Below are 54,705 nucleotides of genomic sequence, written 5' to 3' on the forward strand. Positions count from 1 at the left end.
AACCCTCAACTACCAAACCCCCGCCGAAACCCTCAACCAGCTACTCTCAACCCCCTACCCAACCACCGGTGTTGCAACCACCGGCTGAATCCGCCCCGTCCTGAGCGTCTCGAAACGGTTGACCGGTGCTCAAAGTCGCGGCGGTGCGAGGTGGGTCACACGATCCAACGTGCGAATTTGTTCTTCCGTGGAACATAAATGTGTGATTGGCTCTTCCGCATGGGAATCAGCATCGGTGTGGCCGGGGCCGGCCAGTTCGCTCCTTCGTTCCTGCGGCTGTGGTCCGCGCACCCGGACGTGTCCGAGGTGCGGCTGACCGACGTCATCCCGGAGCGGACGGCGGAGATGGCCGCCAAGCAGGGCATCACAGTCACGCATGCGTCGTTCGAGGAGATGCTCGAGTCGGACGTGGACGCGGTTGCGATCTTCACCCAGCGCTGGCTGCACGGCGAGATGGCGATCAGGGCGCTCGAGGCCGGCAAGCACGTGTACTCGACGGTCCCGATGGCGATCGAGGCCGACCAGATCGCGCGCATCATCGAGCTGGTCAAGGAGACCGGGCTCACCTACATGATGGGTGAAACCAGCTACTACTACCCGTCCTCGGTGTACTGCCGGCAGAAGCTCGCCGACGGCGCGTTCGGCCGGGTGTTCTACAGCGAGGGCGACTACGTCCACGACATGGACCTCGGGTTCTACGCGGCGTACCAGTACTCCGGCGGCGACGACTGGAAGAAGACCGCGTCGTTCCCGCCGCTGCTCTACCCGACGCATGCCGTCGGCAACGTTCTCTCGGTGACCGGCCAGCACGCCACGCACGTGTCGGCGATCGGCGTCAAGGACGACCGCGGCGACGGTGTGTTCGACAAGGACGTCAGTCAGTTCGACAACGACTTCTCGAACGCGACCGCGCTGTTCAAGCTCGCCGACGGCGGCATCATGCGGACCAACGAGATGCGCCGCGTCGGGTACCCGTCGCACATCCGCGAGTCGCGGCTGCGGGTGTTCGGCACCGAGGGCAGCTTCGAGCAGCTCGCCACCACGACGCTGTGGCAGAACAAGGAAGGCGTCGAGGACGTCTCGCAGCTGATGGAGACCAAGGCGACGGGCGACGACGCCGACCTCGAGAACGTCGACCCCGCGCTGCGCGACGCGTTCCGGTCCGGCCTGTCCCCGGTCCACGACCGCTCCCGCCTGCCGGAGGAGTTCGCCGGCCTGCACAACGGCCACGAGGGCTCCCACCACTTCCTCGCCGACGACTTCGTCCGCGCGGTCGCCGACAAGACCCTCCCGCCGATCAACGCCTGGGTCTCCGCCCGCTACACCCTCCCCGGCATCTACGCCCACCAGTCCGCCCTCCAGGGCGGCGTCCAACTGGAAATCCCGGACCACGGCGACGCCCCCGCCTGACCGAGGGCACGAGACTCCGGCGGCTACGATCCGGTATGGATCTGTTTGCCGGAGTTTCCGTGAAGGAATACGACGTGGCGGTCGCCTGGTACGAGAAATTGCTGGGCGGACCGCCGAGTTTTCTGCCGAACGATGTCGAGGCGGTGTGGGAGCTGGGGGAGCACCAGTTCCTGTACATCGAGGTGGTGCCGGAGCATGCGGGGCATGCGCAGCACACGCTGTTCGTCGAGGACTTCGACGGCACCCTGAAGGGGATCGCCGAGCGTGGTCTGGAGCCGGCGGTGCGGGAGACGTACGAGAACGGTGTGCGGCATGCGACGTTCTTCGACCCGGACGGGAACGAGGTCTCGTACGGCGGGGCGCCGGTCGGCTAGGGCTCGCGGTCGGCGCGGTAGTGGTAGAGGTCCGGGAGGAAGTTCTCCAGGTTGCCGATCTCCTCGACGTGGTGGCGGATCCAGGCGGAGAGCTTGGGGCCGGGGAACGCGCGCTTGTGGGCGGTCCGGTTGAGGAACAGGCGGGCGAGCGGTGTGGTGTCGCCGATCGTCAGGTGGGTCGTATAGCGGCACCCTGACCTGGTGCGGGTGAACTCGTTCTCGAGCCGGACCATCGAGCTGCCGAGCATCCGCTTGCTGATCACGGCGCACTGGCTGTCGACGGTCTCGACCATGACCTCCAGGTCGAGCAGCATCGCCGGGTCACGCCCCAGTGCTTCCTTGATGTGCAGCCGGGCGCCCGGTTCGATCCGCCCGGGTGTGGTCGCCTCGTACGAGATGTGGTCGAGCGGGTGCCAGACCAGATACCGCGGCCAGGTCGTGCCGGCGTACCGCATGTCGCCCTGCACGTGGGTGTACCACCACGCGAGCATCTCGGGCGTGACTTGCTCGAGTGGTGAGTGCGTGATGGTGACGAGGGTGCGGCTCTCGTCGGACGAGGTGGAGACGGCCGCGGATTCCAGTGGACGCAACGGCCACAGGACAGGGCGTGGCGCAGGCAGTTCCATTCTCCCCTTGGTGCCCGGCGGCGAGGGGGTCAAACGGCGACGGCGATGCGGTCCAGCTCGCTCCACAGCAGCACCCGTACGGCGACCGTCGTCCGGCCTTCGAGCTCGGCCCGCAACAGCCGATGGACGCCGTCGAGGATCGTGACGCGCTCGTCCGGCCGGCGTACGACGTCGAGCGGATGCCGGAGGTCGGCGGCCAAGGTCCGCGCGTACTGCTCCTGGTACCTGACCGGTCCGGCGGCGACCTGGTGCGGCGTGACCTGGAACGGCCGGCCGTCGTACGCCCAGAACGGGAGGTCCAGGTGATCGGCCAGGTCGACCACCTGGAGCGAGACCGTGGGCAGGTCGAGGGCGTGCAGCAGCTCGAGGTCCCAGTGGAAGTCCAGGATGTACGGCCGCAGTTCAGCGGGTACGGCGAGCGGGAACGGGCGGCGGGTCATTCGTAGATGCGGCGCAGGCGTAGCGTCATCGAGTTCTCGATGTGCCGGGTCATCGCGGATTCGGCGGCGACGGGATCGCCGGACGTGATCGCCTCGACCAGCATGCGGTGTTCGGTCAGGACCTCCGGGCCGATGTCGCGGTCGTAGTGCAGCCGGAAGATGTGCAGGTGGCAGTGGGTCCGCTCGAAGGCCAGCCGAACCTGCTCGCTGCCGGACAACGACGCGATCAGCGAGTGGAAGCGGTTGTCGTGAGCGGTCAGCGACTTGTAGCCGGCGTAGTCGATCGACGTCGGCTCGACCGCGTTGGAGAGCTCGGCGCGCAGCCGTTCCGCACCCTCGAGGGAGATCAGCTCGGCCGCCCGCCGGGCCGCCCAGGGCTCGAGCAGCAGCCGGAACCGATAGAGGTCGTCGAACTCCTCGAGCGAGAGCAGCGGCGTCGCGCGATACCCCTTCAGCGGCTCCTTGACCGCCAGCCCTTCCGACTCCAGCCGGGCCAGCGCCTCCCGCACCGGCGTCGACGACACCTGGAACTCCCGGGCCAATCCGTCGATCGAGATCCGCGCCCCGGGCCGGATGACGTGGTCCATCAGCATCGTCTTGATGGCCTCGTACACGTCGTCGGCGAGCATCTGCCGGCGCAGCAGCCGCCGGTCCACCGGTGCCACGGACTCGCTCATCTGGTGTCTCCGGAATCTGGTCGCGGGCTTGACCCCACCGGTCAGTTTTCGGCAGGGTAACACTGGTAATCATGCATCATGCACGATTCTGACCCCAGCAAGCCAGGGAAGGCGCGAATGGTGAGGTTCGAACAGATCGGCGTCCTGCCCGAGCCCGGTGACAACGTCGCGATCGCCTCCCGCCGGCTGGAGGCCGGGACCGAGGTCGAGCTCGACGGTGCGACGATCACGCTGCCGCACACCGTCCTCGAGGGCCACCGGTTCGTGGTCGCGCCGGTCGCCACCGGTGCCGCGCTGACCTCGTGGAACACCGCGTTCGCGCGGGCGTCCCGGGACCTCGTCCCGGGCGACTACGTCTGTACGCCGACCAGCCTCGCCGCGGTCACCGCCCGCGGCGTGGACGGGCTGCCGGGGGAGCCGAGCGCGACCAACGAGCCGCTCGACCCGTTCCAGCTGGACGAGTCGGCGCTGTACTTCGGCGCCCAGGTGACCAGCGTCGAGCAGCCCGGGACCTTCCTGGGCTACCCCCGTGCGCAGGGCCCGGCCGGGACGCGGAACCACGTCGTACTGCTGGCCACCAGCTCGCGGAGCAGCGGGTTCGTCACCGAGCTCGCCCGGCGCTTCGACGGCGCGGCCGCCGGCGACGGCGTCGTGCCGGTGGCACACACCGAGGGCGGCGAGGACGAGGTCCCGAACAACCTGCACTTCCTGCTCGCCACGCTGGCCGGCTTCACGCTGAACCCGAACGTCGGCGCCGTCCTGGTCGTCGACGCCGAGGGCGACGTGGTGTCCGGCGAGGCGATCAAGAATTTCATGGCCGAGCACGACTACCCGTCGATCAAGGTGCCGCACACGTACTTCACCCGGGCGGGCGGCTTCGAGCACGACCTGACCGCGGCCGGTGCGCTGATCGAGCCGTGGCTGCCGGTCGTCGACGCGCAGCAGCGCGAGGAGGTCCCGCTCGCGGATCTCAAGATCGCCTTGCAGTGCGGTGGCTCCGACGCCTTCTCCGGCATCTCGGCCAACCCGCTCGCGGGTCAGGTCAGCGCCGAGGTCATCCGGCACGGCGGGACGGCGGTCCTCGCGGAGACCGACGAGCTGATCGGCGCCGAGCCGTACGTGCTGAAGAACGTCCGCGACCTCGCGACCGCCAAACGCTTCCTGGCTACGATCAAGTCGTTCAAGGAACGTGTCGGCTGGCACGGCCACACCGCGGAGGGCAACCCGTCCGGCGGCAACGTGTACCGCGGGCTCTACAACATCGTGCTGAAGTCGATCGGCGCCGCCCGCAAGTTGCCGCGCGAGGTCCGGCTCGACCACGTCATCGACTACGGCGAACCGCTGCCCGGCGACGGGTACATCTTCATGGACAGCCCCGGCAACGACCTCGAGTCGGTGGCCGGCCAGATCGGCAGCGGCTGCAACCTGATCTTCTTCACCACCGGCAACGGGTCGATCACCAACTTCCCGTTCGTGCCGACGCTGAAGTTCGTCACCACGAGCGCCAGGTACGAGCGGCTGCACGCCGAGATGGACGTCGACGCCGGCAAGTACCTGACCGGTACGTCGATGGCGGACCTGACCGCGGAGACCTTCGACCTGGTCGTCCGCGTCGCCTCGGGTGAGAAGAGCGCAGGCGAGCGGGCCGGCCACAGCCAGGTGTCGATCTGGCGGAACTGGAAGCAGACCGGCCCGCGCGAAGGTATCTCGATCACCACGGACGGCCGGATGAGCCGCAAGCTCGCCGACCTGCCGAGCGAGGACCGCGACGCACCGCTCGACGGCCTGCCGCACCGCGGCCTGACCTCCGACGGCCGCACGCGGACCGAGCTCCTCGAGGTCGACGACCGGCTGGCCCCCGAGGCCGTCGGCCTGATCCTGCCGACCAGCCTCTGTTCCGGCCAGATCGCGCTGCGCATCGCGGCCCAGGCGGAGCTGGAGAAATGGGCCGGTGACGCCGTCACCCGGATGGTCGCGCTCCCGCACACCGAAGGGTGCGGCAGCAGCGGCGGCGCGTCCGAGGAGACGTTCGCGCGGATCATGCTCGGCTACCTCCTGCACCCGAACACCCGCATGGCCCTGCTCCTCGAGCACGGCTGCGAGAAGACCCACAACGACTACTTCCGGTCCCGGCTGGTCGAGGCCGGGGCGGATCCGTCTCGCTTCGGCTGGGCGAGCATCCAGGCCGACGGCGGTCTCGACGCGGTCGGCGGCAAGGTCAAGGACTGGTTCAGCGGCTTCCGCATCCCCGCACCGGTCGCGCGGGACGGCGACCTCGGCGCGCTCACGATCGGGCTGGAGGCGCGCGGCCCGCTCTCGGACACGACCGCCGAGGCGCTGGCGCTGGCCGGCCACGAGATCGTGGGCTCCGGCGGTTCCGTCGTACTGTCGTCGCGTGGCGCGTTGCTGGCCCACGAGGGCTTCCGTACGGCGGCGTTCGGGTCGACGGACCCGGTCGGCCCGACGATCGCGCACGGGCAGCGGCTCGCCGAGTCGGGGTGGCACGTGATGCGGATGCCCGGCACGGACTGGATGGAGACCGCGACCGGGTTCGGCGCGACGGGTGTCCAGCAGATCCTCGCGCACGTCGCCGGCGGCACGCTGTCGGCGCAACGGTTCGTGCCGGTCGTCGAGTTCAGCAACGACCCGGAGACGGTCGCGACGTACGGCGACGACCTGGACGCGGTGGCCACCGGCGACGCGGCAGAGCAGGCGCGGACCGCGCTCGACACGATCGCCGCCGTCGCCTCCCGCCGGCTCGTCCCGAAGGCAGTTGCCTCCGGCAACGTAGGTTTCCAGATCACCCGCGGTCTGCTCGGCACCTCGATGTGAAAGGCCCTTCCATGCACCTGGTCCGTTATCTGTCCCCGGTCGACGGCCGCCCGATCCCCGGTGTGCGCACCGGAGACACGGTGGCGTCGCTGCAGGGCGTCAACACATTCGCCGAACTGCTCCGGCTCCCGCTCGCCGAGCTGCAGGCGGAGGTGGACAAGGTCGGCGAGACGCTTCCCGCCGACGGACTGACGTTCCTGCCGCCGCTCGACGGCCGCGGTGAGGTGTGGTGCGCCGGCGTCACGTACGAGCGGTCGCGCGGGGCCCGGATGGAGGAGAGCAGCGAGCAGTCGGTGTACGACAAGGTCTACACCGCCGACCGGCCCGAGCTGTTCCAGAAGGCGCCGGCCTGGCGCGTGGTCGTGGACGGAGAGCCGGTCGGCATCCGCTCCGACTCCGGCCACGACGTCCCCGAGCCGGAGCTGGCCGTCGTCGCGAACAGCCACGGCGAGATCGTCGGCTTCACGGTCTGCAACGACATGAGCTCGCGGTCCATCGAAGGCGTGAACCCGCTGTACGTACCGCAGGCGAAGCTGTTCGCGGGCGGCTGTGCGCTGGCGTCCGGGATCCGCCCGGCGTGGGAGGTCGCGAACCCGAAGGCGCTCACCGTCGACCTGGTGATCCGTCGCGGCGGCGCCGAGGTGTTCCGCGGTACGACGTCCACCGAGAAGCTGGTGCGCGACCTGCAGGACCTGATCGACGCCCTGTTCCTGCCGAACGACTTCCCGGACGGCGTGATCCTCGCGACCGGCACCGGGATCGTGCCGGAGCTGGACTTCGCGCTGGCCGCGGGTGACGTCATCACGATCACCATCGACGAGGTCGGCACGCTGACCAACACCGTCGCCACCGGCAAGGAACCGTTCGGGTTCCTGGCCACCGACAACCTGGAAGGAACGCGATGACCCAGGACACCACGCCTGCCGAGCTCGAGCAGGCGCTCGCGGCGGCCACCGCCGCCGCACCCGCCTTCGGCACGGCCGCGCCGGCGGTCCGGGCCGGCTGGATCCGCGCCGTCGCGGACGCGCTGGACGCGGCGGCCGGCGAGCTGGTGCCGATCGCGATGCGGGAATCGTCGCTGCCCGAGGCGCGGCTGACCGGCGAGGTCGCCCGCAGCACCGGCCAGCTGCGAATGTTCGCCGACGTCCTCGAAGAGGGGTCGCTGCTCGAGGTCGTCATCGACACGTCGGACCCGCAGGCCAAGCCGGTGCCGCGGCCGGATCTGCGCCGCGTGCTGGTGCCGCTCGGTCCCGTGCTGGTCTTCGCCGCCAGCAACTTCCCGTTCGCGTTCAGCGTCTGCGGCGGCGACACCGCGTCGGCGCTCGCCGCGGGCTGCCCGGTGATCGTCAAGGCGCACCCGGGTCACCCCGAGCTGTCCGTCCGCACCGCCGAGGTGATGATCGAGGCGCTGACGGCGGCCGGTGCGCCGGAGGGAACGCTCGGCCTGATCTCCGGCTTCGACGTCGGCGTCACCGCGCTGAAGGACCCGCGAATCACCGCCGCCGGCTTCACCGGCTCGGTCCCGGCCGGCAAGGCCCTGCACGAGATCGCGGTGACCCGCCCGGAGCCGATCCCGTTCTACGGCGAGCTCGGCAGCCTGAACCCGGTGTTCGTCACCCAGGCCGCGATCGATGCCCGGGGCAAGGACATCGCCACCGGGTACGTCGGTTCGTTCACGCTCGGCGTCGGCCAGTTCTGCACCAAGCCGGGGCTGCTGTTCCTCCCGGCCGGCCACGGCCTGCAGGACCAGCTCGTCGAGGCCGTCGGCGGCGTCGCCCAGGCGCCGATGCTGAACGACCGCATCAAGGACGGCTTCACCTCCGGCCTCGACCGGCTGGAGAAGGTGGACGGCGTCCGCGTGCTGGCGTCCGGCGGTGCGACGCTCCTGCAGACCACCGTCGCCGAGCTCCTGGCCCGCCGCGACGAGATCCTCGAGGAGTGCTTCGGCCCGGTCTCGATCGTGGTGGAGTACGGCGACCGCGACGAACTCGTCCAGGCGCTCGAGGCGTTCGAAGGCAACCTGACCGCGACGCTGCACGCGGAGGACTCGGACGCCGACCTGGCCCGGGAACTCCTGCCGCTGCTGACCGCCCGCGCGGGACGCGTGCTGTGGAACGGCTGGCCGACCGGCGTCGCCGTGTCGTGGGCCCAGCACCACGGCGGCCCGTTCCCGTCGAGCGTCGGCTCGATCCACACCAGCGTCGGCGTGACGGCGGCCCGGCGGTTCCAGCGCCCGGTCGCGTACCAGGACGCCCCGGACGCGGTGCTGCCCGACGTACTGAAGGACTCGAACCCGGCCGGGATCAGCCGGCGGGTGAACGGAACCGTGACCACAGGTGAGGTGCCGCGATGACTGATGTGCCCCCGACGAACGACCCGGCCGAGGGCGGCGTCCTGGCCGGCGAATCGGCCCCGGCCGCGACCGGCCGGCGCAGTTTCGACCACTGGTTCGGTGAGCACGGCCGCAACGGCTTCATCCACCGGTCCTGGATGAAGTCGCAGGGCTTCTCCGAGGAAGCCTTCGACGGGCGCCCGGTGATCGGGATCTGCAACACCTGGTCGGAGCTGACGCCGTGCAACGCGCACCTGCGCCGGCTCGCGGACTCGGTGAAGCGCGGGGTCTGGCAGGCCGGCGGGTTCCCGCTGGAGTTCCCGGTGATGTCGCTCGGCGAGACGCTGCTGCGGCCGACCGCGATGCTGTTCCGCAACCTGCTGAGCATGGACGTCGAGGAGTCGCTGCGCGGGAACCCGCTCGACGGCGTGGTGCTGCTGACCGGCTGCGACAAGACGACGCCCGGCTCGATCATGGGCGCCGCGAGTGTCGACCTGCCGACGATCGTCGTCACTGGCGGCCCCATGTTGAACGGTAAATTCCGCGGCTGCGACATCGGCTCCGGTACGGCGGTCTGGCGGTTCACGCAGGACCTCAACGCCGGCCGGATGTCGGCCGAGGACTTCGCGGCGGCCGAGGCAGGCCAGTCCCGCAGCAACGGCCACTGCATGACGATGGGCACGGCGTCCACGATGGCCTGCATGGCCGAGGCGCTCGGCCTGCAGCTGACCGGATCCGCGGCGATCCCCGCCGTCGACTCGCGCCGCTACGTGATCGCGCAGAAGTCCGGGCAGCGGATCGTCGAGATGGTCAAGGAAGACCTGAAGATCAGCGACATCCTCACCCGGGACGCGTTCGCCAACGCGGTCCGCGCGAACGCGGCGATCGGCGGTTCGACGAACTTCGTCATCCACCTGCTCGCGATCGCCGGCCGGGTCGGCGTCGACGTGAGCCTCGACGACATCGACGAGTGGGCGCGCGGCGTCCCGTGGCTGGTCGACCTGCAGCCCTCGGGCAAGTACCTGATGGAGGACTTCTACTACGCCGGGGGCCTGCCCGCGGTGCTGAAGGAGATCCTGCCGCTGCTCAAGCCGGACGCGATCACGGTCACCGGCAAGACGATCGGCGAGAACGTCGCGAACGCCGAGCGGATCGAGGCGGTGTACCCGGGCGCGGCACCCGGCAGCGAGACGTACGCCGTCATCCGCCCGGTCGGCGACCCGCTCGGCAGCGGCGCGGGAACCGCCGTACTGAAGGGGAATCTGGCCCCCGACGGTGCGGTCATCAAGCAGTCGGCCGCGTCCGAGCGGCTGTCGCGGCACCGCGGCAAGGCGCTGGTGTTCAGCAGCATCGAGGAGTACGACAAGGCGGTCGAGGACCCGGATCTCGACGTCGACGAGGACACCGTGCTGGTGCTGCAGAACGCCGGGCCGCGCGGGTACCCGGGGATGCCCGAGGTCGGCAACATGACGATCCCGCGCAAGCTCGCCGAGATCGGCGTCGACGACATGGTGCGGATCTCGGACGCGCGGATGAGCGGTACGGCGTACGGCACCGTGGTCCTGCACGTCACGCCCGAGGCCGCGGTGGGCGGGCCGTTGGCGCTCGTGCGGACCGGGGACTGGATCGAGCTCGACGTACCGGCGCGGCGGCTGCACCTCGACGTACCGGACGAGGAGCTGGAGAAGCGCCGGGCGGACTGGCAGCCGCCGGCCCCGCCATCGGACCGCGGCTGGGCCCGCCTCTACGTCGACCACGTGACCCAGGCCAACCAGGGCTGCGACCTCGACTTCCTCATCGGCCGCACCGGCTCCGCCGTAGCCCGCCAGAGCCACTGATGTCCTGGGGACCTTTTGAAGCGGTACGAGGGCTGCGGCCCGCGGGGACCCTCCCGCAGGTGACGCCGATCCGGCGGATCCTCACGGATCTGCCGGTGTCGGCCGACCCGTACGCCGGCGCACGCGCGGCGCTCGAACCGCTCCGGGAGCGGGTCCTGCCCGGCGCCCGGATCGCGGTGACGGCGGGCAGCCGGGGGATCCACGACCTGGTGCCGGTGGTGAAGGCGGCCGTGGACTGGCTGCGGGACGCCGGCGCCGCGCCGTTCGTCATCCCGGCGATGGGTTCGCACGGCGGCGCGACCGCCGACGGGCAGCGCGAGATGCTCGCCGGTCTCGGGATCACTCCGGAGACCGTCGGTTGCCCGATCGAGGCGACGATGGAGACCGTCGTCGTCGGCACGCTGGCCGACGGCACCGAGGTGCACCACGACGCGATCGCCGCCAAGGCCGACGGCGTCCTGCTGGTGAACCGGATCAAGCCGCACACGGACTTCCGCGGACCGATCGAGAGCGGGATCGCGAAGATCCTCGCGATCGGGCTCGGCAACCACCTCGGCGCGGCCTCCCTGCACGCCGGCGGCATCCCGTCGCTCGGCGTCAACATCGAGGCCGCGGCCCGGATGGTGATTGCGCAGGGCAAGATCCTCGGCGGGCTGGCGATCCTGGAGAACGCCCACGAGCAGACCGCCGCGGTCGAGCTGCTGGCCGCCGACGGGATTGCCGAAGCGGCCGAAAATGCCCTGCTGCAAAGGGCCTCGAGCCTGCTCGGCCGGCTCCCGTTCGACGAGCTCGACGTCCTCGTGGTCGACGAGCTCGGCAAGGACAAGTCCGGCGCGGGGATGGACACGAACGTGATCGGCCGCTGCTGGGTGCACGGCATCCCTGAGTTCGAGTCGCCGTCGATCGCCGCGATCAGCGTGCACTCGCTGTCGCCGGCGTCGCACGGCAACGCGTCCGGCCTCGGCCTGGCCGACGTGATCCCGGCACGGCTGCTGGAGCAGATCGACCTGCGGGCCAGCTACGTGAACGCGCTGACCTCGGGCGCCGGCGGGGCGCGGCGCTCGCGGCTGCCGATGGTGATGGAGGACGACGAGGCCGCCGTACTCGCGGCCGTGACGATGTGCGGACGGCGGCACTGGTCCGAGCTCCGGCTGGCCCGGATCAAGGACACTCTGTCGCCGAACGAGCTGATGGTGACACCGGCCCTGCTCACCGAGGCGGCCGAACGATTCGACCTGGAGATCACCGGTACGGCGCGGGACCTGGCGCCGGCCGGACGACTCGGACCTTGGAGCGAGACATGAACCTTCGCGAAGCACGTACCCTGCTCGCCGACCGCGGCTTCCGGCCCGGGGAGGCGTCCACGAAGACCTTCCCCGACGGGTCGCCGTACAAGGTGGAGATCCCGTCCTGCGAGGGACCGCGGGTGATGACGGCGGTCCTGGAGGAGGCCAAGGAGCGCGGCGTCACGATCGACCGGGTGTCGCAGGGCAGCGGCGTGATGATGCTGACCGACGGCGAGATCGAGGAGATGCTGTCGCTCGGCGCGTCGTCGGGTGTCGAGGTGTGCTTGTTCCTCGGGCCGCGCGGCGCGTGGGACATCGGCGGTCAGGCGAAGGTGTCGGCCGCGGTCGGCGGTGTTGCGCGAGGCAACGACCAGGTGGCGGCGTCGTTGTGTGACGCGTACCGCGCGGTCGAGCTCGGCGTCCGTAGCCTGCTGGTCGGCGACATCGGCGTGCTGGAGATCCTCGGTCAGCTGAAGATCGAGGGCGAGCTGCCGTCGGACCTGGTGCTGAAGACGTCCGTGCTGATGCCGTTGCCGAACGCCCCGACCGCGCGGCTGTACGAGCGGCTCGGCGCGACCAGCCTGAACGTCTCGACCGACCTGCCGGTGCCGGTGCTCGCGGAGATCCGCTCGGTGACGACGGTGCCGATCGACATGTACATCGAGGTTCCCGACGACCAGGGCGGCCACGTCCGCTTCTACGACGTACCGGATGTCGTCCGGGCCGCGGCGCCGGTGTACCTGAAGATGGGGCTGCGGAACGCGCCGAACATCTACCCGGTCGGCGCGCACCTCGCCGGTACGGCGGAGGCGCTCGGGCGGGAGCGCGTGCGGCGCGCGGAGCTGATCCTGCGGTTGCTCGCGGAGCAAGATGAGGGATGAGTTCGTCGGCCGGCTCCGGTCGGTCCTCGAGGACGTCGTCGACGACCCGGACGTCCTGGACAGTCATCGCAACGATCACGCGACCTTCTGTACGGCGGGGGCGCCGCGGGCGCTCGTCCGGCCTGGGAGCACCGCCGAGGTGCAGGAGGTGCTGCGGGTCGCGTCCGAGTTCCGGGTGCCGGTGGTCACCCAGGGCGCGCGGACCGGGTTGTCCGGCGCCGCGAACGCGATCGACGGCTGCCTGCTGTTGTCGACGTCCCGGATGGCGCGCATCCTCGAGGTGTCCGTCGAGGATCAGGTGGCCGTCGTCCAGCCGGGCGTGGTGAACGCCTCCCTGTCCCGCGCGGTTCTGGAGCAGGGCTTGTTCTACCCGCCGGACCCGTCGTCGTGGGAGATGTCGACGATCGGCGGGAACATCGCGACGAACGCCGGTGGGTTGTGCTGTGTGAAGTACGGCGTGACGTCGGACTTCGTGCGCGGCCTGGAAGTCGTCCTGGCGTCGGGCGAGGTCGTGCGCACCGGCCGCCGCGCGGCGAAGGGCGTCGCCGGCTACGACCTGACCCGGCTGATCGTCGGCTCCGAAGGCACGCTGGGGGTGGTGACCGAGGCGACGCTCGCGCTGCAGCCTGCCCCCGAGGCCGCACTGACCGCCGCCGCCACCTTCCTGACGATCGAGGACGGTATCGCCGCCGCAGCCGCTGTCATGGCCTCCGGCCTGCGCCCGTCCTTGCTCGAGTTCCTCGATCAGCCGACGTTGCGCGCGATCCAGGCCTACCGGGACATGGGGCTGCCGGAGAACGTCGGCTCGATGCTCCTCGCGCAGTCCGACCGGGGAACCCGGGCCGTCGAAGACGTTGCGCGGATCGCCGCGATCTGCGCTGAGCACGGTGCCGTCGACGTCGCCGAGGCCTCGGACGCCGAGGAGTCCCGGATGCTGCTCGAAGCGCGCCGCCTGGTCAACTCGGCGCTGGAACCGCTCGGCGTCACCTTGATCGACGACGTCTCCGTACCGCGGTCGCAGCTGGTCACCTTGTTGCGCGGGATCGCCGAGATCAGCGCGAAGTACGACGTACTCATCTGTTGCCCAGGGCATGTAGGTGACGGGAACATGCACCCGACCGTGGTGTTCGACCGTGACGACGCGGCCGCCGAGGCGCGGGCGCTGGAGGCGTTCGGGGCGGTGATGGAGCTGGGCCTGCGGCTCGGCGGCACGATCACCGGCGAGCACGGGATCGGCACGCTGAAGGCCCGCTGGCTGGAGACCGAGCTCGGGCCGGTCGGGCTCGAGCTGCATCGGCGGATCAAGGCCGCCTTCGACCCCCTGAACCTGCTCAACCCCGGGAAGGTGCTGCTGTGATCGATCCGTCCGCCGTCCGTCCCACGGCGCGGCAGCTGGCCTGGCAGCGGCAGGAGCTGACCGCGTTCGTGCACTTCGGGCCGAACACGTTCACCGATCTCGAATGGGGGACCGGTCTGGACGACCCGGCCGCGTTCGAACCGACGGCGCTGGACTGCTCGCAGTGGGTCTCCACGCTGGTCGCCGCCGGGTTCAAGAGCGTGATCCTGACGGCCAAGCACCACGACGGGTTCTGCCTGTGGCCGAGCAAGTACCTGCCGCACACCGTTGCCGCGTCGTATGGCCGGGACGTAGTCGGGGAGCTGTCCATCGCTTGTCAGGCCGCCGGGCTCGGGTTCGGGATCTATCTGTCGCCGGCGGACCTCTATCAGGAGAAGTCGCCCGGCGGGTACTACGGCAACGGGAGCCCGGCCGTCGCGTCGCAGGTCGGGGAGTTCTCGTATGTGGTCGACGACTACAACCTGTTCTACCTTCGGCAGTTGCACGAGCTGCTGACGTCGTACGGGCCGATCGCCGAAGTCTGGCTGGACGGGGCGAACCCGACGAGCAGCGCGCAGACCTATGCGTACGACGCGTGGTTCGACCTGATCCGCCGGCTCGCCCCGGACGCGACGATCGCGATCGGCGGGCCCGATGTGCGGTGGGTCGGCAACGAGGACGGGTTCGCGCGGGAGACCGAGTGGAGCGTCGTACCGTTCCGGAACGGGACGATGGTGGCCGAGCAGACGGCGCCCTCCGTCGCCGGGCCGGACGAGTTGGCCCGGGCCGACGAGCTGCGCTGGTATCCGGCCGAGGTCGACGTGTCGATCCGGCCGGGGTGGTTCTATCACGCGTCCGAGGACGCCGCGGTGAAGTCGGTGCCGGAGCTCCTGGACATCTATCGCAAATCGGTCGGGCGGAACGCCGTACTGCTGCTGAACATCCCGCCCGACGGCCGCGGCGTGTTCGCCGATCCGGACGTCGCCGCGCTGACGGCCTTCGGTGCGGCGGTGCGCGAGTACTACGGCACACCGGTGACGCTGCCCGGCACAGTGAACGTGCTCGATCTGCGGGAAGACATCTCGCGGGGGCAGCAGGTCGAATCCTTCGCAGTCGACGCGTTGGTGGACGGCTCATGGCAGGAGATCGCCGACGGCACCACCATCGGCCACCGCCGCCTGCTGGTGGTTCCGCCTCTCGTACCTAGCGACGTACGCGTCCGCATCCTCTCCGCCCGCGCTGCAGCCGAAGCAGACCTGTCCGTCCACTTCGACCCGACGATCGCGTAGTCCCCCTGCCTGGAGTCGAACCAGGAACCGAGCCTTCGGAGAGCCCGGCGAGATTCCGTCACCAGGGGGCACGCTCGACAGGTAGTGCACCGGCGAGACACTGTACGCGCGGTGCGCTTCACGCTCAGGCGCACTAGGCCATCGCCGGACACTACCTGTCGTGAGTGCTACTCCTGAACAGAGACCACGCGGATCCAGTCGGAGCATTCGGCCTCACACCACACGTGATCCCCACGGTGGGCGATCCGATCGCGCTGCACATGCCCGCAGGCAAGCAGCACACGTCGCATCGAGTGACCTTGCTGCACCGGAGCACCGGTCCTGCCGCCAGGCACTCGCTTTCTGTTCCTGAGGTCGGCCACGGCCGGTCCTCCTCTCTGGTTTGTTGTTGGTCCTACGTGCAGAAGGCAGGATTCGAACCTGCTAGGCCCCAAGGCAACGGGTTTACAGCCCGCCCCGCCCCTCCCACGACGGCGCTCCTGCTCAGGCGACGCGTTGCGTACGGCTGGTCAGACTTGTGTTCGAGTGACTTCCTCGACGAAGGCGGCGGGTCGCTCGATGTGCGGGACGTGTCCGGCCTCGCCGATCACTCGTAATGGCCAGCCGAGCCTGCCGGCTGCCTCCGCCGCGAGTGACAGCGGTACGAATCGGTCCTTGGCGCCCCAGAGCAGTGTCGTGGGGACGTCGATCCTGTCCTGGACCTGTTTGGTGCAGGTGGCGACCAGATGGCGCATGGTCCGCCCGACGTGCGGTACTCGTGCGCGGCTCCGCGTGTACGTGCTGAACGCCTGCATCCAGTCCGGGTCGCGGCGTCGTACGGAATCGAGGTCGGCGAACGCGCGGCGTTCGAAGCGCTCCATGTTCGCCTCGGAGGGCCGCACCGCGAATCGGACAGCGGTCACGCGCAGTCCGATCGGCAACCGGTACGGGCCGATCCCGGGTACGCCGTACAGCACCAGCCGGTGGAGTTGGTCGCCGTGACTCGCGGCGAACCGTGCCGCCAGCGTCCCCACGAGCGAATGCGCGATCAAGGCCGGCGGCCGATCGCAGGTCTGCTCGAGCAGTGCTTGCAGCCAGCCGTCGAACGCCTGTTGGTCCAACCGAGCGACTGCCGCGGACTCGCCGAGCCCCGGCACATCAGGCACGACGAGCTGGTAGCGCTCCGCCAGCTGCGGGATCACCGGCGCCCAGTAAGCCCCGCCGCATTCGATACCGCCGTGCAGGAGGACGAGCGGCGGTCCGTCCCCGCCCTCGAGAACGACTGTCGCGACGTCGTTGACGTCGATCCGCCGTTCGTCGACAGGCAGGCGTTGGAGCAACCGCTCGCGTGCCGTCATGCCCTCACGCTAGATCTCGGCCCCGTACCTCCGCTTCCGAAGAACTACCCAGGCCGCTGCGGGCCGCACTGCGAACAACCACGTAGCCTGGCAGGGTGGCCGGTCGGTCCCGGCCACCCAGCGGTGAGAGTGAGATTCGAACTCACGGGCCGGCATGTCAGCCGACCGACGGTTTAGCAAACCGCTGCCCCTACCGACAGGCGGATCTCACCAACCCCGTCCGCCGTCTCCCCTGTTGACGGCGGGCGGCTGTGGATAACTTCGTCGTGGCCATCCCTCGCGCTTGTACGCTTAGTGCAAAGGAAGAAGGCGCACGGCGGGCAGGCGCGCAGGGCACCCGCCCACCGGCTCAACCCTTGACGCAGATGACCTGCTTCAGGTGGGCGACGACTTCGACCAGGTCGGACTGGGCGGCGATGACCGAGTCGATGTCCTTGTAGGCGGCGGGGATCTCGTCGACGACGCCGGCGTCCTTGCGGGACTCGACGCCGACGGTCTGGGCGACCAGGTCGTCGACGGTGTACCGGCGCTTCGCCTCGTTGCGGCTCATCCGCCGGCCTGCCCCGTGCGAGGCCGAGTAGAACGAGCGCTCCGAGCCGAGCCCGCGGACGACGTACGAGCTGGTGCCCATCGACCCCGGGATCAGCCCGAGGTCACCGCGCCCCGCCCGGATCGCGCCCTTGCGGGTGACCAGCAGGTCGAGCCCGTCGAAGTGCTCCTCGGCCACGTAGTTGTGGTGGCACGAGATCGGCTGCTCGAACCGTACGTCGACCTCGAACGACTCCCGTACCGCCTGCATCACCAGCGCGAGCATGACGGCCCGGTTCCGCGCGGCGTACTCCTGCGCCCACGTGAGGTCCCGGCGGTAGGCGTCCATCTCCGGCGTACCGGACAGGAACACCGCCAGGTCGCGGTCCGGGAGATCCGCGTTGTGCGGCAGCTCCCGCGCGATCCGCATGTGCCGCTCCGCGAGCTCCTTGCCGATGTTCCGGCTGCCGGAGTGCAGCATCAGCCACACGCGGTCCTCGTCGTCGAGGCACACCTCGATGAAGTGGTTGCCGGAGCCCAGCGAACCCATCTGCTGCTTGGCCTTCCGCTCCCGGTCCTGCACCCCGTCGTGCAGACTCGTGAACCCGCCCCACAGCCGGTCCCACGGCCGCGGGTCGAGCCCGAGCCGCCGTACGCCGACCGGGTCCTCGTGCGCCCGGAAACCGACCGGTACGGCGGCCTCGATCCGCGACCGGATCGCCGACAGGTCGTCGGGCAGGTCAGCGGCCGTCAGCGAGGTCAGCACACCTTCCATCCCGCACCCGATATCGACTCCGACCGCCGCCGGCGACACGGCCTGGTACATCGCGATCACCGACCCGACGGTCGCGCCCTTGCCGAGGTGCACGTCCGGCATCACCCGGACACCGTGCACCCACGGCAGCGCCGCGATGTTGCGCAGCTGCTGCAGCGCCTTCGCGTCGACGTCGTACTCGTGAGCCCACATCAGCGTGGAGCTCTTCGCCCCACTCAGCTCAACCGGAAGCTCCACGTTCCCCTCCTCGTTCGTGTACATGCGGTGGAAGTGGGACTCGAACCCACACATCCGGTGAAGGATCGACCGTTTTCGAGACGGCTGCCGGTAGGCCAACGCTCGGCTTATTCCACCCTTTGTTCCACTCGGACAAGCTGCCAGGGCAGGGCTCGAACCTGCGGGGCCTCGGGTCAGAACCGAGGGTGGGTCACCGTCGCCCACCTGGCATCGCGCTCGTCGGCGGCACCCGGGGGGTGTCGCGTCAGAGCGCCAGCTCGGCACGGGAAGGGATCCACGGCTGCCACAACAGCGGCATGCCGGCCTCTTCCGGTGTTCGCGAGCCCTTCTTCTCGTTGCACGTCGAGTGCGCGGCGACGGCGTTCAACCACTCGCCACGTCCGCCCCGTGATCGTGGCACCACGTGGTCCATCGTGGTGGCGCCGAGCCGGCCGCAGTACGCGCACGTGTACTTGTCGCGCTTCAGCACGCCGGCCCGTGTGTACTGCAGTCGGCCGGAGGCGTAGCGCCACTTCATCACGACGTACCGGACGAGCCGCAGCACGCGCGGGAGGGGGAACGGTCCGATGCTGGCGCCGTCGTGCGCTTCTTCGACGACCGCCACCTCGCGGACGAGCATCTTGATGGCGTGCGGGATCGACACGACGTGCAGCTGCTCGTACGAGGCGTTCAGGACGATCACACCGCTCATGTGGTTCCTCCTCCCCTCCAGTGTGCCCGACCCGCGGTCAGCAGGTCGGGGAAAACGGTGTCGGTCGGTGTGCGGCCCCAGGGATTCGAACCCTGAACCTCCTGGTTCTAAGCCAGGCGCCTCTCCCAGTTGGGCCAGAGCCGCGGGGGTACTGCGTTCTGTTGCGTACGGCGACCGTCGTGCGTGGCAACCGTGTCACTCAGGGTGTCCGGCGGGGCTCGAACCCGCTTCCTCCGGGTCCACGTCCCGGCGCATCGCCCGCTTCTGCCTCGGACACAGCACGCCCGGCAGGATTCGAACCTGCACCCTCCTGCTTCGTAGGCAGGCGCTCTGTCCGGTTGAGCCACGGGCGTTCGTGGCGCCCTGCGCCGGATGTACTGCGGATTTCCGGCGCAGGGCACGCTTGTGGCGCCCGCTCGGCCGGTAGCAAGCATCCTGCGGGCGCCTGGTCCAGCTGGGAGGACTCGAACCTCCGATCTCCTCAACCCAAATGAGGTGGCCTGGCCGCTGGCCTACAGCTGGTCCTCCCCGGGGCGTCGCGGTCCCCGGGGAAATTGCGATGAATGTCCAGTTGTCAATTGTTCGTGCCGATATCCGTGAATACCGGAAAGCATCGGTGGAAGGAGTCGAACCCTCGTGACGCGGGTTTGGAATCCGGTCCGCAACCATTGCGCACCGACGTGACCCGTGACCGGGCAAAAGAAAAGAGCCGCCTGCTGCCGGGACCCGGCTCAGACGGCTCGCTTGGAGATCTCCCCAGCGGAAAGATCACCCAGGCGGACCGCCCGAACGCGGGCTGAGCTGGTGGTAGAGGGCCTCGCCCACAGATCGCAGGCACGCCGACAAAGCCATGCGGCCGGGCCGCCAGGCTTCGTTCGCGATTCGCGTTCCGTACACGATCTGTCTCCTCAGGTTCTGTCGCTTGCGGGAAATAGTCTCACCCAACACTCATGGTGAAGTCAACGCATTTCCCAGAACAATTGTTCCCCGCCATTCCCGCACCCTCTCCGACGCACACTCCCATCACCCAGTTCCGCCGGCCGAGTCCGCAATCAGCAGGTGTTCTCACCGCACAGGACGGCGCACGCGCCACCCGGCAGCACCGACGGGACCAGCACGCACTGCCCGCTGTACGCAGCGAGATACCCCACCACACGGGACAGCGAAACCCACGAGCCGGGGGCTTCCGCCGTATGCCAAGAGACGACGCTCGCCGCGGCATGGGTGGCGTGGCCTGCGGCATGGGGTGGCGTGCCCCGCCTTACGGGACGGTGTCGGCGTCACGGGCCGCCTAGAGAGGGCCCGTGTGCGCCCGGTCGTACGGAACGCTTCCGCCGCACGCCGAGGGACGGTGCACGCCGCCGTGCGGGACGGCAGCCCCCGCCGTACGGGATGGTGTGAGCCCCGTCGTACGCGGTGGGGTGCTCCCGCCATCCGCCAACGGCCGGCTCGCCGTACGGCGACTGCGTCACGCCAAGCCGTCCGTCTGCGGAGTGACCCCGACCACACGCTCGCGCCCCGGCGTACCCTCCCCAAGGATCCGATTCGGAATCCGCGCCCTCCTCCCGCTACACTCTTGCCTCGGTACACGCCGCCTTAGCTCAGTCGGCAGAGCGTCTCACTCGTAATGAGAAGGTCGTCGGTTCGATTCCGACAGGCGGCTCCACCAAACCCCCAGGTCAGCGGTCACTCTCCGACGCTGGGGGTTCGTCGTTCCGAGCCTCGATCGCCTTCGGTCGCCGTGGTGTCCCCGCGCCTCTTGAGGGCGTCCGCGAGGTTCGATCGGGTGCCCGTAGAGGTCCATGGTCGTCGCCGCCGAGGCGTGCCCGGGACGCGCTGAGCCACCTTCGGGTCCCGGGCGCTCGCGGAGCACTCGTCTGCCGCGTCAACTCGATTCAGCCTGCCGAGATCGCGACCCCGCGCCGTGAAGGGGGCGCGCCGAGACGGTCAGTGCTCTTCGGACCTGCCTCCGGCAGTCGCTCAGGTCGCACCGCCATGGTGGCTGGCGTGGCCGGTTGAGTAGAGCGGCAGGCGGAACAGCATGACGGCGATCATGGCGACGCATGCCAGACCGCACACGCTCGGAACCAGTGCCTCCTGCGACACGATGCCGGTCCAGTACCCGACAATCAGCAGTACGCCGGCTGCCACGGACGACCCGGCCATCTCCAGAGTGGGTCGCCACTCCATGCGCCGGAACCGCATCCAGCCAGTCATCGCACCCGCCAGGATGACGGAGCAGATGAGCGCTGACAGCGCGGGGGCGTCTTGTCTCAGTTCAGTGAACCCGAGAAGCGACGCGACGCCGAAGAACACGGCAATCAAGACCCCACCCCCGAGGCACATGACCGCGCACATTTCCAGGAAGTGGAAGCCGAACCGGCCGGTCGACTTCGCGGTCCGTGAGATCGGCCCGTCGCGGGCCGGAGCCTTCTTCGAGGATCTCGGTGTGTGTAGTACTCGCATGGGAACCTCCCTCGGTCGGACCCTGACCACCGGGAGTCTTCCCGGTAGCGAACGGGGCAGCTCGTTTCTTCTGCCATCATCCGCTCCGCGCTCGTGTGCACGAGGGTCCAACGTCGCCAGCGGTCAGGGCTATGGACCCCCTCCGGGCAGCCGACCGCTTCTGGCGCCGCCCGCGGGCCGAGCCCGACCTCACCACGACCATCTACGCGGCCGAAACCGGCTCCGCCACCGAAGACGCCCTCAAGCTACTCGCCAGCTGGGCCGCCACGACTACACAGGAACAAGCCCCTGCCAAGAACCAGCGATCTCCGTGAAAGCCCTGCGGACGATGGCGCTAACCGCCGGGGCAGACCAGCTCCAAGTCCTCGGCGCGGCGGATGCGACGGGGGCCACCGCGTCGGACTGATGTTGCTCCGAAGCCGCCATCAGCTGTTTGACAGTCGTCTGCCGGTGTGTCGGCTCGTTGGCCATGCCGCCAACGCTGCAACCTGATTTCCAGTACGACCGTGCGTAGACGCCGCGATCTGCTGTCGACTACCTGGCAGGCGAATGTCGCTTGTGTCGCCGCGGACAGCCTGACTCATCTGGTGTGGTCCGCCGATAGATCCGCGACAGATTCGCGTCAACTGATGTGCGACAGGCCAGGATCTGGCGAATTGCGGACGTGCGTGCCTTGTCCGAACGACAGCACCCCACGCAGGCACAATGTGCACCTCGGAATCCCGCGACGAGGGAGGGCACCTAAATGAGCCTGGGCATGCACTTTGCGATCACCGACGATGATCGTGAGCAGCTTCTCGAGATGGACGGCGCCGACGAGGCGATCTCTGAGTATGTGCACGAGATCATCGAGGAGCGCGACGACGACTACAACGTGGCGACCGACAAGGCCTGGGATGCGATCCACCGAAGTCTCACCGACGGCCGGCTTGCCATTGACAACGGCTCCAGCCCACTCAACCTCGCCGTCCTAGGTGGCAAGCTGCTGACCAGCGGCGAGGACGAGTTGGTCGTCCTGGTCGACAAAGCCCATGTTCCTGCTGTCGCTGCCGCGCTCATGTCCGTCACCCAGGAGTCGCTGCGCAGAGGCTACGAGCAGATCGACGCCGCGGACTACGCGGAGTTCGGAGACGAAGACTTCGACTACACGTGGGACAACTTCACGGATCTCACCGATTTCTGGCAGCAGGCCGCCGCGAGTAAGCGTCACGTCATCTTCACGGCTTAGTACCCGCCGACGCCAGCACCGCCGAACTGACGAGTGGTCAGTAACGTCCGGACGTAGCCGCTGTCCGTGAAGCAAGCAGCCGATGAGTGGGTCCCTGTTGTGGCCTCCTTCAGATCTTGGGCGTGTTCGAGACGGCCGCTGGACGGAAGCCGCGCGCGATCATCCATACCGCTAGCACCATCTCCTGGACGGCCAGGGGCAGGCAGAGGACATTCACCTCGGAGGAGTTGATGCCGACAACTCCGTACATCGCGAGCAGGTAGGCGGCAACGTAGAACGGGATCCCCAGGAGACCCCAGACCGTGATCCAGCGGGGGACGATGCGCGACCGGAAGAGCAGGACGTAGAACAGGGCGGCGCCAAGGCAGAACACCAGCGACATGATCACGCTGGCCCCATCAGAGTCGATCACGAGGGTACCCAGACGCACCCCAGATGGTGAGGCCGTGCCCGGTCCTGCCGACATGGTCTCGGCCAGTGGCACGAGCACCAGCCACGCGATGGCGACGATGACGTAGGTGGTCGTCTCGACCGCCCCTCGGATGATCAGGTAGCCCGTGGCCAGCACTTCGTCCTCCCGCCGCAACACGGGGAAGAGCACCACCGCGACCAACGCGAGCGACAGGCCCATGACGAGCACGAGCAGCGCCCCCGTCGCGACGGTGCCGGAGTGGTCCGCGGCGTAGGCGAGCGGGTCGTCCGCGTTGTGCACGGGGAAAGAAGTGACGGCCTTGCTGAGGATGCCGGCCGCCGTCCCGACGATGAACAGGATCCCCGCTGTCGTGGCGGCAGCCTTGTGCTCACGCACGCCGCCTGACCGAGAATCGCCTTGGACACGTGATGGATACGACGTCGTAGATGACATGGTCCCTACACCTCCATTCAATCTCGATCGTTCGACCGCTTCCGCGTTGAGGTCAGAGGCGAACGACCACTGCTGAGACGCCACACGTCCGCATCTGCCGCGAAGAGTGAGGCGCAACGAGCCGAGTTGAGTGCGTTGCCCGAGGCCGACATGAGTGGCGGCTCGACTGATCGTGCGTCGATCACACCAGGCATGCTGGGCTTGGTGAGCGACTCCTACATCCGCTTGATCCCGACGAGCGCGGACTGGCAGCCCACGCTCAAGGCGGGCGCCGCCGCCGTTGCCTACGTGGCGAGCTTGTTCTCGGGCCCCGACGAGGCTGTCGAGGAGGTGGAATCCAACTTCTACGACCGAGTGACCCTGATCGACGCCGGCGAGAACACCAGCCAGATCACATGCCCGCGCTGCAGTCGGGACATCGGTCTGGACTGGGTCGGCGACCTCGTACGGGAAGATGGCAGCCTGCGCTTCGATCGCATGGACGTGACGGTGCCCTGCTGCGGTGCCGTCGTACCGCTGACCGACCTGCGCTGCGACTGGCCCGTCGGCTTTGCGCGGTTCGAGGTGAGCGCCATGAATCCGACCCGTGCGCAATACGAGCTCGATCCAGAGGAACTAGCCGCGGTAGCCGAACTCCTCGGCCACCCTGTTGCGCAGATCCTCGCTCACTATTGACTGCCAGGGCCGAATACGCAGCAGGTGCCTGCCGCCACGTTCCGATTTCCGGATGCGCGGGTCTGCCGCTCTCCGTGAAGCACGGAACTGCCGATGAGCGCGCGTCGACATTCTACGCTGCTGTGTGTGGCGAACCTGCTGGCGAAAGAGATGCGCCTCCACATGGCCGAGCTCTTCCCCGACTCCGTGGAGAAGGGCCTGGACTACGGGGAAGTGGATGCCGTCATGATCGGTGCCGACATCTATGGCTGGGCAACCAGGGCGGGTTCGCTCTCCGAGCTGGACCGATCTCGCTTGTTGCAGGCCGCAGACGAACTCCAGCGCTCCATCCAGGCATTTCCACCAGACGCCCAGCCGTACTATGAGCGCATCGTCCGGATCGCCCGCCTGGCACTCGCCGTTTGATCGAACGCACGCTCATGCCGCTGTCCGTGAAGCACGGCACTGCCGAGTTGCGGACGTCCCTAGGGACTGCCTTATGTTGACTGCGTGATCGACGAGGGCGAGGCCCGCACCGCAGTTGATGCGGCTCTGGCCGACTGGCCGCCTCCGGCAAAGCCCGACGAGCAAGTCGTCGTGTGGAAGGTCGACGAGCACTCCCGGGCGTGGGTAGTTCACGTGGCAACGCGTCGCTGGCTTCGCACACAAGACTTCCGAGACCTACTGGTCGGCGCCTGCCCGTTCGTTGTCGAAAAGGCCACCGGTCAGGTGCACCTGTACCGCTCAGCGCCGACCGAGTACGCGAAGTTCAGGGCCTGGCTTGATAACGAAGACATCGACCCCTCGACGACTTGAGACCGAGCACGCTACGCCGCGCGGTCATTCCCGACGCGCGGACATGCCGCTGTCCGTGAAGCACGGATCAGCCGAGTTCCGGACACTTGCGTGATCGGGTGGTGAGCGCGGTGGAGGGTGGTCGGAGTGTGTTCAGTCCCACCACGCGAGCCAGACTGGTGCGGCGAGGAGACTGGCGGCAAGCTGGGTGAGGTTGTCCGCGCCGTAGAGGTCGTAATAGCCGTTGTTGTAGACGAAGTACTCCCATGCCAGAGCGAGAGCCTCTGGTTTGGTGCGCGGTGGGCGGGCGACCGCGAACTCCGCAGTTGCGCCGGTCAGCACGACCAGTTCCGCGCCATACCGGGTCTCCCAGGTGCGCAGAATCGCGGCATGCTCCGCTGGAGTGGGGTACTCGTTCCACCCTCCGCAGTGCAAGACGGCCGGAACCTGCCAACCGGCCGCCGCAGGCACCAGTGCGATGGTCACCGGCTGCGGTTCGCCATGTGGTCCGAAGGGTAGGCGGAAACCTGGTCGGTGTGCCTGATCGGGCCAATCGCCTTCCCCGCGCAGTTCGGCGAGTGTGGTGGCCGCGAGCTCCGGGCCGTAGATCCGCAACTTGTCCTCACCTCGAGCGGTGAGGATGCTCGTGCCGTCCAGGGTGTCGGCCAGCGCGATGTTGCCAGCCGGGTCGGCGTACTCGTACGAGTTCGCCAAGTACTCAGGATCTCCGTGACCCATCAGGACCGGCCAATAGCCCGTCGCGGCGTGAGCCTCTCGCAGCCGGCGCCACCAGTCGAGTGCGCCATGGCCCGACGCGGTGAACCCGAACACCCGCGCACCCAGCGGCGTAGTCGTGGTCGTGTGCAGGCTTGGCAAGCCCGGCACCGCGGCTACTGGAAAGAGCGGGCCATCCGGGGTCTCTGTCACGCCCCGACGATGATCCATGGGATCGTGACAAGCAAATCGTTGGAGAAGCTTTCGCCGCACACTGGTGTCACTCGGCCCGATCAACGTCCGGATCTGCCGCTGTCAGAGCGTTCAGCCGGGCCGATTTGTCAGCACGATCGGATCACGTGGAGGAGCTCTTCTCCGGTGCGGACCAACGCTACGTCCTTATTGAGACTTTCTGGCAGGTGGATGTGCTGAGCTTCGTCGGTGAGGCATGTCGGACAGCCGACGGGCATGATCACCCACTCGGCCGCACGCGCTCCTTCTACGAGCAGTTCCCACGGCTTCTGTCCGGTGATGTGGTTGGCCATCATGCTGTCGCCGTCGAGGTAGACGTCTGCCGAGCCGTCGTGATAGTCCACGAGCAGGAATGAGTGCTCGGGCTCCTCGCGGCCGATGAAACGATCGAGCACCTCACGCATTCGTTCGCCGCCACCCGGCTCCGCGTCACCGTCTCGGAACCGCTGGAAGTAGACATCGAAGGACACAGGCAAACAGTGCCACGGTGGATGTCGAGCGCGCACGCGCATCTGCTGCCGAGTGTGAAGCGCGCTCATGCCGATGAGCCGACACGTGAACCTAGCCGTGAAACACTCCAGCCGTGGCAGACGAGCGACCGCCCTCCGTAGATGCGGGTTGGACCATCCGGCACTTCTCGCAGTCGAACCCGTCCGGCAGCGGCTCTGGTGATGTGGCAGCGCTGCTGCGTAGGGTCGCCGACACCCTGGACTCGTTCGGCGATGTTCAGGTGGAGGACCTTACCTTCAAGTCGAACGTCACTGCCGGCGAGGACGACCTGACGATCACCGTCTACTACGACGCCCAACCGCGCCGCCGCTAATCAACGGAGCGTCGCGCAACTCGTACCACGCGCCCCTTAGCCACCTTTACCGGATCTGCCGCGATCCGCGCTGGCGGCTGTTGCAGATCAGCTGGCGGCGGGGGGCGCAGATCAGTCGGCGGACGATGCCGGGGGACGCGGGCTGGGCGCTCGACGCCCTTGACTAATACCGGTGGGCGTACCAGGTCGGTGGCTCGCCGAACATGTTTTTGAAGTCGCGGATGAAGTGGCCCTGGTCGGCGTAGCCGAGGTCTGCCGCCAGTGCGGCCCAGTCGATCGGCCGGGCGGCGGCCATGCGTGCGGTCACCTCGTGCAAGCGGTAGCGGCGGATCACCCACTTGGGGCCGATGCCGACGTACTCCGCGAACAGCCGTTGCAGCGCCCGCATGCTCAGCCCCAGTTCGCCGGCGAGGCGTTCGACTCTGGTCATGCCCTTGTCCTTGGCGATCAACTCGACCGCGGCCACCGCTTGGCGTGCGCGGGCGTCGTCGTCCGGCAGGTGTTTCAGCAGGAACGCATCAATGGTCGGCACGTCGAGGACGGTGGGCAGGTCCGTATTGAACACCTCGGTCGCCGGGACGACGCGGTCCGTGATCATCGAGACGGAGGCACCGAGAAAAGGGCGGAAGCAGCCCGGCCGGAACGCGACACCGAAGACGTGGCCGCGGCCCTCGAGGACCTTGATCTGGTGCCCGCTGCACACGCCGCTGACGTCCGCGCGGCCGCCGCCGAACGACAGGTGCACGTTCGGGTACGGCACGATCTTCTGCCGGTAGGGCTCGGCGTAATCCCAGCGAGCCTCCCAGTAACGCTCGACCCATGGCGCCAGCGCCGGCGACGGGTCATGAAACGCGTGACGCTGATACCTGCTCCACGCACTCGCCAGCTCACGAACGTCCCGTCCCACCCGGCCGAGTGTATGTCGCCTTTGTTCAATACCCCTCCGGCCAACGCTGCCTAGCATCGCCGCCATGTCACACGTTTCCGAGGCGGCCGAGGCCATGGCCGCAGTTGCCCACACCATCACCGACGACCAGCTCGCCAACAAGACTCCATGTACGGAGTACGACGTGCGGGCCCTGGTCAACCACCTGCTGTTCTGGGGCCCGTCGCTCGCCGGCGCCGGCCGCAAGGAGTCCGTTCCGCAGCCGGCGACCTCCGAGTCCGATGTCGACCTGGCAGCCGACGACTGGCGCGGCCGCCTGCTCGCGCTGCTGGACGACATCACGTCGTCGTGGGCGCCGCCGAGCGCCTGGGCCGGCGAGACGAGCATGGGCACGCCGCAGATGCTGCCCGCGCCCGTCATGGGCAACATGATCATCGGCGAGTTGGCCGTACACAGCTGGGACCTCGCGGTCGCGACCGGGCAGCGGCTGGAACTGCCCGCCGACCTGCTGGCGCATCTGCACGACACGATGTTCGCCGGCGTGGAGCAGGGCCGGGAGATGGGCATGTACGGACCGCAGGTCGCGGTGCCGGCCGACGCGACCACCTTGGACCGCATCCTCGGCCTCACCGGCCGGGATCCCAGCTGGGCGTAGTTCTCGACTCCGGCTCTGAGCAGCGGCGCACCATCCGAGATGGAGTCGGAGGGTGCGCCGCTCGCGCACTAGGGTGCACACGGCGTAACGCCTGGCGCGCCAGCCGCTGTCGTCCCGGACGTCGCTTCTGGCTTCGGACGATCAGCCAGGGCTTTGGTGACCGTTCAGTTCGGTGATACCCCACGACCCTGCCACGGCCGCGGCATCTGGAGCATCGCGCCGCCCGCGTGATCCCTCCAGCCTGACTTTGAGCACCCACCAACCAATCCTCGACGAGGGTTTTGGTTGGTGGGTGCACAAGCAGGTGTCAGGCGGGGCGGTGGGCGCCGCAGCAGGCGCCGGCCGCTCGCGCCCGGCGGGAGAGATGACACGGCCGCGCCCACACCACAAGCCGATGGGGGTTTCTCGGGATTCGGGCGGGGTAGCAGCGAGCCCGTGCAGGCTCCTACGGATCAGAAGGCCGGCGCCCGGTGCACCTGCGGACACGCATGGGGAATCTCGCGCTCCGCGTAGTGAGAAGGTCGTCGGTTCGATTCCGACAGGCGGCTCCACCAGGCCCCCAGGTCAGAGGTCATCCTCCGGCGCTGGGGGTTCGTCGTTCGCGGCCTCGGTCGCCTTCGGTGCCTCCGAGTGCTGGACGCCTCATGATGGGTGCATGGGGCACAAGCGGAAGACGGAGCAGCAGGCTGTTGCTGATGTGGTCCAGGAGGTCCGTGGTTCTGCAGGAGGCGGCGGGGAGGCGGTCGAGGTCTGGTCGCCGATCCGGGACCGCTGGTTGGTCGACGAGAGCGGCGTGCTCTGGCGGATGCGGGGCGGCGACTTGCGGTGGAGCCGCCTGGAGCATTTGGTGCGCGACCCGGCTGTGCCTGTGCTGCATGTCTACCTCGACGAGGTCAAGGAGGTACCGACCGCGGAGCGGGTGAACCTCGTCGCGACTATCCGGCCCTACCTGAAGACCTCGGGAGATGGACGCGCGCCCGGCGATCACACCGAGTTCGTGGCCGCTGAATTCAAAGCTGACGACCAACGGTCCTTGGTCGTCGTCGAGGAATACTGCTAGGCGCCGTCTGAGGCGAGCTTCTCGGCTCGGGCTTTGCGGAAGGCGTGCCATCTGGTTTCTGGGGGCTCGGGCGGGCCGGGGATCAGTTTGTGTACGACGGTGGCGGTGGGCGTCCAGGCGGCGGCGGGGAGTTCGCCCATGACTTCGGTGTAGACGGATCGGATGACCTCGGCCTGGGCGGACCAGGAGAAGCGGTGCAGGAGGTCCGGGTCGTCGGCGATGCGTTTGGCGATGCGGTCGCGGTCGGCGAGTACGGCGCTGATCGCCCGGGCGAGGCCGTCCACGTCGCCCGCGGGGTAGACGGCACCGAGGTCGAGCTCGTTCACCAGATCGGCCTGTGCGGGAGTGTCGCTGGTGATGATCGGCAGGCCGGCCGCGATGTACTCGCAGAACTTGTTCGTCACCGCGATGTCGTGGTTCGGCGCGTGCAGCAGCGGGCTGAGGCCGATGCTCGCCGAGCGCAGATACAGCGGCACGACCTCGGCGCTGACGAACGGCGCCAGGTGGACGCGGTCGCTCACGCCCAGCTCGACGGCGCGTGCCAGCAGTTCCGCGGTGACGGAGTTGGCCCGCGCGACGATCGCGAGGTGTACGTCGGGTAGTTGCGGCAGTGCCTCGACGACCGTCCCGACGCCGCGGGCCCGGTTGACGCCCCCGCCGTACACGAGCAGCGGCACGTCCTCCGACAGCCCGAGCAGCTCGCGCACCCCAGTGACCTCGGCGTCCGCGGGCGGTTCGACCGGTGCGTTGAGGACGACGTCGGGCACTGCGGCCAGCTTGTGGTCGCGCTGCAGCCAGCGGGCCAGCGGCTCCGACACCGTGATGACGCGGTCGGTGTCGCGGATGAACTCGCGCTCGAGATCGCTGTACGCCGCGACCCGGCGCGGAGCCACCACCGGTACGCCGGGGATGTACTCGTGGGCGTCGTAGATGATCTTGACCGTCCGCCCGTCCAGCGCCGCCCGGTGCGCCGCGCGTGCCGCGATGCCGAGCATGAACACGTCGTGCACGTGGATCACCTCGATCAGGAGGCGGTCGAGCAGCGGGCCCAGCGTCAGCTCCTGGTCCATCACCTCGGGCATCACCCGTCGCCAGCGGCCCGTCGGCAGGCGGCGGTGCAGGGCGAGCAACCGCGCGCGGCGCTTGCCGATCCCGAGGTCGGTGAGGTCGACGTCGCGTTGCGGGCGGCGGACGAAGTACGCCCGGGCCTGCAGTACGGCGCGGTGCAGCCGGAGGGTGCGCCAACGCACCGCACGCTGCAGCCGCTCGAGCAGGGAACGCCGTACCCGCCCGGACTCGTTGCGCTCGTGATCGCGGCGGTCGCGGCCTCGCTCGGCACGGAGCTCGCGGCTGGCGTATTGCCAGCGGCTGTACGCCAGCAGGTATTCGGCCTCGGTGCTGAACCACGGCCTCAGGTTGGCCTTGACGATCGTCAGCCGTCTGCGCCACCCGGTCAGCAGCACCTTCGACGGGATCGGCGGACACATCACCTGCACCTTGCCGAACTGGCGAACGCCCCGGAGCCGACGCCCCGGGATGCCGATGCAGGTGACGTCGAGGTCCCAGTTGGCCACCGTCTGCGCGTACTTGAGCACGCGGGCGTCGGACACGATGTCGTTGCCGGCCATCATGACGACCTTGGGCCGGATCCACGACGGCTTCCAGTCGACGGGCACCGGAGCCGGCTGCTCGACGAACGACTCCAGCGCCTCGGCCGACCAGTGGCCGTCATGCACCTTCTCGACGAACGCCGGGCCGCGCGCGGCGACCGCCCGGGCGCGCTCCGGGTCCGCGATGAGGTCGAGGACGACCTGCTCGATGGTGTCGGGTGTCGCGTCGACGATCGGGAGGTCGAGCCCCGTGTCGGCGGCGACGCGGTCGCGTACGTGCTGCGCGATGTGGCCGATCACGACCCGGCCCGCGGCCATCGCCTCGCAGGCGGCGACGCCGTAGCTGCCGATCCGGAACTGGTCGAGAACGATGTCGGCGTCCCGGTAGACGGCCGGCATGTCCGCGGGGTCGATCCCCTCGACCCGCCGGTACGTGATCAGGCCGCGCTCGGCGAGGCGCTCCATGATCGGGTCGATCAGCTCCGAGCCCTTCATGGCCGACTTGCTCGGCGCGTGCGCCACGACAGGCTTCTCGTGTTCGAGCACCGGGGCGTCGCTGCGCCAGGCGTCGACGTCGACGATCACCGGGCACCACGCCGCGTCGGGGACGTAGTCGAGGAGGTCGGGCGTGGAGACGTACACCTGGCCCGGGTACGACGTGAACAGCTCCGCGGCGCGGGTGGCGTTGCGCTCGAGCAGCTCGACCGTCTCGTCCTCGAGGTCCGGGAACGGCGACCAGGGCTCGGTCTCGACGTGCCGGCTGGGAATCCGTACGTCGGAACCGTGCGCGATGAGCGCCACGTGCAGGCCCTTGGTCAGCAGGTGCGGGATCTCGAAGGACCCGTCCGGGCCGTGCAACGGGCCGAAGATCGGGCGGGCCGCTTCGAGCAGCACGTGCGTGTAGTTGCGTACGACGTGGTTGTAGAAGTTCAGCCGCCACCTGGGGTTACGCCGGTACGTACGGGCCGGTACGCCGTAGTCGACCGGATAGTCGAGGACGCCTTTGAAGAACGCGAACGACGTCGCTTTCGTGTTGGTTGCCCGGTTTTCGAGCGCGCGGGCCCAGCGGGTGCCCTGCCCCGCGAAGTTGGCCGGCCCGACGAGCAGCCGGACAGGCGCGTCGAGCCGCGCCGGCATCCCGTCCTGCGCCGGCATCCCGTCCTGTGGCGACGCCGCCCCGCCCGGCGACGCCGCCTGCTCAGCCCGACCCTTGGTCGTGTTGCGATCCACTGCGGTGTTCCCCCCACGTGCTCCTGCTCCCCTGCGGGAGATCAGGACTAGACCTCTTACACCTCATTAGATGTCGTGAGAGCGGGAGATGGTTGCAGATCCGCGGCAAATTGCAGCTTTTGACATTGATCTGGCTCAAGCAGGGGGAGACCAGACGCCCAGCCACTGGTCGGCACCCCAGGCCTCGTAGCGCTCCACCTCGGTGAAGCCGAGCTTGGTTGCCAGGCGCATCGACGCGGCGTTGCGGGGCTGCGGGCCGCCGATGTACGTGCCGACCTCCGGCGAGGCGCGCAGCTCGATGAGCGCCGTACGGTCACGAGCCTCGGGCTCGCGGAGCACAAGACGCTCGGTCTCGATCGGGTCGGGCGGCTAGGCGACGGATCCGAGCTCGGTTTTCATGGCTGAGGACACTAGCCGCGCATACCATCCGGTGTGGACTGGAATGCCGAGGTCACTGATCAGATCGACGCGCACTGGCAGGCCCGGCTGCGGCCGAGGCTCGACGGGCTGACCGACGACGAGTACTTCTGGGAGCCGGTCGACGGCTGCTGGACACTCAGCCGTCGGGGCACGAGCCGTGCACAGCTGTCGTTCGGCGCGGGGGAGTTCACCTGGGACTACGGCGAGACGGCGGATCCGGAGCCGGTCACCACGATCGCCTGGCGGCTCGGGCATCTGATCCAGGGATTCGCGGAGTCGAACGCGAAGCGGTTCGGCGGCCCGGCGGCCGATCTCGCGACGTTCGAGTTCGCGGGGACCGCCGATGAGGCGCTGCAGCAGCTCGACGACGGGTATGCGCGGTGGCTCGACGGCGTACGGCGCCTCGGCGGCGACGGCCTCGCCCAGCCGCAGGGTCCCACCGCCCCGCCCGCGTTCGCCGACAAGCCGATCGCGCGCGTCATCCTCTACTCGAACGTCGAACTCATCCACCACGGCGCCGAGATCTGCTTGCTCCGCGACCTCTATCTACGCCTCGCTCGCGGCCGATGAGTGCCCCGATGGAGTTCGTGGCTCGGGTAGTTGACGAGGAGCGGTGGGGCGACCTGGTCCAGCTGTTCGGGCCGAGCGGCGGGACCCGCGGCTGCTGGTGCATGGCGCGTCGATTGCCGTCGGCGCAGGTGGCCGCGAACGGAAACGCCGAGAACCGCGCCGCGCTGCAGAGCTTCGTCGAGGCGGGCAGTCCGGTCGGGCTGATCGGGTACGTCGGCGCGCGGCCGGCGGTCTGGTGCGCGGTCGCGCCGCGGGCGGCGTACTACGCGATCATGCACTCGCGGACGCTGCCGATCGACGACCCCGGCGACGAGACGATCTGGGCGATCAACTGCCTGTTCGTGAAGCGCGGCTACCGCGGACGCGGCCTGACCGCACCGATGATCGACGCGGCCGTCGAGTACGCGCGGACCTCAGGCGCCCGGATCGTCGAGGCCTACCCGGTGAAGGCGATGCCCGGCGACCCAGGCCGCGGCGTACTCAGCACGTTCCTCGGCGCCGGCTTCACGCCGTACGCCGAGAACCGCACCACAGCCAGGCGCAACGTCGTCGTACGGCGCACGCTGTGAGCGTCCCGCCGCCTACCATCAGCTCATGAGGGGACTGACGGTTCTGCTGTGGGTGGCCGTGGCGGGCAATGTTGTTGCGGCGGTCGCGAACGGGTTGGCAGGTGACGCGCTGGGCGCGGTCCTGCCGGCCGTCCTTGCCGTCGCATTCGCGTTCGGCGCCTACCGGCTGGCGCAGAACCCGCCGAGGCCCCAACCGTGGACCAAGGCGCGGGTTGTGCTGAGTGCGGTCTTCGGCGGTGCGATGACTCTCGCGGTGCTCGCAGCGCTCGGCTGGACGGCGATCTCGATCCCGGACTGGCCGATCAGGGCGGTGTCGGTGGCCGGCATGGCGTTCGTCGTCGGCATGGTGATCTGGGGCGTACGCACCGCCCGCCGGTTGGACCAGGAAGCTCGCGCTGTCGGCGACTAGTTCCGGAAGGAGACCGTCCGGAATGGGGTTTACGGTGCAGGTATGGCTGAGGATGAGTGGGTTTCGCCGTGGTGGGAGCCGCCGTTGGCGGGAAGTGAGGCGGAGCATCTGGTCGGGGCGCTGGACCGGCTGCGGACGACGTTCCGGTACAAGGTGGACGCACTCGACGCGGACGGGCTGAACACGCGGATCGGGGCGTCGTCGATCACGCTCGGCGGGTTGATGAAGCATCTCGCGGCGAACGAGGACTACATGTTCGACGTGAAGTTCCGTGGCAAGCCGATGGGTGGGCCGTGGCTCGACAACGGCTGGCGGGACGACAACGACTGGGAGTTCAACTCCGCCGTCGACAACACGCCGGCGGAGCTGTACGCGCTCTGGGACGGCGCGGTCGCCCGCTCGCGGGAGACGTTGACGGCAGCGATCGCCGACGGCGGGCTCGGCCAGCCGGCGCACATCAGCTGGCCCGACGGCCGGCACCCCAGTCTGCGCCGGCTCGTCTGCGATCTGATCGAGGAGTACGGCCGCCACACCGGCCACGCCGACCTGATCCGCGAGGCCGTCGACGGCAGGGTCGGCGAGGACCCGCCGCGCGACTGGCAACCGGTCGGCGCCAAGAAGGCCTGAGCGGATCTCCAGCACTACACAACTCGCCTTATTCGGCGCTGTCCACGCTCAGCGCGGGCCGAAACCGGCGATTGATGAGTGCTGGAGATCCGCCACACCTACTTGATCCGCTGTAGCGTCCCGTCCTCGGACACCCCGACCGTGGTGGTGACGCCGTCGACGGTGAGGTTCAGGATCATCCGCGACCCCTGCCACGACGTCGTGTACGACACCGCCGCGTTGGCGCGGCTCGGTGCGATCACGGACAGGATGTTCGCGTCGTGCCCGGCCCGGTTGAACTTCACCACCGGCGCCGGTACCCGCTTGTCGATCGTCAGGTAGTGCCACCCCTGGACGGGAGTCTGCTGCCCGGTCGTCACCTCGATCGGCGTGGTCTCCTGCTGGAACGGGATCTGCAGCAGCGTGGTCTTCACCCGCTCGCCGGGCCGCGCCGCCACCGCCCGATCATTGCCGCTGACAACCACCTTCTGGTCCGCCGGCAGGTGCCACAGCGTCGAGTACTGCTGGTCCGAACCCGACGTCCCGCGGTCCAGCACCACCATCAGATCGGGGTCCTTGAGCACCAGCACGCCACGCGTCCGGTCGACCGCTCCGAGCTTGTCCTTCAGCTCGTAGAACTCCGATGTGTCCTTGATCGACGAGCGCACCAGCTTGGTGTCCGGGTGCTCGGCGGCGGTCGACGCGACGGTCAGCTCGTTGTGCGCGAACTGGCTCTTTGCCCAGCTCCGCCAGTCGTCCCACTTGTATCCGGAGTGCCCGCCGTCGATCAGGATGTCCCGCCCGCGCGACGTGTAGGTGATCGACGTGTGGTCCTCGTGCCCGTGCAGCTTCCGCGCCGGCCCGAACCGGATGCTGTACGTCGACTCCTGCGTGAACGGCCGCTTCTCGCCCCAGCCGGTCCGCCCGAAGATGTACCCGGCGTCGAAGATCCCGATCCGCTGCGTCGGCCGGATCCCGCGCGCGCCGAGCGTCCCGGCGTACTCCAGGACCGTCCCGGTGACGGGCACCGTGCGGACCACCTCGGAGTCGCCGATCTGCGGCAGGTTCCCGAGCGAGTTGGTCGCGAGCGCGAGCCACTTCGCGAGCTCCCGCCGGCGCGCCGTGATCGTCGTACCGGGGTCGGCCCCGCACTTGCGCAGTACGTCGATGGCCCGTCCCCAGAGCGCGTAGTTGAACTGCGCGTACGCCGTCGACTGCTCGTTCGTCGACCCTTGCGTGTCGATCGAGGTCTTGATCGCGCTGGTCAGCCGGTCGGTCGCGACCTTCTTCAGGTCGTCCCGCTTCAACGTGCAGCCGACGCCGAACAGCGCCAGGCTCTCGTCGGTGCCGTGGTTCCAGTCGCCGCTGTAGTTCTTCTGCAGGAACCAGGCGTGCTGCAGCAGCGTCTTGTCCAGCCGGGCGTACGTCGTCGGCAGCTTGCTCACGCGCAGGCCCGACAGCACCGCCTGCCGCAGGCAGATCAGCACGTTGGTGCGGTGCATCGTCGACTCGTACGCACCGACGTCCGACTTCCACGAGTACGGGTTGTCGTTGACCCAGTCGCGCGCGATCGCGCTGACCCGCTGCAGCGCGGCCTTGTCGCCCTTCGCGGCCGCGTTGATCCCTTGCCCGAGCCACCGCAGCGAGTGCAGCCACATGTACCAGCTGGGGTTCTTGTCCGGGTTCATCCGCCAGTCGACGTTCCCCTTGCCGTCGCCGACCTTGGTGGGCGGCGTCGTACCCCAGGTGAAGGTGTCCTTGACGAGGTTGGCGACCGGGTTCGCGGAGTCGATCCCGCTGTACGCCGGACAGGTGTAGACGTTCTGCCGCGCCGGTGCCGGCGGCGGGGTCGGCGGCTCCGGGGTGTGGCTCACGGTCGGGTCCGGCGCTGCCTCGGGCTCGGAACCGCCCCACGGGATCACCAGGACGGCGCCCAGCACCGCAGCGCTCACGAGCAGCGTGATCGTGAGTCGCAGGGTCGCACCGGTGGTGCGCAGATGTCTCGCGGGCATCGTGGGTCCTCCCCGCATGCCCGAGGGCATGCCTATTCTGGCATAGACCTGAATTCGGGTGGGGCGATCCCCGGGACAAGGTCAAGTGGTGTGCGTGGTACCTCGGAAACGTGCGGCAGCTCGTCGAAGGTTGCGCCCGGCATCAAAATTGCGGCCGGCCGGCTCCTGTCAGGTACGTCGCCATCGGTTCCCCCCGAGGTCGGAATGGTTCCTCTACCTCATAGATGTCGCGAGCGGCCGGAAAAGTTGCTTCGGATCGCCGACTTCGGTTCCGGTTGGCCGCACCGGCAGCGTCAGCTGTGCCGGATCGCCTGCAGGATCAGGGTGTTTCGCGCGTTCTGCCCGGCCGGGACGGTGGTGTGCCGGCCGTCGCGCAGATCCGCGTGCAGCCGCTCGGGATGGGCCGCGAGGAATTCGGCCCAGTGCACGATCCGCAGGTTCGGGTGTTGCAGCGCCGCCTGTTCGAGTTGCAGGTCGATCCAGGCGCTGTTGCGCTGGTCGGCGACCTGGACCGCGGCGGGCTCGTCGGTCCGGGAGACCTGGACGTCGACCCAGTACACCGTCCGGTCCGGCCCGGCGATCCGGAGTGCGCGCTCGACCTGGGCCGCGAAGGCCGGCGGGTCGAAGATGTCGTTGGACCCGACCGCCATCACGATCCGCCGCGGCAGACCGTACTCACGGGCCCAGACCGCCATCGCGTCGACGGCGGCGAAGGTCGGCTGGCCGGCCCAGCTGTACTGCGCGAACGACGTGTGCAGCTGCTGTCCGAGGAGCCGGCCGAGAGCGTCACCGTCCTGGACGGCGATGCTGTCGCCGAAGAGCACCACGCCGTTGTTCTTGACCGTCTCGCGGACCGCCGCACTGTCCGAGATGACGTGGTTGTCTCCCTGCCAGGACCCGAGCGTGCCGGATCCGTAGCTTCCGGGGTCGACGGCCGGTGGCGCCGCCTTCGCGTGTGCGGCCGGCGCCTCGAGATGCAGCAGGGTCAGGAGGAACGCGGTCAGGACCACGATCAGAAAGGCCGAGACCGACCAGCGCTTGATGGACATGCCCACCTCCTCGCAATCCTTCACGCGGAGCCCGGCTGCGAGGTTTACCGGCTTTGGAGCGCGTCCGCGATCAGTTCGTTGCGGGCCGCGCCGCCGGCCGGCCGGCTGGTGTGCACGCCGTCGCGCAGGTACTCGGCCGGGCGGTCCGGCTGGGACATCAGGAAGCCCGACCAGTCGATGATCCGCAGGTTCGGGTGCCGGAGCGCGGCGTCCTGCAGCTGCTGGTTGATCCAGGTGCTGTTGGCGAGGTCGGCATCGCGGATGGCGTCGGGCTGCTTGGTGCGGGCCACGTACACGTCCACCCAGTACACGGTCCGGTCCGGGCCGGCGATCCGGAGCGCGCGCTCGACCTGGGCCGCGAACGCGGGCGGGTCGAAGATGTCGTTCGTCCCGACCGCCATCACGATCCGCCGCGGCAGACCGTAGTCGCGCGACCACTCCGCGAGCGCGTCGACGGCCGCCGACGCCGGCTGCCCGGACCAGTCGTGGATCGCGATCGACTCGCCGGTGCGATCCGTCAGCAGCCGCTCGAGTGCGGCGCTGTCCTGGACGGCGATGCTGTCGCCGAACATGAAGATCCCGTCGAACGCGAGCACGTCGCGGATCTCGTCCTCGGGGGAGATCCTGCGGGCCAGGCCGTCCCACGGACCGAGCGTCCCCGACCCCCAGCGCCCGGGGCCCTTGGACGGCACGCTGTACGAACCGCCGACCGTACTGTCGGCGCTCGTCGACCGCGGCTCGAGGACGACGAACACCGCGCCGAGCAGGGCCAGCACGAGCAGCGTCACTCCGATCGCGGCGACCGACCCCAGGAACTTCCGCAGCACGGACACCCGCTCGTGCCTCGGCCGCTGTTGTATGTCGTCCACCACCGCGACGCCCCCCAGCCTCCGTCGTCTCCGCACACTGACATGACGCGGCGACCCCCGCATTCGCTGCATGCTCCTACCCCCCACGTGTTCGGAGCGAACCCCCGGTTCCCCGGACCAGCATCTCCGAAGAGCCGGATCGTGGGTAGGTTTTCGGTCATGCCGGAAGCCGATCTCCTCCGCGACCTCGAACGCACCCGCCTGTCGCACCTGGTCGCCCGCCGGATCCCGGAGGCCGACGCGATCCACGCGCCGGACTTCGTCATCGTCACGCCGAGCGGCCACGCCTGGACGAAGGCGGAGTACCTGGGCGGTATCGAGACCGGCGAGATCCTGTATCGGCGGTTCGAGCCGATCACCGACATCGACGTGATGGTCGACGGCGCGGTCGCGGTCCTGCGCTACCGGTCGGCGATCGAGATCGGCGTCAACGGCCGTGAACCCGGCCCGCTCAACGCCTGGCACCTCGACTGCTACCGGCGTACGACGGCCGGCTGGCAGATCCGCTGGTCCCAGGCGACGGCGCTGAGCTGATGTACCGGCCGGCAGGAATGTTCCGGCGGACGCCGGAGGAGCGGGCCGACCAGGAGCTGTCCTGGCGGCGGACGGACCAGGCGTTCTTCGCCGCGGGCGCCTGTCACATCCTCGCGTGGGAGTTCGTCGCGCGGAACCCGGCGTACGGCGTGTGCGCGGTGTGGAAGGCGGGCGAGGAGAAAACGAGGATCCGCGGCCCCGCTCCCGCGCGAACCTGGACCGCTTCCCGTCCCGCCCGCCGGGCTGATCAGCCGGCCCGTTCCGCCTCGCTGCGCTCGACGCAGAACTCGTTGCCTTCCAGGTCCTTCATCGTGACCCAACCGCGGCCGTCGGGGACCCGGTGGTCCTCGTGGACGGTGCCGCCGAGGGAGAGGATCCGCTCGACCTCCTCGTCCCGCGTCCGCTCGGTCGGGGCCCAGTCGAAGTGCACCCGGTTCTTCACCGTCTTTCCCTCCGGGACCGCGATGAACAGCAGCCCGGGCACCGGTGCCGGCGCCTGCACCAGCACCTCGGTGTCGCCCGGCTCGTCCCCGTCCGCCACCGGCCAGCCGGTCACGGTACTCCAGAACTGCGCCAGCTCGTACGGGTTCCCGGCATCGATCGTGACATGTCGCAACATCATGGCCAGACCTTAACCGGACGGCGGGTTTCCAAGGGTCGCGAACTGTCCGTGGCCGGGTCTACTGTGCGGAGCATGGGGGCCGGGCCAGAAGGTCCGGCCGAGATGGGGGAAGGACAATCCGATGGCATCCCGGCTCAATCCGTACATCCAGTTCGACGGCGACGCACGCGCCGCGATGGAGTTCTACCAGAGCGTCTTCGGCGGTGACCTGTCCGCGAACACCTTCAAGGAGTTCGGCGCCGGTCACGGTCCGGAGGACGACGAGAAGCTGATGCACAGCCAGCTCGAGACCCCGAGCGGGTTCACACTGATGGCGTCCGACACGCCGCAGGGCATGCCGTACAACCCCGGTCAGAACATCGCGATCAGCCTCAGCGGCGAGGGCGACGAGCTGCGTGGGTACTGGGAGAAGCTGTCCACCGGCGACAGCAAGGTGACGGTCCCGCTCGAGAAGCAGATGTGGGGCGACGAGTTCGGCATGGTCACCGACCGGTTCGGCATCAACTGGATGGTGAACATCGCCGCCGCGGGCTGAGGCTCGGCCTCCCCGGGGAAATCCGGTGTCCCCGGGGAGGCCTCGCGGCTACCTTGGGCCGGTATGGGACTCAACGACGTGCTCTACGACCCCATCCGGCACAACAATTGGGCGACAGGCAGTCTGATCGACTTCTGTCGCGCGCAGAACCTGACCGCCGATCAGCTCCAGATCACCGGCGTCGGCACGTACGGCGGCATTCTCGCGACGCTCGACCACATCGTGCGCTGCGACGGCAGCTACCTGCGCGGGATCGCGGACCGGCCGCTCGACTTCGTCGACAGCGAACCGGCCGCCGATCTGGAGACGCTCGCCCGCTGGAACGCCGAGGCCGGCGATCTCTGGGAGTACTTCCTGACCCAGCCGTTCGACGTCGAACGCGTGATCATCGTCGACGACAACACCCGTGGCACGCGGGCCGGCATCTTCGTCGCGCAGGCGATCAACCACGCCAACCACCACCGCGAGCAGGTCTGCGCCATCCTCACCGGCCTCGGCATCGAGCCGCCGGACATCCAGGCCTGGGAGTACGCCTGGACCAGCCGGCGGATCTGGGACCTGGACGAGACGCCGGTCTAGCTGCCCGCGACCGCCGACATCAAGCCCGGCTCGTAGGAGCCTCCGAGCTGGTTGAGCGTCACGGCGAGCCGGTTGGTCGCGTTGATCATCGCGATCAGCGTGACGAGCGCGATCAGCTGGTCCTCGTCGTAGTACTTGCTCGCCCTGGCCCAGGTCTCGTCCGAGACGCCTCCGGGGAGTTCGGACAGTCGCGTCGCCTCCTCGGTGAGCGCCAGCGCGGCCTGCTCCTCCTCGGTGAAGACGGTCGAGTGCCGCCAGCCCGCGACGAGGTGCAGCCGGGTCGCGGTCTCGCCCTCGGCCGCGGCCTCCTTGGCGTGGATGTCGATGCAGTTTCCACACCCGTTGATCTGACTGGCCCGGAGCATCACCAGGTTCTGGGTGGTGTGCGACAGACCGGTCTGCTGCAGCAGGGTGTGTACGGCGAACAGCCGCTTCGCCAGTTTGCCGCCGAGTTCGTTCTGCATCAGGTCGATACGGGGTTCCATCGTTCGTCGTCCTCACTCATGGGATCTACTGGATGAACACGAGATGCCGCGGGCCCGGTCCCCGTGACGGTCCGCCGACGTGACGAGCGCCATACGGACGCAGCTGTCACAGGATCCGGCCGGGCGGCATCTGGTGGGTGTCATCCGTGCGTACGAGGGAGTCCAGCCCATGACCGGTACCGACCGGGCCACCGAGGCCTTCGTTGCTCATCGCAACCTCTTGTTCACCGTCGCCTACGAGCTCCTCGGTTCCGCTGCGGACGCCGAGGACGTGCTGCAGGAGACGTGGCTGCGGTGGGTCGGTGTGGACCTCGACACGGTGCTGGACCAGCGTGCCTATCTGGTCCGGATCGCCAGCCGCCAGGCCCTGCAACGCCTGCGCACGCTCGGCCGCCGCAAGGAGTCGTACGTCGGACCGTGGCTGCCGGAGCCGCTGCTCACCGCGCCGGACGTCGCCGAGGACGTCGAGCTCGCCGACAGCGTCTCGATGGCGATGCTGCTGGTCCTTGAGACCCTCAAACCGACCGAACGCGCGGTCTTCGTCCTCCGCGAGGTGTTCGGCCTCGACTACGACGAGATCGCGAAAGCCGTCGACAAGACCCCTGAGGCCGTCCGCCAGATCGCGCACCGGGCCCGCTCCCACGTCGCCGCCCGCCGCCCGCGAGGCGTCGTGTCCGCCGACCAGACCCGCGATGCCATCGACGCGTTCCAGCGCGCTGTGAATACCGGCGACCTGCAGGGCCTGGTCGACATCCTGGCGCCCGACGTCGTCTTCCTCGGCGACGGCGGCGGCGTCGTCCAGGCGCTCCCGCGCCCGGTCGTCGGCGCCGAGAAGGTGGCCCGCCTGCTCGCCCTGGCCGTGGAACGCCTGGCCGAAGGCTCGCTGGAGACGACCCAGATCAACGGGCAGCCGGCCCTCGTCCTGCGCTTCACCGACGAGGTCGACACCGTCACCGTCCTGCACGTCGAGGACGGCAAGATCGCCGGCCTCTACGCCGTCCGCAACCCCGCCAAGCTGTCCCACCTCACCGACGAGACCTTCCTGACCCGCTAACTGACGTCTGGGCGGGTCATGAGCGGTGCCGTGACATGCAATGCCAGGCTGGGGCCGGTCAGCGGAACGACGTTCCAGGCGGCGACCGCCGTACCGGCCTCGACAACCAGCCGGATGCGGTGCGGAGTGGTGATGACGTAGATGTCGGCGACGAACCTGTCGTCCTGCCAGGCGCCGGTTGCGACGATCGGGCGGCCGAGGGGTGAACTCTCCCGCCACTCGCCGTGGCCGACCGCGATCTCGAGCGCGTCCCCGAGGCGTACGAGCCAACCGCCGTCGAGCGGCTCGACGAGCACCGCGGTGCCGTCGGTCAGCGGTGAGTCGGCTGCGGAGCCGTCGGCCTTCGCCTCGACAGGATGCCGCGGGCCGGTCGAACCCGTGACTGGCGGGAGGGACAGCTGTTGGAGGCGCTCGGCGAGGAACTCGTCGTACTCGGCGGTTCCCGGATCGTCGAGGCCCGGGAACAGGCACTCCCAGAACAGGCCCGGCAGCGCGTCGGTGGGGTCGACGGCGCCGGTCGCGGCGATCACCAGATCGTGTTCCGGGACCACCACGCAGTACTGGCCGTAGGAGCCGTGACCGTGGTAGCCGTGGCGCGAGATCCAGAACTGGTAGCCGTACCCGCGGAGGAAATCGGGGTTCTGCGACCAGTTCGGGAGCGGCAGGGTCTCGATCTGCCGGCTGGTCGCGAGGTCCACCCAGTCGCGCGGGACGAGCTGACGGTCACCCCAGCGGCCGCCGCGCAGCAGCAGTTCGCCGAACGCGGCGACGGCTTCGGTCGTGAGGTGCAGCCCGTGGAACCCGAACGCGGCGCCGCTCGCCACCCGGTCCCATTCGGCGTGGTCGATCCCCATCGGCCTGAACAGCCGCTCGTCGAGCAGCCCCGGGAGGTCGCGGCCCGTGACCCTCTCGACCATTCGCGCGAGGACGTACGTGGTCGAGTTGTCGTACACGTGCCGGGTGCCCTCGGGGTCCGGGAACGGTGTCCTGAGGAACCCCTTCACCAGATCGTCCGGCTCCAGCTGCCACGCCTCGGTCAGGCTGTCCTCACGGTTCCCGACTGTCATCGACAGCAGATGGTGGACCGTGATGCGGCGCGCCCGCTCCGAGATACCGTCCGGAACACGGTCGGGCAGTACGTCGACCACCCGATCGTCCAGCGACAGCAGTCCGTCGCTGATCGCGAGTCCCACGGCGACGGACGTGAACGACTTGGTCAGCGAGTAGAGCAGTTGCGGGCGCTCGGCGGAGTACGGCGCCCACCAGCCCTCGGCGACGACGTGCCCGCGGTGGACGACCATGAGCGAGTGGCACTCAACGCCCCGCTCCTCAAGCCGATCCAGCAGCAGACCCACCGCGCGAGCCGACATCCCCGACCCCCGCGGCGAAGACCGCGGCAACACCTGACCATGACCAGACACCCATGCACCCTAAGCCGGACGGGGGACGCTTGGCGCGTGACTTTCCTGGCGAGAGCAGCGACCACCAACGGCCGGTCCTGATTCAGAGGTTTGCGGATTCGGGGACGGGGGTCAGTGGGGTGCCCTTGGAGAAGTAGGTGAGGAGGTTTTGTACGACCAGGTCGGCCATTGCGTTCCGGGTGGGGATGGTCGCGGAGCCTACGTGGGGGAGGAGGACTGCGTTCGGGAGCGTGAGGAGGTCGGGGTGGACCTTGGGCTCGTGTTCGAAGACGTCCAGGCCGGCGGCGTGGATGGTGTTGGTGCGGAGGGCGTCGACGAGCGCCTGCTCGTCGACCACGGTGCCGCGGGCGACGTTGATCACGATGCCTTCGGGCCCGAGCGCCTCGAGTACGTCGGCATTCACCAGGTGGCGGGTGCTCTCGCCGCCGGGGATGACGATCATCAGGACGTCGACGGCGGCGGCCATCTCGACGAGCGACGGGTAGTACTCGTACGGGACGTCCTTGGCGTTGCGGTTGTGGTAGGCAACGGTGATGCCGAACGGCTGGACGCGGTCGGCGATCGCCTGCCCGATCCGGCCGAGGCCGAGGATGCCCATCCGGCGGCCGTGCATCGTTGCGCGGGTCAACGGGTACGGACGGCCGTCGGCCCACCGGCCGTCGCGCAGGTACCGCTCGGCCTGCCCGAGCTCGCGCACCGTCATCAGCAGCAGCCCGAGGGCGGTGTCGGCGACCTCGTCGTCCAGGACGCCCGGCGTGTTCGTGACGACGACGCCGCGCTCGGCGGCCGCCGCGGCGTCGATCCGGTCGTACCCGACGCCGAAGCTCGCCACCAGTCGTACGGCCGGAAGCCGGTCGAGCCACGGCCCGTCGATCGCCGTACCGCCGGTGGCGACGGCGACGATCTCGTCCCGGCGGGCCGCGATGACGGCGTCCGGGTCGCTCTCCTCCCACAGCCGGATCAGCTCGCACTGACCCTCCAACCCGGCGGCGACGGCGTCGTTCATCGGTCCTGGCATCAGCACGACTGGTAGTCCCATGGCCTCATCCTTGTCGACGGCCGCGACCGGTGCCAGGAACCCGACCAGCATCTGAACGGAACCCGAAGTTCCGCCCGGACCCTGTTGCCCCGGCGTCCCGAGCGGCGACCATCGGGACAGGAGGCCATCATGATCATCGACTGCGCTTACTACCGGGACGGACGCCGCCAGCACGTCGAGGCGATGTCGGTCGCGGACGCCGCCGCGGCCTGCCGGGCCGGCGGCTTCGTCTGGCTGGGCATGCACGAGCCCAGCACCGAGGAACTGACCGAGGTCCGGGACAGTTTCGGCCTGCACGAGCTGGCCGTCGAGGATGCGCAAACGTTCCATCTCCGCCCCAAGGTCGAGCCGTACGAGGGCGACATCCGGCTCGTCATCCTGCGCACCGCCCGGTACGACGACGAGCGCGAGGAGGTCGACTTCGGCGAGGTCAGCGTCTTCGTCGGGCCGTCGTTCGTGATCACGGTCCGCCAGGGCGTGGCCAGCGACCTGCACGGCGCGCGGATCCGCCTCGAGCAACGGCCCGAACTGCTGGAGTGCGGCACCAGTTCGGTGCTCTGGGCGATCCTCGACCAGGTCGTCGACGGGTACGGTCCGGTGGTCGCGGAGCTGGAGCGCGACATCGAGGAGGTCGAGCGGACCGTGTTCGCGGGTTCCGTCGCGCCCACGGAGCGGATCTACTTCCTGCGCCGCGAGGTGACCGACTTCTACCGCGCCGTGCACCCGCTGATCGCGGTGCTCGCCACGCTGGAGCGCGACGCCCGCTCCACCCCGCTCCTGCCGTATTTCCGGGACGTGCACGACCACCTGGTACTGGTGAACGAGGAGGTCGCCGCCCAGCGTGACCTGCTGGCCACGGTCCTGGAGGCGAACATGGCGGTGATCGGCGTCGAGCAGACCAAGGTCAGCGTCCGGCAGAACGCGACGATCGAGCAGCTGACCATCTTGGCCACGGTCTTCCTGCCGCTGACCTTCGTCACCGGCTTCTTCGGCCAGAACTTCGGCTGGCTGGTCGACCGGATCGGAGCCGAGTGGGACTTCCTGGTGCTGGGGATCGGCGGGCTGCTCGTCCCGTGCATCGCGCTGGCGATCTGGTTCCGCCGTCAACGGGCAGCCCGACGGCAAGCTGCCTGACCTCGGGTAGCGGCCACCTCCCGGCCGCTACCCGGCGGATGCTGGGCGTATGACCACCACAGCAACCTTCCACGCGTACTTCGGTTACCGCGACGCCGTCGCCGCACTCCGCTGGCTGGAGAAGGCGTTCGGCTTCGAGACCTCGATGGAGGTCCCGGACGGCAAGGGCGGGATCATGCACGCCGAGATGCGGTACGGCGGTGTCGCGTTCACGCTCTTCACCGACGAGCAGGGGTACGACCGGCCGACGCGCAAGGGCGAGACCGTCGGCCACGGGATGTACGTCGCGTTCGACACCCCGGCCGAGGTTGATGCGATGTTCGCGCAGGCGACCGCTGCCGGGGCGGACGTGGTGTGGAAGCCCGAGCTGACCGAGTGGGGCAACTACCGCTTCCGCGTCGCCGACCCCGCAGGCTACGAGTGGACCTTCGGGACGCACCGTCCCGGCCGGTAGCGCAGTTGGCGCTGGACCTAGGAGGACCAGCCGCCGAGGTTCAGGTCGGCGACGACGACCGGCTGGCCGGAGGTCAGTGACTGGTTGGCGGCGATCCCGACCGCGACTGCGCGCACACCGTCGTGGACGTCGGCAGCGCGCCCCAGCGGATCGTTGCCCGGGCCAACGAAGAGGTCGCTGTAGATCAGCTTGTCGCCGCCCCCGTGGCCGCCTTCACCACGGGGGATCTCGACCTCGACCGCGGTAGCCCAGTGCTTCTGCAGTACCAGCCGCTCACCGTTCGTCCGCACCTCACCGGCGATCACGCGACCGGAGGGGTAGCTCGGGTCGATCTGGTCGTCGACGACCGCGGCCCGCTCCACGACCTCCAGCTCCGCGCGCCCCAGCGTGCCGTTCACCGACACCCGGTATCCCTCCCACGGCGAGTGCGCGTTCAGCGAGTAGCTCAGCCGCGCGCCGTTCGCGTACTCCGCGATCACCGACATGTTGTCCTCGATCGTGATGCCCGGACCGAACACGTCCTGGTCGCGCAGATACCCGTCGTACTTCTCCGCCTCGTAGTACAACTGCCGGTTCGTGTCGTCGGTGCGCAGGTCGAGCAGCCACGGGTCGTTGGCCGAGCCATCGATCGTGCCGCGCTCCGGACGCTCGCCGAGCCCGCGAGCCGCTGCGTTGTCGGAGCCGTAGAAGGCCAGCCCGCCGGACGCGAACACGCGCTTCGGCGACGAGGCGATCCACCAGTTCACCAGGTCGAAGTGGTGGGACGCCTTGTGGATCAGCAGACCGCCGGAGTTCTTCTTCTCGCGGTGCCAGCGCCGGAAGTAGTCCGCGCCGTGCCGGGTATCGAGCACCCACTGGAACTCGACGCTCGTCACCTCACCGATCTCGCCGTCCTGGATCAGCTGCCGCAGCGCGCTGTTCCGCGGCGAGTACCGGTAGTTGAACGTGACGACCACGGATTTGCCGGACTCGTTCATCGCGTCGACGATCTGCCGGGTGCCGTCGGCGTCGATGGTCAGCGGCTTCTCGACGATCACGTCGGCGCCGGCGCGCAGCAGCCGCGACACGACCGCGGCGTGCGTGTAGTCGGGACTCGTCACCACCACGCGGTCGACGGACTGCTCCTTGACCATCTGCTCCAGGTCGTCGGCGCCGTACTGCGGGAGCTCGCTGCCGCCGAGCTCCGCGACGAAGCGCTGGTGGAACGCCAGCCGGCCCGGGTTCGGGTCGAGCAGGGCGACCAGCTCCGCCTCCTCGGGGTGGTCCTGGAGGATCGCGCGGATGTACGACTGCGCGCGCGAACCGGTCCCGGCGACTGCATACCGTCTGGCCACGGTGGACTCCTTCTACTCGTGTAGACGCTGACGCTAGCAATCGCTTTCCGTGGCGGTCAACCGTCGTACCATCGCTTCATGCCCAAGGACCCGGTGACGCGCAACGACGTGGCGGAGTACGCCAGGGTCAGCACGGCCGTCGTCAGCTACGTCGTGAACGAGGGCCCGCGGAAGGTCGCGCCGGAGACCCGTGCGCGGGTGCTCGACGCGATCCGCGCGCTCGGGTACCGGCCGAACGCGACCGCTCGGGCGCTGCGGATGGGGACGACGCGGACGTTCGGCCTGATCACGCCGGACGGCGGCAATCCGTTGTTCGCCGAGCTCGCGAAGGCGATCGACCGGGAGGCGGCGGCCCGCGGGTACGTCGTCCTGCAGACCAGCGCCGACGGCGATCCGCTGACCGAGCGGGCGAAGATCGCGGAGCTGCTGACCCGCCAGGTCAGCGGGTTGCTGCTGGTCGCGCCGACCGCGGATCCGTCGCTGGACGACGTCGAGGTCCCGGTGATCGCGATCAACCGGGTGCTGCCGACGGTCAGTTCGGTGCGCCCGGCGTACCGCGAGGGCGCGCGGCTCGGTGTCGAGCACCTGATCTCCCACGGTCATCGCAGGATCGGCCTGGTGATCGGCGGCGCCGGCCATCCCGAGCGCGAGCTGGGCTGGCGCGACGCGCTCGAAGCCGCCGGGCTCGCCGAGGGACCGATCGCGCGCGCCACGTTCTCCCGCGAGGGCGGCTACCGGGCCGCGCAGACGCTGCTGGAATCGCAGCCCACGGCGATCTTCGCCAGCTCCGACCTGCAGGCCATCGGCGTACTGCGGGCGCTCCATGAGGCGGGCGTCGACGTGCCCGGCGACGTTGCGGTGGCGGCGTTCGACGGGACCCCCGAGACCGAGTACACCTGGCCGCCGCTGACCGTCGTACGCCAGCCCGTCGAACAACTCGCCCGTGAGGCCGTCCGCCGGCTGATCGAGGGCGAGGAATCGGTGGACGCCCTCACCGTCGCGACAGAGCTGATCCTCCGGAGATCCTGCGGCTGCTAGAGCGTTCCGACGTCCTCGAAGATCAGAGCGGTGCGGGTGGCGAGGACTTCGGGGATCGCCTGGAGTTTCTCGAGGACCAGGCGGCGGAGGCCTTCGTTGTCGGCCGCGCGGACCAGCAGGATCGCGTCGAAGTCGCCGCCGACCAGGGCCATGTGCTTGATCTCCGGGATCGCCTGGAGCTGTTTGCGCAGCGTCCGCCAAGAGCTCTGACGGAGACTCAGAGTGACGTACGCCGACGTGGCGAGGCCGAGTCTGAGCGGGTCGACGGTGACCGTGAAACCGGTGATCACGCCGGTGTTCGTGAGCCGCTCGACACGGGCGTACGCGTTCGCGCGGGAGATGTGCACCTCGTCGGCAAGAGCCCGGATCGAGAGCCGTCCGTCGCGTCCGAGGGCCTCGATGATCTGCCGATCGATCTCGTCGAGCGCCGGGGCGACGACAATCTGTCCAGGACCGGCCCGGTGGACCATCACCTCGTCGGACATTTTGTGGCCCCAATCTGCCTTCGCGCACCAAACGTCTCGCGATTCTCCCAGCTATGGCTCAACTTGGCCAGGAGGGACGACGATGTGGCTACCGTCCGTCTCCCTGCGCTGGAGGGTTCATGACCACCGTCGAGGAGCGTTTGCTCCCCTCCGCGGAACCCGTCTGTCTGATCGATCAGTACGGCGTACCGCACGACCACCCGTCGTACGGGCTGCCCTCCAAAGAGGCGCTGCTCGACGGCTACACACAGTTGATCAAGGGCCGCCGGTTCAACGACCAGGCCAGTGCGCTCGTCCGCCAGGGCCGGCTCGCGGTCTACCCGTCGTCGTTCGGCCAGGAGGCTTGTCAGCTCGCCGCCACGATGGTGCTGCGCGAGGGGGACTGGCTGTTCCCGACGTACCGCGACTCGGTGTCGATCATGAGCCGGGGCGTCGACCCGATCGAGACGCTGACGCTGCTCCGCGGCGACTGGCACTCGGGCTACGACCCGTACGAGCACAAAGTCGCGCCGCAGGCGACGCCGCTCGCGACCCAGCTCCCGCACGCGGTCGGGGTCGCGCACGCGGCCCGGCTGAAGGGCGAGGACACGGTCGTGATGGCGCTCGTCGGCGACGGCGGCACGAGTGAGGGCGACTTCCACGAGGCGCTGAACTTCGCGGCGGTGTTCCAGGCGCCGGTGGTGTTCTTCATCCAGAACAACGAGTACGCGATCTCCGTCCCGCTCGCACGGCAGAGCGCCGCGCCGTCGCTCGCGCACAAGGGCATCGGGTACGGCATCCCGGGCGAACGGGCCGACGGCAACGATCTCGCCGGGCTGCTGGCCGTCCTCGGACAGGCCGTGGAGAAGGCCCGCGCCGGCGAGGGGCCGCAGCTCATCGAGGCACACACCTACCGGGTCCAGGCGCACACCAACGCCGACGACGCGACCCGGTACCGCGAGGACGCGGAGGTCGCCCCGTGGCTGCAGCGCGACCCGATCGAGCGGCTGACGACGTACCTCGAGCAGCAGGGCTGGCTGGACGACGACGTGAAGCAGCGTGCCGAGGCGGGCGCGGTCGAGGTGGCCACGCAGTTGCGCGACGGGCTGATGCCGGAGCCGTCGGTCGACCCCGCCGATCTGTTCGCCCACCTGTACGCCGAGGAGACGCAGCAGTTGCGCGAGCAGGCCGCGTTCCTCCGCGACGAGCTCGCCCGTGAGGAGGCCTGATGACGCACACGAAGATCTCGATGGCGCAGGCGCTCAACCAGGCCCTGCGCGACGCGATGACCGCCGACGAGACCGTGGTGATGTTCGGTGAGGACGTCGGCGCGCTCGGCGGCGTCTTCCGGATCACCGACGGGCTGTCCGCGGAGTTCGGTGAGCAGCGGTGCTTCGACACCCCGCTGGCCGAGGCCGGCATCGTCGGGATGGCGGTCGGGATGGCGATGAACGGCCTGCGCCCGGTCGTCGAGATGCAGTTCGACGCGTTCGGGTACCCGGCGTTCGAGCAGATCGTGTCGCACGTCGCCAAGATGCGGAACCGGACCCGCGGCCGGGTCACGCTGCCGATGGTGATCCGGATCCCGTACGGCGGCGGCATCGGCGGGGTCGAGCACCACAGCGACTCGTCGGAGAGCTACTTCGCGCACACGCCGGGGCTGACCGTCGTGACCCCGGCAACGGTCGCGGACGCGTACGCGTTGTTGCGGAAGGCAATCGAGTTCCCGGACCCGGTCGTGTTCATGGAGCCGAAGAAGCTCTACTGGGCCAAGGAGGAGGTTGACCTCACCGAGTCGCAGCCCGGGATCGGCAAGGCCGTCGTCCGGCGGGAGGGCGCGGACGCGACGCTGATCGCGTACGGTCCCGCGGTGCCGGTCGCGCTGGAGGCCGCCGAGGTCGCCGCGGCCGAGGGGCGGCAGCTGACCGTGGTGGACGTGCGGTCGCTGGCGCCGTTCGACGACGAGACGGTGTGCGCGGCGGTCCGGCGTACCGGGCGGGCTGTCGTCGTGGCCGAGGCGAGCGGCTTCGCGAGTGTGTCGTCGGAGATCGTTGCCCGGGTCACCGAGAAGTGCTTCCACTCGCTGGCCGCGCCGGTGCGGCGAGTGACCGCGTTCGACATCCCGTTCCCGCCGCCGAAGCTGGAGAAGCACCAGCTCCCGAGCGTGGACCGGATCCTCGACGCGGTCGACGACCTGCAGTGGGAGGATTCGTGAACACGTTCCTGCTCCCCGACCTCGGCGAGGGCCTGACCGAGGCGGAGATCGTGCGCTGGCTGGTGAAGGTCGGTGACGTGGTCGCCGTCGACACCCCGATCGCGGAGGTCGAGACGGCGAAGTCGATCGTCGAGCTGCCGTCGCCGTACGCCGGGGTGATCGAGGAGCTGCACGGCGAACCCGGCACCACGGTCCCGGTCGGGAAACCGCTCATCACGGTCGGCGACCCGGACGGCGCGGCGTACCGGCAGGAGGAGCGCGCCGGGTCCGGCAACGTCCTGGTCGGCTACGGCACGGTGGACGCCGCGACGTCCGGGCGGCGGCGGAAACCGCGGGTTTCCGGAACTGCACCGGCTGCGCGGAACGTTCCGGAAAACAAGGTTCCGTTGGTCGTTTCCCCGCTGGTGCGCCGGTTGGCGCGGGACGCGGAGGTGGATCTTCGCGAGCTGACCGGGTCCGGCGAGGGCGGTCTGATCGTCCGGCGGGATGTCGAGCAGGCGATCGCCGCACGGGTCGCGGCAACCCAGGAGCCGGTCGCCGCACCGAGGCCGGCCGTGTCGGAGCCGGTGGCTCCGCGGACCGGGCTGCCGGAGTTGCGGCGGGTTCCGATGAGCGGTTTCCGCAAGGCGGTCGTCGCGACGCTGAGCCGGAGCCGGGCGGAGATTCCCGAGGCGACCACCTGGGTCGACGTGGACGCGACCGCACTGGTCGAGCTCCGGGAATCGTTGCGATCGGCAACGGACCCCGGCCCGGGGCTGCTCGCGCTGATGGCCCGCTTCGTGGTCGCCGGCCTGCTCAAGTACCCGGAGCTGAACGGGTACGTCGACACCGAGCGCGAGGAACTCGTGCAGTACGACGGGGTGAACCTCGGCCTCGCCGCGCAGACGGACCGCGGCCTCGTCGTCCCGGCCGTCGCGGGTGCGCACGCACTGACGACGCGCGGTCTGGATGCGGAGATCCGCCGCCTGACCGAGTCGGCGCGGGACGGGCGGCTGACCCAGCAGGAGCTGACCTGCGGGACGTTCACCCTGAACAACTACGGCAGCTTCGGTGTCGACGGCAGCGCCGCGATCATCAACCACCCGCAGGTCGCGATCCTCGGCGTCGGCCGGATCATCGACCGGCCGTGGGTGGTCGACGGCGAGCTCGCGATCCGCAAGCTCACGCAGTTGTCGCTCGTGTTCGACCACCGCGTCTGCGACGGCGGTACCGCGGCCGCGTTCCTGCGCTTCGTCGCCGACGCCTTCGAGAACCCCGCGTCCGCCTTCGCCGATCTCTAGGAGATTTGCCGCGGCCGCAGTCCGACCAGGATCACCCGCAGCCCGGAGGCGAACCGCGCCTCCGGGCCGGCGTGGCTCTCGCGGTCCAGGTACGCCGTGAGGTGCTCCGCGTCGACTCCCATCCGGCCGGCCGATTCGGACGCCCAGCGCGATCCGTTCAGCCCACTGCGCCGTACCACCGAGAGCCAGGCGGCGTCGGTGACGGCCGAGCCGATCAGGTACTGGAAGACGGCCGAGACCGCCGCGACCAGGTGCGTGCCGCGGAAGCCCGCCGACCTGAGGATCGTGTGCAGGCGCTCGGTCAGCCCTTGATAGTTCGGCCCGAGCCCGGCGTGCGAGGCCAGCAGTTGGCACGCCCACGGATGTTCCGACAACGCCTGATAAGCCGCTCGGACAACGCTCGTCACCTGGTCCCGCCAGTCACCCTCGTCCCGCGCTTCGAGCGCGGGCGCGAAGACCTCGTCGACCACGAGCTCGAGCAGGTCGTTCTTGGTGGCGATCCGCCAGTACAACGCCGAGGTCGCGGCGGTGCCGAGCTCGGCCGCCATCACCCGCATCGAGAACGCGTCCAGGCCTTCGCGGTCGAGCAGCTTGATCGCGGTCAGGACGATGTCCTCCCGGCTCAGCGGCGCCTTGGTCGGCGACGGCTCCTCCCGCAGCCAGACCGATCCCAGCACCGTCTTCCGATCCGCTTCGCGCGCCACCCGCCGGAGCATAGCTAATACGGTGTGTCAGGAGCGAGAACGCTGTATCAGTGGCGCGTGACGAGGTGCGCGGAGCCGGACTTGCGCCCGGCGGTCCGCGTAGCGACAATCGCGAACGTCGAGGGAGCACCCGCGATACCCGGCCAGCCTGAGGACCAGGGACCACTTGCCTGACGCATCGCCGAAACGTCGCCGTCCCGGCCGGGCGCGCCCCTCGTGGTGGGCAGTCGCCGCCTGGACGGCCGGTGTCGCACTCCTGGTGACCGGTGCGTACCTCCAGTTCAGGCCCAAGGACGACACGAGCCGTCCACAGGCAGGCCCCGGTACGACGTCCACGTCGAGCGGCCCGACCGGCAGGTCGCCGAGCAGAAGCGCCACCGCGCCGTCGAAGACTCCGCGGCAGAGTGCGCCGCCCCCGGAGGTCCGCAGTACGGCGCGGCCCCAGCCCGGCGATCCGATCAGGGTCTCCGTGCCGCGGCTGGGAGTCTCGGCGCGGGTGCTGAGCATCCGGGCGCGCGGTGGCACGCTCGTACCGCCGTCGAATCCTCTGCTCGTCGGCTGGTGGTCCGACGGAGCCAGACCGGGCGCCGCCAAGGGCTCGGCGATCATCACCGGCCACACCGTGCATACCGGCGGTGGCGCGTTCGACGATCTCGACCGCCTGACCGCGGGTGACACGGTCTCGGTGACGACCCGGCGCGGCGCGATCAGTTATGTGGTCACGACGGTCACGGTCTACCGCAAGCGAGCCCTCGCGAAGGCGGCGTCCAAGGTCTTCGACCAATCGGTCCCCGGCCGCCTCGTCCTGGTCACCTGCGAGGACTGGGACGGCACGTCGTACCTCAGCAACGCTGTGGTTGTCGCCATCCCCAAGACCTGACCGGGACTGTCGTCAGGCCACGTTGAAGGTGTCGGGGTCGGGCCCGGTGCGTTCGTTGCGGTCCAGTGTGCCGATCGCGGCCAGGTCCTCGTCGGTGAGCGCGAAGTCGAAGACGTTCAGGTTCTCGCGGATGCGGGACGGGGTGACCGACTTCGGGATGACGATGTTGCCGAGCTGCAGGTGCCAGCGAAGCACGATCTGCGCCGGTGTGCGCTCGTACTGCTTGGCCAGCGTTTTGATGACCGGCTCCGACAGCAAGCTGCCGCCCTTGGCCAGTGGACTCCAGGCCTCGGTGCGGATGC

The 54,705-nt window shown here is 69.2% G+C and carries 56 protein-coding genes and 9 tRNA genes (1 of these 65 only partly in view); 33 read left to right on the forward strand and 32 right to left on the reverse strand.

Translation table 11 applies throughout. The features are described 5' to 3' along the window. The first annotated feature begins 219 nt into the window (after positions 1-219). Both ACWEOO_RS15780 and ACWEOO_RS15785 read left to right on the forward strand, forming a co-directional pair. Positions 220-1,410, forward strand: coding sequence for a Gfo/Idh/MocA family protein (locus tag ACWEOO_RS15780; protein ID WP_452143565.1), 1,191 nt, complete (start codon positions 220-222; stop codon positions 1,408-1,410). 59 nt (positions 1,411-1,469) lie between these two features. Next, positions 1,470-1,784, forward strand: coding sequence for a VOC family protein (locus ACWEOO_RS15785; RefSeq protein WP_452143566.1), 315 nt, complete (start codon positions 1,470-1,472; stop codon positions 1,782-1,784). Here the strand turns inward: ACWEOO_RS15785 and ACWEOO_RS15790 are convergent. The 3 genes from ACWEOO_RS15790 to ACWEOO_RS15800 are packed head-to-tail and all read right to left on the reverse strand — an operon-like array spanning position 1,781 to position 3,527. Next, positions 1,781-2,410: a hypothetical protein gene (locus ACWEOO_RS15790; protein ID WP_452143567.1), complete on the reverse strand. Its 630-nt coding sequence runs from the start codon at positions 2,408-2,410 to the stop codon at positions 1,781-1,783. The two genes, ACWEOO_RS15785 and ACWEOO_RS15790, sit on opposite strands and share 4 nt — an antisense overlap. A gap of 29 nt (positions 2,411-2,439) precedes the next feature. Next, positions 2,440-2,850, reverse strand: a complete 411-nt coding sequence (locus ACWEOO_RS15795; protein WP_452143568.1) for a ParB/Srx family N-terminal domain-containing protein — start codon at positions 2,848-2,850, stop codon at positions 2,440-2,442. Next, on the reverse strand, positions 2,847-3,527 hold the full coding sequence (locus ACWEOO_RS15800) for a GntR family transcriptional regulator (protein WP_452143569.1): 681 nt from the start codon (positions 3,525-3,527) through the stop codon (positions 2,847-2,849). The genes ACWEOO_RS15795 and ACWEOO_RS15800 overlap by 4 nt, the downstream gene beginning before the upstream one ends. Positions 3,528-3,644: 117 nt before the next feature. Here ACWEOO_RS15800 and ACWEOO_RS15805 point away from each other — a divergent pair, with 117 nt between their 5' ends. From ACWEOO_RS15805 to ACWEOO_RS15840, 8 genes are read left to right on the forward strand one after another with little or no spacing between them, the layout of a single operon-like run. Then, entirely contained in the window at positions 3,645-6,359 is a 2,715-nt protein-coding gene (locus tag ACWEOO_RS15805; protein ID WP_452143570.1) for a UxaA family hydrolase, read from the forward strand. Positions 6,360-6,370: 11 nt separating this feature from the next. Beyond that, on the forward strand, positions 6,371-7,264 hold the full coding sequence (locus tag ACWEOO_RS15810; RefSeq protein ID WP_452143571.1) for a fumarylacetoacetate hydrolase family protein: 894 nt from the start codon (positions 6,371-6,373) through the stop codon (positions 7,262-7,264). Beyond that, the gene (locus ACWEOO_RS15815; protein WP_452143572.1) at positions 7,261-8,712 is read left to right on the forward strand and encodes an aldehyde dehydrogenase (NADP(+)); all 1,452 of its coding nucleotides are present in this window, start codon (positions 7,261-7,263) and stop codon (positions 8,710-8,712) included. Before ACWEOO_RS15810 ends, ACWEOO_RS15815 begins: the two co-directional genes overlap by 4 nt. Beyond that, complete coding sequence (locus ACWEOO_RS15820; RefSeq protein ID WP_452143573.1) at positions 8,709-10,529, forward strand: IlvD/Edd family dehydratase; 1,821 nt, start codon at positions 8,709-8,711, stop codon at positions 10,527-10,529. The genes ACWEOO_RS15815 and ACWEOO_RS15820 overlap by 4 nt, the downstream gene beginning before the upstream one ends. A gap of 59 nt (positions 10,530-10,588) precedes the next feature. Then, entirely contained in the window at positions 10,589-11,833 is a 1,245-nt protein-coding gene (locus ACWEOO_RS15825) for a DUF2088 domain-containing protein (protein ID WP_452143574.1), read from the forward strand. Further along, a complete protein-coding gene (locus ACWEOO_RS15830; protein WP_452143575.1) occupies positions 11,830-12,696 on the forward strand; it encodes a U32 family peptidase in 867 nt (288 codons plus the stop codon). The genes ACWEOO_RS15825 and ACWEOO_RS15830 overlap by 4 nt, the downstream gene beginning before the upstream one ends. Beyond that, the gene (locus ACWEOO_RS15835; protein ID WP_452143576.1) at positions 12,686-14,053 is read left to right on the forward strand and encodes an FAD-binding oxidoreductase; all 1,368 of its coding nucleotides are present in this window, start codon (positions 12,686-12,688) and stop codon (positions 14,051-14,053) included. Before ACWEOO_RS15830 ends, ACWEOO_RS15835 begins: the two co-directional genes overlap by 11 nt. Further along, a complete protein-coding gene (locus tag ACWEOO_RS15840) occupies positions 14,050-15,321 on the forward strand; it encodes an alpha-L-fucosidase (protein ID WP_452143577.1) in 1,272 nt (423 codons plus the stop codon). The genes ACWEOO_RS15835 and ACWEOO_RS15840 overlap by 4 nt, the downstream gene beginning before the upstream one ends. Before the next feature lie 399 nt (positions 15,322-15,720). Here the strand turns inward: ACWEOO_RS15840 and ACWEOO_RS15845 are convergent. From ACWEOO_RS15845 to ACWEOO_RS15895, 11 genes are all read right to left on the reverse strand, one after another. After that, positions 15,721-15,804 (reverse strand) — tRNA-Tyr (locus tag ACWEOO_RS15845). Positions 15,805-15,830: 26 nt separating this feature from the next. After that, positions 15,831-16,658 (reverse strand): alpha/beta fold hydrolase, encoded by an 828-nt coding sequence (locus tag ACWEOO_RS15850; RefSeq protein ID WP_452143578.1) that lies wholly within the window; start codon positions 16,656-16,658, stop codon positions 15,831-15,833. A 121-nt stretch (positions 16,659-16,779) separates the two neighbouring features. Beyond that, positions 16,780-16,870, reverse strand: a tRNA-Ser gene (locus ACWEOO_RS15855). A 137-nt stretch (positions 16,871-17,007) separates the two neighbouring features. Beyond that, the gene (locus ACWEOO_RS15860) at positions 17,008-18,198 is read right to left on the reverse strand and encodes an RtcB family protein (protein ID WP_452143579.1); all 1,191 of its coding nucleotides are present in this window, start codon (positions 18,196-18,198) and stop codon (positions 17,008-17,010) included. A gap of 25 nt (positions 18,199-18,223) precedes the next feature. Next, positions 18,224-18,315 (reverse strand) — tRNA-Ser (locus ACWEOO_RS15865). Positions 18,316-18,335: 20 nt separating this feature from the next. Next, positions 18,336-18,408 (reverse strand) — tRNA-Gln (locus tag ACWEOO_RS15870). Between the two features lie 34 nt (positions 18,409-18,442). Further along, entirely contained in the window at positions 18,443-18,889 is a 447-nt protein-coding gene (locus ACWEOO_RS15875) for an HNH endonuclease (protein WP_359931479.1), read from the reverse strand. Between the two features lie 70 nt (positions 18,890-18,959). Continuing rightward, positions 18,960-19,033: transfer RNA gene (locus ACWEOO_RS15880), tRNA-Leu, on the reverse strand. Between the two features lie 59 nt (positions 19,034-19,092). Further along, positions 19,093-19,166 (reverse strand) — tRNA-His (locus ACWEOO_RS15885). A gap of 2 nt (positions 19,167-19,168) precedes the next feature. Then, positions 19,169-19,242, reverse strand: a tRNA-Arg gene (locus ACWEOO_RS15890). A 93-nt stretch (positions 19,243-19,335) separates the two neighbouring features. Next, positions 19,336-19,411, reverse strand: a tRNA-Pro gene (locus ACWEOO_RS15895). Positions 19,412-20,479: 1,068 nt separating this feature from the next. On the opposite strand from ACWEOO_RS15895, the gene ACWEOO_RS15900 reads away from it, so the two are divergent. Further along, positions 20,480-20,555 (forward strand) — tRNA-Thr (locus ACWEOO_RS15900). A 314-nt stretch (positions 20,556-20,869) separates the two neighbouring features. On the opposite strand, the gene ACWEOO_RS15905 is transcribed toward ACWEOO_RS15900, so the two are convergent. Then, positions 20,870-21,214: a hypothetical protein gene (locus ACWEOO_RS15905; protein ID WP_452143580.1), complete on the reverse strand. Its 345-nt coding sequence runs from the start codon at positions 21,212-21,214 to the stop codon at positions 20,870-20,872. Positions 21,215-22,100: 886 nt separating this feature from the next. Between ACWEOO_RS15905 and ACWEOO_RS15910 the strand changes: the two genes are divergently transcribed. Further along, on the forward strand, positions 22,101-22,583 hold the full coding sequence (locus ACWEOO_RS15910) for a DUF1877 family protein (RefSeq protein ID WP_452143581.1): 483 nt from the start codon (positions 22,101-22,103) through the stop codon (positions 22,581-22,583). Between the two features lie 109 nt (positions 22,584-22,692). On the opposite strand, the gene ACWEOO_RS15915 is transcribed toward ACWEOO_RS15910, so the two are convergent. Next, a complete protein-coding gene (locus tag ACWEOO_RS15915) occupies positions 22,693-23,391 on the reverse strand; it encodes a DUF4386 domain-containing protein (RefSeq protein ID WP_452143582.1) in 699 nt (232 codons plus the stop codon). Between the two features lie 183 nt (positions 23,392-23,574). On the opposite strand from ACWEOO_RS15915, the gene ACWEOO_RS15920 reads away from it, so the two are divergent. The 3 genes from ACWEOO_RS15920 (at position 23,575) to ACWEOO_RS15930 (ending at position 24,918) form a co-directional block, all read left to right on the forward strand. Continuing rightward, a complete protein-coding gene (locus ACWEOO_RS15920) occupies positions 23,575-24,123 on the forward strand; it encodes a hypothetical protein (RefSeq protein WP_452143583.1) in 549 nt (182 codons plus the stop codon). A 126-nt stretch (positions 24,124-24,249) separates the two neighbouring features. Further along, the gene (locus ACWEOO_RS15925; RefSeq protein ID WP_452143584.1) at positions 24,250-24,528 is read left to right on the forward strand and encodes a hypothetical protein; all 279 of its coding nucleotides are present in this window, start codon (positions 24,250-24,252) and stop codon (positions 24,526-24,528) included. A gap of 84 nt (positions 24,529-24,612) precedes the next feature. Continuing rightward, entirely contained in the window at positions 24,613-24,918 is a 306-nt protein-coding gene (locus ACWEOO_RS15930) for a YrhB domain-containing protein (RefSeq protein WP_452143585.1), read from the forward strand. A gap of 132 nt (positions 24,919-25,050) precedes the next feature. Here ACWEOO_RS15930 and ACWEOO_RS15935 read toward each other — a convergent pair whose 3' ends face one another. Together ACWEOO_RS15935 and ACWEOO_RS15940 are read right to left on the reverse strand one after the other, a co-directional pair. Beyond that, positions 25,051-25,782 (reverse strand): DUF4253 domain-containing protein, encoded by a 732-nt coding sequence (locus tag ACWEOO_RS15935; RefSeq protein WP_452143586.1) that lies wholly within the window; start codon positions 25,780-25,782, stop codon positions 25,051-25,053. 170 nt (positions 25,783-25,952) lie between these two features. Then, a complete protein-coding gene (locus ACWEOO_RS15940) occupies positions 25,953-26,333 on the reverse strand; it encodes a hypothetical protein (protein ID WP_452143587.1) in 381 nt (126 codons plus the stop codon). 113 nt (positions 26,334-26,446) lie between these two features. Here ACWEOO_RS15940 and ACWEOO_RS15945 point away from each other — a divergent pair, with 113 nt between their 5' ends. Continuing rightward, a complete protein-coding gene (locus ACWEOO_RS15945) occupies positions 26,447-26,686 on the forward strand; it encodes a hypothetical protein (RefSeq protein ID WP_452143588.1) in 240 nt (79 codons plus the stop codon). Between the two features lie 163 nt (positions 26,687-26,849). Here ACWEOO_RS15945 and ACWEOO_RS15950 read toward each other — a convergent pair whose 3' ends face one another. Next, positions 26,850-27,593, reverse strand: a complete 744-nt coding sequence (locus ACWEOO_RS15950; protein ID WP_452143589.1) for an AraC family transcriptional regulator — start codon at positions 27,591-27,593, stop codon at positions 26,850-26,852. 64 nt (positions 27,594-27,657) lie between these two features. Between ACWEOO_RS15950 and ACWEOO_RS15955 the strand changes: the two genes are divergently transcribed. Continuing rightward, the gene (locus ACWEOO_RS15955) at positions 27,658-28,227 is read left to right on the forward strand and encodes a TIGR03086 family metal-binding protein (RefSeq protein WP_452143590.1); all 570 of its coding nucleotides are present in this window, start codon (positions 27,658-27,660) and stop codon (positions 28,225-28,227) included. A gap of 655 nt (positions 28,228-28,882) precedes the next feature. After that, complete coding sequence (locus ACWEOO_RS15960) at positions 28,883-29,287, forward strand: hypothetical protein (RefSeq protein WP_452143591.1); 405 nt, start codon at positions 28,883-28,885, stop codon at positions 29,285-29,287. Here the strand turns inward: ACWEOO_RS15960 and ACWEOO_RS15965 are convergent. Together ACWEOO_RS15965 and ACWEOO_RS15970 are read right to left on the reverse strand one after the other, a co-directional pair. Next, positions 29,284-32,127: a glycosyltransferase gene (locus ACWEOO_RS15965; protein ID WP_452143592.1), complete on the reverse strand. Its 2,844-nt coding sequence runs from the start codon at positions 32,125-32,127 to the stop codon at positions 29,284-29,286. The genes ACWEOO_RS15960 and ACWEOO_RS15965 overlap by 4 nt on opposite strands. 135 nt (positions 32,128-32,262) lie before the next feature. Next, positions 32,263-32,466, reverse strand: coding sequence for a hypothetical protein (locus ACWEOO_RS15970; protein ID WP_452143593.1), 204 nt, complete (start codon positions 32,464-32,466; stop codon positions 32,263-32,265). A gap of 93 nt (positions 32,467-32,559) precedes the next feature. On the opposite strand from ACWEOO_RS15970, the gene ACWEOO_RS15975 reads away from it, so the two are divergent. The 4 genes from ACWEOO_RS15975 to ACWEOO_RS15990 are packed head-to-tail and all read left to right on the forward strand — an operon-like array spanning position 32,560 to position 34,722. Continuing rightward, entirely contained in the window at positions 32,560-33,117 is a 558-nt protein-coding gene (locus ACWEOO_RS15975; protein WP_452143594.1) for a DinB family protein, read from the forward strand. A gap of 8 nt (positions 33,118-33,125) precedes the next feature. After that, complete coding sequence (locus ACWEOO_RS15980) at positions 33,126-33,686, forward strand: GNAT family N-acetyltransferase (protein WP_452143595.1); 561 nt, start codon at positions 33,126-33,128, stop codon at positions 33,684-33,686. Between the two features lie 25 nt (positions 33,687-33,711). Next, positions 33,712-34,095, forward strand: coding sequence for a hypothetical protein (locus ACWEOO_RS15985; RefSeq protein ID WP_452143596.1), 384 nt, complete (start codon positions 33,712-33,714; stop codon positions 34,093-34,095). A gap of 42 nt (positions 34,096-34,137) precedes the next feature. Beyond that, positions 34,138-34,722, forward strand: a complete 585-nt coding sequence (locus ACWEOO_RS15990; RefSeq protein WP_452143597.1) for a mycothiol transferase — start codon at positions 34,138-34,140, stop codon at positions 34,720-34,722. Between the two features lie 98 nt (positions 34,723-34,820). Here the strand turns inward: ACWEOO_RS15990 and ACWEOO_RS15995 are convergent, their stop codons facing one another. The 3 genes from ACWEOO_RS15995 to ACWEOO_RS16005 all read right to left on the reverse strand — a co-directional run bounded on the left by ACWEOO_RS15995 (position 34,821) and on the right by ACWEOO_RS16005 (position 38,595). Beyond that, positions 34,821-36,713 carry a heparinase II/III domain-containing protein gene (locus tag ACWEOO_RS15995; protein WP_452143598.1) on the reverse strand — a complete coding sequence of 631 codons (1,893 nt, stop codon included), beginning with the start codon at positions 36,711-36,713 and terminating at the stop codon, positions 34,821-34,823. A 293-nt stretch (positions 36,714-37,006) separates the two neighbouring features. Continuing rightward, positions 37,007-37,762 carry a hypothetical protein gene (locus ACWEOO_RS16000; protein ID WP_452143599.1) on the reverse strand — a complete coding sequence of 252 codons (756 nt, stop codon included), beginning with the start codon at positions 37,760-37,762 and terminating at the stop codon, positions 37,007-37,009. 44 nt (positions 37,763-37,806) lie between these two features. Continuing rightward, positions 37,807-38,595, reverse strand: a complete 789-nt coding sequence (locus ACWEOO_RS16005; RefSeq protein WP_452143600.1) for a hypothetical protein — start codon at positions 38,593-38,595, stop codon at positions 37,807-37,809. Positions 38,596-38,790: 195 nt separating this feature from the next. On the opposite strand from ACWEOO_RS16005, the gene ACWEOO_RS16010 reads away from it, so the two are divergent. Next, positions 38,791-39,165, forward strand: coding sequence for a nuclear transport factor 2 family protein (locus ACWEOO_RS16010; protein WP_452143601.1), 375 nt, complete (start codon positions 38,791-38,793; stop codon positions 39,163-39,165). 247 nt (positions 39,166-39,412) lie between these two features. Here ACWEOO_RS16010 and ACWEOO_RS16015 read toward each other — a convergent pair whose 3' ends face one another. Beyond that, positions 39,413-39,787, reverse strand: a complete 375-nt coding sequence (locus tag ACWEOO_RS16015) for a VOC family protein (RefSeq protein ID WP_359931546.1) — start codon at positions 39,785-39,787, stop codon at positions 39,413-39,415. A 121-nt stretch (positions 39,788-39,908) separates the two neighbouring features. Between ACWEOO_RS16015 and ACWEOO_RS16020 the strand changes: the two genes are divergently transcribed. Together ACWEOO_RS16020 and ACWEOO_RS16025 are read left to right on the forward strand one after the other, a co-directional pair. Next, positions 39,909-40,322, forward strand: a complete 414-nt coding sequence (locus ACWEOO_RS16020; RefSeq protein WP_452143602.1) for a VOC family protein — start codon at positions 39,909-39,911, stop codon at positions 40,320-40,322. A gap of 63 nt (positions 40,323-40,385) precedes the next feature. Then, positions 40,386-40,901 carry a DinB family protein gene (locus ACWEOO_RS16025; RefSeq protein ID WP_452143603.1) on the forward strand — a complete coding sequence of 172 codons (516 nt, stop codon included), beginning with the start codon at positions 40,386-40,388 and terminating at the stop codon, positions 40,899-40,901. Here the strand turns inward: ACWEOO_RS16025 and ACWEOO_RS16030 are convergent. Beyond that, positions 40,898-41,386 (reverse strand): carboxymuconolactone decarboxylase family protein, encoded by a 489-nt coding sequence (locus tag ACWEOO_RS16030; RefSeq protein WP_452143604.1) that lies wholly within the window; start codon positions 41,384-41,386, stop codon positions 40,898-40,900. The two genes, ACWEOO_RS16025 and ACWEOO_RS16030, sit on opposite strands and share 4 nt — an antisense overlap. 169 nt (positions 41,387-41,555) lie before the next feature. Between ACWEOO_RS16030 and ACWEOO_RS16035 the strand changes: the two genes are divergently transcribed. Next, positions 41,556-42,440 carry an RNA polymerase sigma-70 factor gene (locus ACWEOO_RS16035; protein ID WP_363717482.1) on the forward strand — a complete coding sequence of 295 codons (885 nt, stop codon included), beginning with the start codon at positions 41,556-41,558 and terminating at the stop codon, positions 42,438-42,440. Here the strand turns inward: ACWEOO_RS16035 and ACWEOO_RS16040 are convergent. Together ACWEOO_RS16040 and ACWEOO_RS16045 are read right to left on the reverse strand one after the other, a co-directional pair. Beyond that, complete coding sequence (locus ACWEOO_RS16040; RefSeq protein WP_452143605.1) at positions 42,437-43,861, reverse strand: serine hydrolase domain-containing protein; 1,425 nt, start codon at positions 43,859-43,861, stop codon at positions 42,437-42,439. The genes ACWEOO_RS16035 and ACWEOO_RS16040 overlap by 4 nt on opposite strands. 82 nt (positions 43,862-43,943) lie before the next feature. Further along, positions 43,944-44,900 (reverse strand): 2-hydroxyacid dehydrogenase, encoded by a 957-nt coding sequence (locus ACWEOO_RS16045; RefSeq protein ID WP_452143606.1) that lies wholly within the window; start codon positions 44,898-44,900, stop codon positions 43,944-43,946. A 129-nt stretch (positions 44,901-45,029) separates the two neighbouring features. On the opposite strand from ACWEOO_RS16045, the gene ACWEOO_RS16050 reads away from it, so the two are divergent. Together ACWEOO_RS16050 and ACWEOO_RS16055 are read left to right on the forward strand one after the other, a co-directional pair. Continuing rightward, complete coding sequence (locus tag ACWEOO_RS16050; RefSeq protein ID WP_363717480.1) at positions 45,030-46,034, forward strand: magnesium and cobalt transport protein CorA; 1,005 nt, start codon at positions 45,030-45,032, stop codon at positions 46,032-46,034. A 49-nt stretch (positions 46,035-46,083) separates the two neighbouring features. After that, positions 46,084-46,488, forward strand: coding sequence for a VOC family protein (locus tag ACWEOO_RS16055; protein WP_452143607.1), 405 nt, complete (start codon positions 46,084-46,086; stop codon positions 46,486-46,488). A gap of 17 nt (positions 46,489-46,505) precedes the next feature. Here ACWEOO_RS16055 and ACWEOO_RS16060 read toward each other — a convergent pair whose 3' ends face one another. Beyond that, entirely contained in the window at positions 46,506-47,822 is a 1,317-nt protein-coding gene (locus tag ACWEOO_RS16060; RefSeq protein ID WP_452143608.1) for a Gfo/Idh/MocA family protein, read from the reverse strand. Positions 47,823-47,900: 78 nt separating this feature from the next. On the opposite strand from ACWEOO_RS16060, the gene ACWEOO_RS16065 reads away from it, so the two are divergent. Continuing rightward, the gene (locus tag ACWEOO_RS16065) at positions 47,901-48,860 is read left to right on the forward strand and encodes a LacI family DNA-binding transcriptional regulator (RefSeq protein ID WP_452143609.1); all 960 of its coding nucleotides are present in this window, start codon (positions 47,901-47,903) and stop codon (positions 48,858-48,860) included. Here ACWEOO_RS16065 and ACWEOO_RS16070 read toward each other — a convergent pair. Then, positions 48,857-49,345, reverse strand: coding sequence for an Lrp/AsnC family transcriptional regulator (locus ACWEOO_RS16070; protein WP_130387870.1), 489 nt, complete (start codon positions 49,343-49,345; stop codon positions 48,857-48,859). The genes ACWEOO_RS16065 and ACWEOO_RS16070 overlap by 4 nt on opposite strands. 119 nt (positions 49,346-49,464) lie before the next feature. Between ACWEOO_RS16070 and ACWEOO_RS16075 the strand changes: the two genes are divergently transcribed. From ACWEOO_RS16075 to ACWEOO_RS16085, 3 genes are read left to right on the forward strand one after another with little or no spacing between them, the layout of a single operon-like run. After that, positions 49,465-50,553: a thiamine pyrophosphate-dependent dehydrogenase E1 component subunit alpha gene (locus ACWEOO_RS16075; protein ID WP_452143610.1), complete on the forward strand. Its 1,089-nt coding sequence runs from the start codon at positions 49,465-49,467 to the stop codon at positions 50,551-50,553. Next, on the forward strand, positions 50,553-51,539 hold the full coding sequence (locus tag ACWEOO_RS16080; protein WP_452143611.1) for an alpha-ketoacid dehydrogenase subunit beta: 987 nt from the start codon (positions 50,553-50,555) through the stop codon (positions 51,537-51,539). The genes ACWEOO_RS16075 and ACWEOO_RS16080 overlap by 1 nt, the downstream gene beginning before the upstream one ends. Further along, a complete protein-coding gene (locus ACWEOO_RS16085; protein ID WP_452143612.1) occupies positions 51,536-52,819 on the forward strand; it encodes a dihydrolipoamide acetyltransferase family protein in 1,284 nt (427 codons plus the stop codon). Before ACWEOO_RS16080 ends, ACWEOO_RS16085 begins: the two co-directional genes overlap by 4 nt. On the opposite strand, the gene ACWEOO_RS16090 is transcribed toward ACWEOO_RS16085, so the two are convergent. Continuing rightward, entirely contained in the window at positions 52,816-53,523 is a 708-nt protein-coding gene (locus ACWEOO_RS16090) for a TetR/AcrR family transcriptional regulator (protein WP_452143613.1), read from the reverse strand. The two genes, ACWEOO_RS16085 and ACWEOO_RS16090, sit on opposite strands and share 4 nt — an antisense overlap. A 166-nt stretch (positions 53,524-53,689) precedes the next feature. Here ACWEOO_RS16090 and ACWEOO_RS16095 point away from each other — a divergent pair, with 166 nt between their 5' ends. Further along, positions 53,690-54,403 (forward strand): sortase domain-containing protein, encoded by a 714-nt coding sequence (locus ACWEOO_RS16095; protein ID WP_452143614.1) that lies wholly within the window; start codon positions 53,690-53,692, stop codon positions 54,401-54,403. Between the two features lie 12 nt (positions 54,404-54,415). On the opposite strand, the gene ACWEOO_RS16100 is transcribed toward ACWEOO_RS16095, so the two are convergent. Then, positions 54,416-54,705 carry the final stretch of an aldo/keto reductase gene (locus ACWEOO_RS16100; protein WP_452143769.1) on the reverse strand. The gene runs 532 nt beyond the window's last position, so 290 of the gene's 822 nt are visible here — the last part of the coding sequence; the start codon falls outside the window, past its right edge; its stop codon occupies positions 54,416-54,418.

It is taken from the genome of Kribbella sp. NPDC004138 (assembly GCF_053603655.1).

Excerpts from the sequence above, each read along its gene's own strand:
- ACWEOO_RS15820 (WP_452143573.1), top strand. The coding sequence starts at position 8,709 with ATGACTGATGTGCCCCCGACGAACGACCCGGCCGAGGGCGGCGTCCTG.
- ACWEOO_RS16055 (WP_452143607.1), top strand. The coding sequence starts at position 46,084 with ATGACCACCACAGCAACCTTCCACGCGTACTTCGGTTACCGCGACGCC.
- ACWEOO_RS15815 (WP_452143572.1), top strand. The coding sequence starts at position 7,261 with ATGACCCAGGACACCACGCCTGCCGAGCTCGAGCAGGCGCTCGCGGCG.
- ACWEOO_RS16065 (WP_452143609.1), top strand. The coding sequence starts at position 47,901 with ATGCCCAAGGACCCGGTGACGCGCAACGACGTGGCGGAGTACGCCAGG.
- ACWEOO_RS16025 (WP_452143603.1), top strand. The coding sequence starts at position 40,386 with ATGGGACTCAACGACGTGCTCTACGACCCCATCCGGCACAACAATTGG.
- ACWEOO_RS16045 (WP_452143606.1), bottom strand. The coding sequence starts at position 44,900 with ATGGGACTACCAGTCGTGCTGATGCCAGGACCGATGAACGACGCCGTC.
- ACWEOO_RS15990 (WP_452143597.1), top strand. The coding sequence starts at position 34,138 with ATGGCTGAGGATGAGTGGGTTTCGCCGTGGTGGGAGCCGCCGTTGGCG.
- ACWEOO_RS15795 (WP_452143568.1), bottom strand. The coding sequence starts at position 2,850 with ATGACCCGCCGCCCGTTCCCGCTCGCCGTACCCGCTGAACTGCGGCCG.
- ACWEOO_RS15830 (WP_452143575.1), top strand. The coding sequence starts at position 11,830 with ATGAACCTTCGCGAAGCACGTACCCTGCTCGCCGACCGCGGCTTCCGG.
- ACWEOO_RS16030 (WP_452143604.1), bottom strand. The coding sequence starts at position 41,386 with ATGGAACCCCGTATCGACCTGATGCAGAACGAACTCGGCGGCAAACTG.
- ACWEOO_RS16035 (WP_363717482.1), top strand. The coding sequence starts at position 41,556 with ATGACCGGTACCGACCGGGCCACCGAGGCCTTCGTTGCTCATCGCAAC.
- ACWEOO_RS16070 (WP_130387870.1), bottom strand. The coding sequence starts at position 49,345 with ATGTCCGACGAGGTGATGGTCCACCGGGCCGGTCCTGGACAGATTGTC.
- ACWEOO_RS15960 (WP_452143591.1), top strand. The coding sequence starts at position 28,883 with ATGGGGCACAAGCGGAAGACGGAGCAGCAGGCTGTTGCTGATGTGGTC.
- ACWEOO_RS15875 (WP_359931479.1), bottom strand. The coding sequence starts at position 18,889 with ATGAGCGGTGTGATCGTCCTGAACGCCTCGTACGAGCAGCTGCACGTC.
- ACWEOO_RS15835 (WP_452143576.1), top strand. The coding sequence starts at position 12,686 with ATGAGGGATGAGTTCGTCGGCCGGCTCCGGTCGGTCCTCGAGGACGTC.
- ACWEOO_RS16015 (WP_359931546.1), bottom strand. The coding sequence starts at position 39,787 with ATGATGTTGCGACATGTCACGATCGATGCCGGGAACCCGTACGAGCTG.
- ACWEOO_RS15805 (WP_452143570.1), top strand. The coding sequence starts at position 3,645 with ATGGTGAGGTTCGAACAGATCGGCGTCCTGCCCGAGCCCGGTGACAAC.
- ACWEOO_RS15810 (WP_452143571.1), top strand. The coding sequence starts at position 6,371 with ATGCACCTGGTCCGTTATCTGTCCCCGGTCGACGGCCGCCCGATCCCC.
- ACWEOO_RS15850 (WP_452143578.1), bottom strand. The coding sequence starts at position 16,658 with ATGACGGCACGCGAGCGGTTGCTCCAACGCCTGCCTGTCGACGAACGG.
- ACWEOO_RS15955 (WP_452143590.1), top strand. The coding sequence starts at position 27,658 with ATGTCACACGTTTCCGAGGCGGCCGAGGCCATGGCCGCAGTTGCCCAC.
- ACWEOO_RS15800 (WP_452143569.1), bottom strand. The coding sequence starts at position 3,527 with ATGAGCGAGTCCGTGGCACCGGTGGACCGGCGGCTGCTGCGCCGGCAG.
- ACWEOO_RS15910 (WP_452143581.1), top strand. The coding sequence starts at position 22,101 with ATGAGCCTGGGCATGCACTTTGCGATCACCGACGATGATCGTGAGCAG.
- ACWEOO_RS16020 (WP_452143602.1), top strand. The coding sequence starts at position 39,909 with ATGGCATCCCGGCTCAATCCGTACATCCAGTTCGACGGCGACGCACGC.
- ACWEOO_RS16075 (WP_452143610.1), top strand. The coding sequence starts at position 49,465 with ATGACCACCGTCGAGGAGCGTTTGCTCCCCTCCGCGGAACCCGTCTGT.
- ACWEOO_RS15985 (WP_452143596.1), top strand. The coding sequence starts at position 33,712 with ATGAGGGGACTGACGGTTCTGCTGTGGGTGGCCGTGGCGGGCAATGTT.
- ACWEOO_RS15780 (WP_452143565.1), top strand. The coding sequence starts at position 220 with ATGGGAATCAGCATCGGTGTGGCCGGGGCCGGCCAGTTCGCTCCTTCG.
- ACWEOO_RS15995 (WP_452143598.1), bottom strand. The coding sequence starts at position 36,713 with ATGCCCGCGAGACATCTGCGCACCACCGGTGCGACCCTGCGACTCACG.
- ACWEOO_RS16050 (WP_363717480.1), top strand. The coding sequence starts at position 45,030 with ATGATCATCGACTGCGCTTACTACCGGGACGGACGCCGCCAGCACGTC.
- ACWEOO_RS16080 (WP_452143611.1), top strand. The coding sequence starts at position 50,553 with ATGACGCACACGAAGATCTCGATGGCGCAGGCGCTCAACCAGGCCCTG.
- ACWEOO_RS16010 (WP_452143601.1), top strand. The coding sequence starts at position 38,791 with ATGCCGGAAGCCGATCTCCTCCGCGACCTCGAACGCACCCGCCTGTCG.
- ACWEOO_RS15980 (WP_452143595.1), top strand. The coding sequence starts at position 33,126 with ATGGAGTTCGTGGCTCGGGTAGTTGACGAGGAGCGGTGGGGCGACCTG.
- ACWEOO_RS15790 (WP_452143567.1), bottom strand. The coding sequence starts at position 2,410 with ATGGAACTGCCTGCGCCACGCCCTGTCCTGTGGCCGTTGCGTCCACTG.
- ACWEOO_RS16000 (WP_452143599.1), bottom strand. The coding sequence starts at position 37,762 with ATGTCCATCAAGCGCTGGTCGGTCTCGGCCTTTCTGATCGTGGTCCTG.